General features: G+C 68.4%; 42 protein-coding genes, 1 tRNA gene and 4 pseudogenes (1 of these 47 running past the window's edge). 28 read left to right on the top strand and 19 right to left on the bottom strand.

From position 1 onward, the window contains the following. The 4 genes from ASF08_RS08335 to ASF08_RS08320 all read right to left on the bottom strand — a co-directional run. Positions 1-250 carry the 5' end (the start) of an aldo/keto reductase gene (locus ASF08_RS08335; RefSeq protein ID WP_056143713.1) on the bottom strand. 590 nt of this gene lie to the left of the window's left edge, so the window shows 250 of its 840 coding nt (coding positions 1-250); the start codon lies at positions 248-250; the stop codon falls past the left edge of the window. Between the two features lie 58 nt (positions 251-308). Continuing rightward, a complete protein-coding gene (gene secA / locus ASF08_RS08330) occupies positions 309-3,206 on the bottom strand; it encodes a preprotein translocase subunit SecA (protein ID WP_056143710.1) in 2,898 nt (965 codons plus the stop codon). A 158-nt stretch (positions 3,207-3,364) separates the two neighbouring features. Next, a complete protein-coding gene (locus ASF08_RS08325) occupies positions 3,365-4,207 on the bottom strand; it encodes an aspartate dehydrogenase (RefSeq protein WP_056143707.1) in 843 nt (280 codons plus the stop codon). Positions 4,208-4,326: 119 nt separating this feature from the next. Beyond that, the gene (locus tag ASF08_RS08320) at positions 4,327-4,671 is read right to left on the bottom strand and encodes a hypothetical protein (RefSeq protein WP_156629512.1); all 345 of its coding nucleotides are present in this window, start codon (positions 4,669-4,671) and stop codon (positions 4,327-4,329) included. A gap of 232 nt (positions 4,672-4,903) precedes the next feature. Between ASF08_RS08320 and ASF08_RS08315 the strand changes: the two genes are divergently transcribed. Further along, positions 4,904-5,803 (top strand): peptidylprolyl isomerase, encoded by a 900-nt coding sequence (locus ASF08_RS08315; RefSeq protein WP_056143701.1) that lies wholly within the window; start codon positions 4,904-4,906, stop codon positions 5,801-5,803. 96 nt (positions 5,804-5,899) lie between these two features. On the opposite strand, the gene phbB is transcribed toward ASF08_RS08315, so the two are convergent. Together phbB and ASF08_RS08305 are read right to left on the bottom strand one after the other, a co-directional pair. Then, positions 5,900-6,628, bottom strand: coding sequence for an acetoacetyl-CoA reductase (gene phbB, locus ASF08_RS08310; RefSeq protein ID WP_026176322.1), 729 nt, complete (start codon positions 6,626-6,628; stop codon positions 5,900-5,902). Positions 6,629-6,854: 226 nt separating this feature from the next. Further along, positions 6,855-8,036: an acetyl-CoA C-acetyltransferase gene (locus tag ASF08_RS08305; RefSeq protein ID WP_056143698.1), complete on the bottom strand. Its 1,182-nt coding sequence runs from the start codon at positions 8,034-8,036 to the stop codon at positions 6,855-6,857. Between the two features lie 326 nt (positions 8,037-8,362). Between ASF08_RS08305 and phaR the strand changes: the two genes are divergently transcribed. Further along, entirely contained in the window at positions 8,363-8,977 is a 615-nt protein-coding gene (gene phaR, locus ASF08_RS08300; protein ID WP_056143801.1) for a polyhydroxyalkanoate synthesis repressor PhaR, read from the top strand. A gap of 487 nt (positions 8,978-9,464) precedes the next feature. Here phaR and rpmF read toward each other — a convergent pair whose 3' ends face one another. Continuing rightward, positions 9,465-9,653: a 50S ribosomal protein L32 gene (gene rpmF / locus ASF08_RS08290; RefSeq protein WP_018046018.1), complete on the bottom strand. Its 189-nt coding sequence runs from the start codon at positions 9,651-9,653 to the stop codon at positions 9,465-9,467. A gap of 326 nt (positions 9,654-9,979) precedes the next feature. Between rpmF and ASF08_RS08285 the strand changes: the two genes are divergently transcribed. The 13 genes from ASF08_RS08285 to ASF08_RS08225 all read left to right on the top strand — a co-directional run bounded on the left by ASF08_RS08285 (position 9,980) and on the right by ASF08_RS08225 (position 23,870). Beyond that, entirely contained in the window at positions 9,980-10,360 is a 381-nt protein-coding gene (locus ASF08_RS08285) for a ComEA family DNA-binding protein (protein ID WP_056143689.1), read from the top strand. A 107-nt stretch (positions 10,361-10,467) separates the two neighbouring features. Next, entirely contained in the window at positions 10,468-11,094 is a 627-nt protein-coding gene (locus ASF08_RS08280) for a ribonuclease D (RefSeq protein ID WP_056143683.1), read from the top strand. Positions 11,095-11,376: 282 nt separating this feature from the next. Beyond that, positions 11,377-12,141, top strand: a complete 765-nt coding sequence (locus ASF08_RS08275; protein ID WP_018046021.1) for a hypothetical protein — start codon at positions 11,377-11,379, stop codon at positions 12,139-12,141. Continuing rightward, a complete protein-coding gene (locus ASF08_RS08270; protein WP_082473126.1) occupies positions 12,138-12,878 on the top strand; it encodes an LptA/OstA family protein in 741 nt (246 codons plus the stop codon). Before ASF08_RS08275 ends, ASF08_RS08270 begins: the two co-directional genes overlap by 4 nt. A 92-nt stretch (positions 12,879-12,970) precedes the next feature. Beyond that, complete coding sequence (lptB, locus tag ASF08_RS08265) at positions 12,971-13,768, top strand: LPS export ABC transporter ATP-binding protein (RefSeq protein ID WP_373321342.1); 798 nt, start codon at positions 12,971-12,973, stop codon at positions 13,766-13,768. 505 nt (positions 13,769-14,273) lie between these two features. Further along, complete coding sequence (gene rpoN / locus ASF08_RS08260) at positions 14,274-15,821, top strand: RNA polymerase factor sigma-54 (protein ID WP_082473125.1); 1,548 nt, start codon at positions 14,274-14,276, stop codon at positions 15,819-15,821. A gap of 156 nt (positions 15,822-15,977) precedes the next feature. Further along, complete coding sequence (hpf, locus tag ASF08_RS08255) at positions 15,978-16,589, top strand: ribosome hibernation-promoting factor, HPF/YfiA family (protein ID WP_026176326.1); 612 nt, start codon at positions 15,978-15,980, stop codon at positions 16,587-16,589. Between the two features lie 123 nt (positions 16,590-16,712). Further along, positions 16,713-17,180 carry a PTS IIA-like nitrogen regulatory protein PtsN gene (ptsN, locus tag ASF08_RS08250; RefSeq protein ID WP_027171308.1) on the top strand — a complete coding sequence of 156 codons (468 nt, stop codon included), beginning with the start codon at positions 16,713-16,715 and terminating at the stop codon, positions 17,178-17,180. Beyond that, positions 17,177-17,512: a hypothetical protein gene (locus ASF08_RS08245; protein WP_443136808.1), complete on the top strand. Its 336-nt coding sequence runs from the start codon at positions 17,177-17,179 to the stop codon at positions 17,510-17,512. Before ptsN ends, ASF08_RS08245 begins: the two co-directional genes overlap by 4 nt. 135 nt (positions 17,513-17,647) lie before the next feature. Then, positions 17,648-19,060: a Wadjet anti-phage system protein JetA family protein gene (locus tag ASF08_RS08240; protein WP_056143676.1), complete on the top strand. Its 1,413-nt coding sequence runs from the start codon at positions 17,648-17,650 to the stop codon at positions 19,058-19,060. Positions 19,061-19,211: 151 nt separating this feature from the next. Next, positions 19,212-19,478 (top strand): hypothetical protein, encoded by a 267-nt coding sequence (locus tag ASF08_RS08235; protein WP_018046029.1) that lies wholly within the window; start codon positions 19,212-19,214, stop codon positions 19,476-19,478. Between the two features lie 91 nt (positions 19,479-19,569). After that, entirely contained in the window at positions 19,570-20,205 is a 636-nt protein-coding gene (locus ASF08_RS08230; RefSeq protein ID WP_056143673.1) for a DUF4194 domain-containing protein, read from the top strand. A 209-nt stretch (positions 20,206-20,414) separates the two neighbouring features. Then, positions 20,415-23,870 (top strand): SbcC/MukB-like Walker B domain-containing protein, encoded by a 3,456-nt coding sequence (locus ASF08_RS08225; protein WP_056143670.1) that lies wholly within the window; start codon positions 20,415-20,417, stop codon positions 23,868-23,870. A 45-nt stretch (positions 23,871-23,915) separates the two neighbouring features. On the opposite strand, the gene ASF08_RS08220 is transcribed toward ASF08_RS08225, so the two are convergent. From ASF08_RS08220 to ASF08_RS08195, 6 genes are all read right to left on the bottom strand, one after another. Continuing rightward, the gene (locus tag ASF08_RS08220) at positions 23,916-24,854 is read right to left on the bottom strand and encodes an ABC transporter ATP-binding protein (RefSeq protein ID WP_056143667.1); all 939 of its coding nucleotides are present in this window, start codon (positions 24,852-24,854) and stop codon (positions 23,916-23,918) included. Positions 24,855-24,879: 25 nt separating this feature from the next. Next, positions 24,880-25,143 (bottom strand): hypothetical protein, encoded by a 264-nt coding sequence (locus ASF08_RS08215; protein ID WP_043765043.1) that lies wholly within the window; start codon positions 25,141-25,143, stop codon positions 24,880-24,882. Between the two features lie 213 nt (positions 25,144-25,356). Then, positions 25,357-27,048: a SpoIIE family protein phosphatase gene (locus tag ASF08_RS08210; RefSeq protein WP_056143663.1), complete on the bottom strand. Its 1,692-nt coding sequence runs from the start codon at positions 27,046-27,048 to the stop codon at positions 25,357-25,359. After that, positions 27,045-27,902, bottom strand: coding sequence for a GGDEF domain-containing protein (locus ASF08_RS08205; protein ID WP_056143658.1), 858 nt, complete (start codon positions 27,900-27,902; stop codon positions 27,045-27,047). The genes ASF08_RS08210 and ASF08_RS08205 overlap by 4 nt, the downstream gene beginning before the upstream one ends. A gap of 5 nt (positions 27,903-27,907) precedes the next feature. Next, the gene (locus ASF08_RS08200; protein ID WP_056143656.1) at positions 27,908-28,303 is read right to left on the bottom strand and encodes a DUF1987 domain-containing protein; all 396 of its coding nucleotides are present in this window, start codon (positions 28,301-28,303) and stop codon (positions 27,908-27,910) included. A 13-nt stretch (positions 28,304-28,316) separates the two neighbouring features. Further along, positions 28,317-28,868 carry a SiaB family protein kinase gene (locus ASF08_RS08195; protein ID WP_018046037.1) on the bottom strand — a complete coding sequence of 184 codons (552 nt, stop codon included), beginning with the start codon at positions 28,866-28,868 and terminating at the stop codon, positions 28,317-28,319. Positions 28,869-29,214: 346 nt separating this feature from the next. Here ASF08_RS08195 and ASF08_RS08190 point away from each other — a divergent pair, with 346 nt between their 5' ends. The 6 genes from ASF08_RS08190 to ASF08_RS08165 all read left to right on the top strand — a co-directional run bounded on the left by ASF08_RS08190 (position 29,215) and on the right by ASF08_RS08165 (position 35,449). Then, positions 29,215-30,288, top strand: a complete 1,074-nt coding sequence (locus ASF08_RS08190; protein WP_308445004.1) for an HD-GYP domain-containing protein — start codon at positions 29,215-29,217, stop codon at positions 30,286-30,288. Between the two features lie 319 nt (positions 30,289-30,607). Then, complete coding sequence (msuE, locus tag ASF08_RS08185; RefSeq protein WP_056143652.1) at positions 30,608-31,231, top strand: FMN reductase; 624 nt, start codon at positions 30,608-30,610, stop codon at positions 31,229-31,231. A gap of 95 nt (positions 31,232-31,326) precedes the next feature. Then, a complete protein-coding gene (ssuC, locus tag ASF08_RS08180) occupies positions 31,327-32,115 on the top strand; it encodes an aliphatic sulfonate ABC transporter permease SsuC (RefSeq protein WP_018046040.1) in 789 nt (262 codons plus the stop codon). A gap of 51 nt (positions 32,116-32,166) precedes the next feature. Beyond that, entirely contained in the window at positions 32,167-33,012 is an 846-nt protein-coding gene (locus ASF08_RS08175) for an ATP-binding cassette domain-containing protein (RefSeq protein ID WP_056143649.1), read from the top strand. A gap of 46 nt (positions 33,013-33,058) precedes the next feature. Then, a complete protein-coding gene (gene ssuD, locus ASF08_RS08170; RefSeq protein WP_056143646.1) occupies positions 33,059-34,222 on the top strand; it encodes an FMNH2-dependent alkanesulfonate monooxygenase in 1,164 nt (387 codons plus the stop codon). Between the two features lie 252 nt (positions 34,223-34,474). Further along, positions 34,475-35,449 carry a sulfonate ABC transporter substrate-binding protein gene (locus ASF08_RS08165; RefSeq protein WP_056143641.1) on the top strand — a complete coding sequence of 325 codons (975 nt, stop codon included), beginning with the start codon at positions 34,475-34,477 and terminating at the stop codon, positions 35,447-35,449. A gap of 7 nt (positions 35,450-35,456) precedes the next feature. Here ASF08_RS08165 and ASF08_RS08160 read toward each other — a convergent pair whose 3' ends face one another. After that, positions 35,457-36,173, bottom strand: a complete 717-nt coding sequence (locus ASF08_RS08160) for a hypothetical protein (RefSeq protein ID WP_187273524.1) — start codon at positions 36,171-36,173, stop codon at positions 35,457-35,459. Positions 36,174-36,457: 284 nt separating this feature from the next. Between ASF08_RS08160 and ASF08_RS08155 the strand changes: the two genes are divergently transcribed. Further along, complete coding sequence (locus ASF08_RS08155; RefSeq protein WP_056143639.1) at positions 36,458-37,168, top strand: L,D-transpeptidase family protein; 711 nt, start codon at positions 36,458-36,460, stop codon at positions 37,166-37,168. An 18-nt stretch (positions 37,169-37,186) separates the two neighbouring features. On the opposite strand, the gene pbpC is transcribed toward ASF08_RS08155, so the two are convergent. Both pbpC and ASF08_RS08145 read right to left on the bottom strand, forming a co-directional pair. Next, positions 37,187-39,238: a penicillin-binding protein 1C gene (gene pbpC, locus ASF08_RS08150; RefSeq protein ID WP_443136807.1), complete on the bottom strand. Its 2,052-nt coding sequence runs from the start codon at positions 39,236-39,238 to the stop codon at positions 37,187-37,189. A gap of 157 nt (positions 39,239-39,395) precedes the next feature. Continuing rightward, positions 39,396-44,648 carry an alpha-2-macroglobulin family protein gene (locus tag ASF08_RS08145; protein ID WP_056143784.1) on the bottom strand — a complete coding sequence of 1,751 codons (5,253 nt, stop codon included), beginning with the start codon at positions 44,646-44,648 and terminating at the stop codon, positions 39,396-39,398. 301 nt (positions 44,649-44,949) lie between these two features. On the opposite strand from ASF08_RS08145, the gene ASF08_RS08140 reads away from it, so the two are divergent. Beyond that, on the top strand, positions 44,950-46,395 hold the full coding sequence (locus tag ASF08_RS08140) for a trypsin-like peptidase domain-containing protein (RefSeq protein WP_056143634.1): 1,446 nt from the start codon (positions 44,950-44,952) through the stop codon (positions 46,393-46,395). 87 nt (positions 46,396-46,482) lie between these two features. Here ASF08_RS08140 and ASF08_RS24650 read toward each other — a convergent pair whose 3' ends face one another. Together ASF08_RS24650 and ASF08_RS08135 are read right to left on the bottom strand one after the other, a co-directional pair. Further along, positions 46,483-46,638 carry a hypothetical protein gene (locus tag ASF08_RS24650; protein WP_018046049.1) on the bottom strand — a complete coding sequence of 52 codons (156 nt, stop codon included), beginning with the start codon at positions 46,636-46,638 and terminating at the stop codon, positions 46,483-46,485. 133 nt (positions 46,639-46,771) lie between these two features. Then, positions 46,772-47,821 (bottom strand): cysteine synthase A, encoded by a 1,050-nt coding sequence (locus ASF08_RS08135; protein WP_056143632.1) that lies wholly within the window; start codon positions 47,819-47,821, stop codon positions 46,772-46,774. Between the two features lie 188 nt (positions 47,822-48,009). Here ASF08_RS08135 and ASF08_RS08130 point away from each other — a divergent pair. Next, positions 48,010-48,086 (top strand) — tRNA-Arg (locus tag ASF08_RS08130). Between the two features lie 569 nt (positions 48,087-48,655). Here ASF08_RS08130 and ASF08_RS08120 read toward each other — a convergent pair. Then, positions 48,656-49,513 (bottom strand): annotated as a pseudogene (locus tag ASF08_RS08120) (IS5 family transposase). Between the two features lie 511 nt (positions 49,514-50,024). Between ASF08_RS08120 and ASF08_RS26195 the strand changes: the two are divergent. The 4 genes and pseudogenes from ASF08_RS26195 to ASF08_RS26180 form a co-directional block, all read left to right on the top strand. Then, positions 50,025-54,088, top strand: a pseudogene (locus ASF08_RS26195) (beta strand repeat-containing protein); the annotation flags it as partial. Between the two features lie 23 nt (positions 54,089-54,111). Then, positions 54,112-55,476: pseudogene (locus tag ASF08_RS26190) on the top strand (cadherin-like domain-containing protein). Next, positions 55,398-55,711 (top strand): annotated as a pseudogene (locus ASF08_RS26185) (cadherin-like domain-containing protein); the annotation flags it as partial. The pseudogenes ASF08_RS26190 and ASF08_RS26185, both read left to right, overlap by 79 nt. 11 nt (positions 55,712-55,722) lie before the next feature. Then, positions 55,723-57,671 (top strand): cadherin-like domain-containing protein (locus ASF08_RS26180; protein WP_200931838.1); only part of this gene is annotated, 1,949 nt, incomplete at its 3' end.

Genomic DNA, 57,671 nt, shown 5'->3' with positions numbered 1-57,671 from the left:
GTGCCGAGGCATGGTTCGGCAGCACCTTCGAGACGAGGAATACCTCGTCGCGTCGCCCCGCGATCGCCTCCGCCACCACGAGTTCGGCCTCGCCATACATCTCGGCGGTGTCGATATGGCTCATCCCGCGATCGAGGCCCCGCTGCAGGGCGGCGACGGCGTCCGGGCGGTGTGCCTCGTCCAGATACCACGTGCCCTGGCCGATGACGGAGACGGGCCGCCCAGTCGGCCCGAAGGTCGTCTGCCGCATTCGGATCTCCCCTCGAATGGCCCACGGCCGGATGCAGGTCCGGCCGGATGGCTGCGTTTCAGGTCGTCAGGGTGCCGTGGCAGTGCTTGTACTTCTTGCCCGAGCCGCAGGGGCAAGGCTCGTTGCGCCCGACGCGGCCCCAGGTGGTAGCGTCGTTCGGGTCGCGCTCGATGACCGCCGCATCCGTGGACATCGCCTGCGCGGCGTAGCCGTAGGCCGGTCCGCCGCCCCCGGCGCTGCCCGTGCCGCGATCGGAGAAGTCCATCTCGTTCTCGCCGGTGACGGGATCGAGGTGCTGGGCGAACATGGACGGCAGTTCCGGGCTCGCGAACGGGTTCGCGCCTTGTGAATCCTGCTCCTGGTACGTGATCTCGATGCGGGCGAGCTGCTGGGTCACCTGCTCGCGCAAGGCGCCGACGAGGCCGTTGAAGAGCTCGAACGCCTCCGACTTGTACTCGTTGAGCGGGTCGCGCTGGGCGAAGCCGCGCCAGCCGATCACCTGGCGCAGGTGGTCGAGGGTAACGAGATGCTCGCGCCAGAGATGGTCGAGGGTTTGCAGCAGGACCTGCTTCTCGACATAGGTCATGACCTCGGGTGTGTTCTTCTCGGTGCGGGCGGCATAGGCCTCGTCGGAGGCGGTGCGCAGGCGGTCGCGCATCTCCTCGTCGGCGATGCCCTCTTCCCTGGCCCAATCTTCCACCGGCACGTCGAGGTTCAGCACCTCGGTGACGCGCAGGCGCAGGCCTTCGATGTCCCATTGTTCGGCATAGGCGTTCTCGGGCACGTGGACGGCGACGAGATCGTCGACGACGCCGTGGCGCATCTCGTCCACGGTGTCGCGCACGCTGTCCTGGCCCATGAAGTCGCGGCGCTGCTCGAACACGACCTTGCGCTGGTCGTTCATGACGTTGTCGTACTTGAGCACGTTCTTGCGCATGTCGAAGTTGCGCGCCTCGACCTTCTGCTGCGCCTTCTCGATCGCCTTGTTGATCCAGGGGTGGATGATCGCCTCGCCCTTCTCCAGGCCGAGGCGGGTGAGCATCCCGTCCATGCGGTCGGAGCCGAAGATCCGCATCAGGTCGTCCTGCAGGGACAGGTAGAATTTCGAGCGGCCGGGATCGCCCTGTCGGCCGGAGCGGCCGCGCAGCTGGTTATCGATGCGCCGCGATTCGTGACGCTCGGTGCCGATGATGTAGAGGCCGCCGGGCAGGGCCTTCTTGCGCCCGGCCTCCGGGTCGGCCGGCTCGCCCGAGGCCAGCACCTTGGCGCGGTTCTCCTCGATCTCGGCCTTGATCGCCGCCGCCTTCGCATCCCGCTCGGCGCCTTCGGGCAGGCCGGCGAGCTCCTTCTCCAGGCGCATCTCGAGGTTGCCGCCGAGTTTGATGTCGGTGCCGCGCCCGGCCATGTTGGTGGCGATGGTGATGGCGCCCGGCACGCCGGCTTCGGCGACGATATAGGCCTCCTGCTCGTGGAAGCGGGCGTTCAGCACCGCGAAGGTCTTCGTCACGCGTCCCTCGCGGGCGGCGGCATAGACGTCGGTGAGCGCATTGAGGTCGGAATAGTCGAGCTGGCGGAAGCCGGCCTTGGTCAGCATCTCGGCCAGGTGCTGCGACTTCTCGATGGAGCCGGTGCCGACCAGGATCGGCTGATGGCGCGCATGCGCCTTCTCGATCTCGGCGATGATGCCGTCGTACTTCTCGCCCACCGTCCGGTAGACCTCGTCGTCCTCGTCGACGCGCTCGACCTCCTTGTTGGTCGGGATGTCGACGACTTCGAGCTTGTAGATCTCGGCGAATTCATCGGCCTCGGTGGAGGCGGTGCCGGTCATGCCGGCGAGCTTGGAGTAGAGCCGGAAGTAGTTCTGGAAGGTGATCGAGGCGAGCGTCTGGTTCTCGGGCTGGATCGTCACCCGCTCCTTGGCTTCGAGCGCCTGATGCAGGCCCTCCGAGTAGCGCCGGCCCTGCATCATGCGGCCGGTGAACTCGTCGATGATCACCACCTCGTCGTTCTTGACGATGTAGTCCTTGTCCAGGGTGAACAGGGTGTGGGCGCGAAGCGCCTGGTTCACGTGGTGGACGAGGCTGACATTGTGGGCATCGTAGAGGTCGCCCTCCTTCAGCAGGTCGGCGCCGCGGAGCAGATCCTCGATGAACTCGTTGCCGCTCTCGGTGAGCGAGACCGAGCGCTGCTTCTCGTCGAGGTCGTAATGCTCCTTCTCGAGATGGGGCATCAGCGCGTCGACGGAGACGTAGAGCTCCGAGCGGTCGTCCACGGGACCGGAGATGATGAGCGGCGTGCGCGCCTCGTCGATCAGGATCGAATCGACCTCGTCGACGATCGCGAAATTGTGCCCGCGCTGCGACAGCTGCGAGAGCTCGTACTTCATGTTGTCGCGCAGGTAGTCGAAGCCGAACTCGTTGTTGGTGCCGTAGGTGATGTCGCAGGCATAGGCGTCCCGACGCTGCTCATCGTCGAGCCCGTGGACGATGGTGCCGACGGTGAGGCCGAGGAAGCGATAGACCCGGCCCATCCACTCTGCATCGCGGGAGGCGAGGTAGTCGTTCACCGTGACCACGTGCACGCCGAGGCCCGACAGGGCGTTCAGGTAGACCGGCAGCGTCGCCACCAGGGTCTTGCCTTCGCCGGTGCGCATCTCGGCGATGCCGCTCTCGTGAAGGACCATGCCGCCGATGAGCTGCACGTCGAAATGGCGCTGGCCGAGGGCGCGCTTGGCCCCCTCGCGCACCGTGGCGAAGGCGGGAACGAGGATATCGTCGAGGGTCTTCCCGGCAGCGAGCTCGGCCTTCAGCATGTCCGTCCGGGCTCGCAGGGCCTCGTCCGACAGGGCGGAGATCTCCGGCTCCAGGGCGTTGATCTCGGCGACGCGGGGGCGATAGCCCTTGACGCGGCGATCGTTGGACGAGCCGAATATCTTCTTAGCGAGGGCGCCGAGCATCGTGAACCTGCGGTCGATCGAAATATCAGAAGGCGTGAGTTGGCCGGGCTTATAGAGGTAAATATTGTAGGACGCATCCGAAAGGGCGGACTGCCTTCAACTCCGAAAGCCAAGGGGGCCGCGTCCGCCGTCGTCGCCTTTGAACGGCAGTCGAAATGCTAAAGCGCCAAAGCGGCTCTTTGGTTCTCGATGATGCGGACCAGAGCCAGGGCCGTGAGCTCCGAGGATTTCGGATTGGCCGGCAGGGCCTGATTCTCGATGCTCATGTCGAGGGTCCCGAAAGCGCCCGTCGCCTGGAGGCGATGTCCATTGCCGGTGGCGCGGGGATCCGCCACCAGGGCGATCCGCGTCCTGTCGAGGCCGATGCCGGCGAGCGCCGTGATGACCGCGACATTGGCGTTGGCCGGGAACAGCCGGGCTGCCTCCCGTGCCGTTCCTTCGAAGAAGGTCGTGGCCTCCGTCAGGCCATCGAGATCGATCCATTCTTCCGCCGGGGTACCGATCCAGGCCACGGGCGGCTTGACGATGCGATGCGTCACCGAGTCCAACGGCAGGATCGAGGCCGCCGCGAGGGCGTCGACGGCGGCGAGTGCCCCGGTCGGCACGAGGATCTGGCTTCCATGCGCCTCCGCGGCGGCGACGAGCCTGTCGAGAAGACCGGCCTCGCAGAAGGCGCTGGTCGACGAGACGGCGAAGCTCTCGGCGTGCCGGAGCGCCACGAGGCCCCAGGGCTCGACCGCCGCCCGTCCGGCCGCTTCGATCACCATGTCGGGCTCGACCCCGGCCAGGGCAGCCGGTTCGGGTAGCCAGGGGATCCAGGCGGGAAGGTCGGCCTCATCGGGCCTCACCCGCGTCCCGACGCCGGCCAGGACGACGTCGCTGCCCCGAGCGTCGAGAAGGTGTGTCACGCGGCGCGCGATGGCTCCCCAGCCCACCAGGGCGATACGAAGCGGCCGACGGCGATCCGGCCGCGCCGCGGAAAGATGAGAGAGGAGAGACAAGGGCCGGTATCCCCACGACTGGCGAAGGCTGACGCGGCCCGACGCCCTGCTGCGCGATCTCAAGAAATCTTCGGTCGCGGGCCTGTCAAGCTTCCTGCCGGCCGCTGGACATACAGGCGTCAGTTGATCTCGCAGAAACCGGCGCCGGTGCCGACGACGCGCTTGTCGGCGCACCATGACGCGGCCGTGCGGATCTCTTTCGCCGCCGGCGCGGGGACCGGGAGGACCGGGCGCAAGGTCACGGAGTGTCCCGCTGTGGCATCATTCTCTGGCGCACCCGCAATGGCGCGGACGGGCCGTGACGCGCCGATTCCGGCACCCAGGGCGGCCGATCGGGCGGGAGTGACGGAGGGAGCCGGGCGGGAGACGGAGATGGAGCGTCCGCCCTTGAAGCGGGCCTGCGCCGTCGTGATCGAGGCGGACAGAATGAGGCAAGCGGCGGTGATGATGACGCTGGTCCGCATGCCGCTCTCCCACGAAACCCGGAAAGGATGGCGCATGCGGGCTTAAGACCGCTTTATCGTGATCGGACGGATTCGCCCGAAACCCCATATGCGCTTGTCTTCCGCCCTTGCCCGCGCCACTTCTCGCCCACAGATGCCTACGGCGTCCCGCCGCTCGCTGTTGCCACGTCTCCAACCTGGCCGGACAGAGCTTCGTGGACGCGGCATCCACCTGTTCGAGGAATCCCCATTTATGACGTCGCCTCTCCTTCTCCGGCGCTCGGGCGCCCTGGCGCTGGCCGTTGCGCTGCCCTTCGCCTCCGTGGCCTTGCCGCTGCGGGCCCTGGCGCAGACGCCTGCCCCGGCTGCGGCTCCCGCCCCGGCGCTGCCGCCGGAGACGGTTGTGGCCAAAGTGAACGGCTCGCCGGTCACCGCGGGCGACCTCGCCATCGCCGCCGAGGACCCGGCGCTCTCGCTGCCCGGCGTCGACGAGGCCCAGAAGAAGAACCTGCTCATCGACTACATGGTCGACCTCAAGGTCGGCGCGCAGGCGGCAGAGGCAGCCAAAGTCGGCGACTCGCCCGAGTTCCAGCGCAAGCTCGCTTACTTCAAGAGCAAGCTCCTCCTCGACGAGTATCTGGAGCGCGAGGCGAAGAAGGCGGTGACGCCGGAGGCCGCCAAAGCCCTCTACGACCAGACCCTCACCACGATGAAGCCGGAGGAGGAGGCCCATGCCCGCCACATCCTCGTGGACAACGAGGAGGAGGCCAAGAAGATTTCGGCCCGGATCAAGGGCGGCGAGGACTTCTCCAAGATCGCCGCGGAGGTCTCGAAGGATCCCGGCTCGAAGACCGAGGGCGGCGATCTCGGCTGGTTCACCAAGGAGCGGATGGTCGCCCCCTTTGCGGAGGCCGCGTTCAAGCTGCCGGTCGGCCAGGTCTCCGACCCGATCAAGACGCAGTTCGGCTGGCACGTGATCAAGGTCGAGGAGCGGCGCACCAAGCCGGTGCCGACCTTCGCCGAGATGAAGGAGCAGGTGGACCAGTACCTCACCCGCAAGTCGCAGCAGGACCTCATCCTGAAGCTGCGTGAGAGCGCCAAGATCGAGCGCACCGATGCGGCCACGCCCGCCGCGGCGCCCAAGGCTCCCTGACGTTCGGCTCCCTGAATCAGGACGCTCTGCGAAAACGAAGAAGGCCTGCCCCGTCGCCGGGGCAGGCCTTCTTCCCGTCGATGACGCGAGGCGGCGTCAGGCGATGTACTGGGCGCCGTTGATCGTCAGGGTCGAACCGGTGATGAAGCCCGAATCTTCCGCCGCGAGGTATTCCACCGCGCGGGCGATCTCGGCGGCCTCGCCGAGGCGTCCCACGGGAATCGTCGAGATGATCTTGTTGCGGATGTCCTCCGGCACCGCCATCACCATGTCGGTGGCGATGTAGCCCGGCGCGATCACGTTGACGGTGATGCCCTTCGAGGCGCTCTCCTGGGCCAGCGCCTTGGCGAAACCGATCACGCCGGCCTTGGCGGCCGAGTAGTTGGTCTGGCCGGCCTGGCCCTTCTGGCCGTTGATCGACGAGATCAGGATGATGCGGCCGAAGTTGCGGGCGCGCATTCCCTCGATCACCGGGCGGGTGACCGTGAACATCGAGTCGAGGTTGGTCTTGATGACCGCCTGCCACTTCTCGAAGGTCATCTTGTGGAACGCGCCGTCGCGGGTGATGCCGGCATTGTTCACCAGGATGTCGATCGGGCCGAGTTCGGCCTCGACGGCCTTGATGCCGGCCTCGCAGGCGGCGGCGTCGCCGACGTCGAACTTGAAGACCGGGATGCCGGTCTCGGCCTTGAATGCGTTGGCCGCCTCGTCGTTACCGCCGTAATTGGCGGCGACCTTGTAGCCCTTGGCCTTGAGACCCGTCGAGATCGCGGCACCGATGCCGCGCGTTCCACCCGTGACGAGGGCAATGCGTTCCTGAGCCATGGCTTCCTCCAATTTTCTTTGATGTTCGATGGCGTGCGTCATGCAATTTCTTGCAGATTCTCGGCGCGGGCGGGCTTAGCTCAATCGGCTCCGCCCGCCCATGCCATTTAAATTTGCTGCGTCCTCAAGAATTCTCCAAGACGATGTCCCCAATGTTTGCGGGCATCCTTGAAGATCTGTCACGAGCGCAGAAATTATACTGTATTCAATCGAGCCCGATGGGGCTTCAGACGCGCTCGATGCACATGGCGACGCCCATGCCGCCGCCGATGCAGAGGGTGGCGAGGCCCTTCTTGCCGTCACGACGCTTGAGCTCGTGCAGCAGTGTGACGAGGACGCGGGCGCCGGACGCGCCGATCGGGTGGCCGATGGCGATGGCGCCGCCATTGACGTTCACCTTGTCGGTGTCCCAACCCATGTCCTTGTTCACGGCCAGCGCCTGGGCGGCGAAGGCCTCGTTGGCCTCGATCAGGTCGAGGTCGGAGGGCTTCCAGCCGGCCTTGTCCAGCGCCTTGCGCGAGGCCGGGATCGGGCCCGTGCCCATCACCTTCGGATCGACGCCGGCGGTGGCCCAGGACACGATCCGGGCCAGCGGCGTGATGCCCCGGCGCTCGGCTTCCGAGGCCGACATGAGCACGATGGCGGCAGCGCCGTCGTTGAGGCCGGACGCGTTGGCGGCCGTCACGGTGCCGTCCTTCGAGAAGGCGGGCTTGAGCTTGGCCATCGCCTCGATGGTGGCGCCGTCACGGATGTACTCGTCGGTGTCGACGATGGTGTCGCCCTTGCGGCCCGGAACGGTGACGGGGACGATCTCGTCCTTGAAGCGGCCTTCCTTGCGGGCGGCCTCGGCCTTGTTCTGCGACTTCGTCGCGAACTCGTCCTGCTGCTCGCGGGTGAGCTGGAAGGCCTGGGCCACGTTCTCGGCGGTCGTGCCCATGTGGTAGCCGTTGAAGGCGTCCCAGAGGCCGTCCTTGATCATGGTGTCGACGAGCTTCACGTCGCCCATCTTCTGGCCGCCGCGCAGGTACTGCGCGTGGGGGGAGAGCGACATCGATTCCTGGCCGCCGGCCACGATGACCGTGGCGTCGCCATTTGCGATCTGCTGCATGCCGAGAGCGACCGTGCGCAGGCCCGAGCCGCAGACCTGATTGACGCCCCAGGCGGTGGCCTTCTCCGGGATACCGGCCTTGATGGCGGCCTGGCGGGCCGGGTTCTGGCCGGCGCCGGCGGTGAGGACCTGGCCGAAGATCACTTCGTCCACGTCGTCGGGAGAGACGCCGGCACGCTCCAGGGCGGCCTTGATGGCGACGGCGCCGAGTTCATGGGCCGGGACGGTGTTGAAGGCACCTCCGAACGAACCCACTGCGGTCCGCGCCGCTCCGACGATGACGATGTCTTCCGCTGCCATTGACGTTCTCCTCTTGAGGGCCGGCGCGACGTTGAAGCCCTCTGATGGGCATGCGCGCTTGAGGCCAACTCAGGCGATGAAAGCGCTGGGCAGGGTGAAGTCAAGCGCGTGCGGAAGGTCGGCGAGTGACCGGCCGGCGTTTGTCACCGGAGGCGCCGCGCGGCGTGTGGCACTATTCTGCGGGGATCGGGGTCAAATTGCTGTTTTCGTCAGCGGGCGAAAGCCTTAAGGTCTGCTCACGCGCAAATACGAATGATACCCGGACGGCGCATCGGGCCTCGAAGGGATTGGGCGCTGGAATGAACGTGTCGGGAAAGGCCACGAGGATGGCGGACAACGGTAAGTCTCAGCAGACCGTCATCAAGAAATACGCGAACCGGCGACTGTATCATACCGGAACCTCGACCTACGTCACGCTCGAGGACCTCTCGACGATGGTCCAGAACGGCGAGGATTTCCTCGTCTACGATGCCCGCTCGGGCGACGACATCACCCGCTCCGTGCTCACGCAGATCATCTTCGAGCAGGAGAACAAGGCCGGCGACGACAATCTGCTGCCGGTGGCCTTCCTGCGCCAGCTCATCCGCTTCTACGGCGACAGCATGCGGACGATGGTGCCGAGCTTTCTCGAATTCTCCATGGCCAATTTCGCCCGAGACCAGGACGGCCTGCGCGAGAAGATGAACCAGAGCTTCGCTCCCAAGGTGTTCCAGAGTGCCATGGAGGAGCAGGTGCGGGCCAACATGAGCTTCTTCGGCGATGCCATGAAGATGTTCACGACCTTCGGCACCGGGCCGCTCTCCGGCATGAAGTCCTCCGCGCCCGGGCCGACGCCGTCCCAGCCTGCGACCCCGGTGGCCGCGCCCGATAGCGACCTCGACGAGTTGAAGCGGCAGATGGCGGAAATGCGCAATCGCCTGGAAGACCTCGCCAAGAAGTAGGCCGGCGACATCGGCGACGGGTCCTCCGACCGCGTCCTGAGAGAGTGCTGACGAACCGTTAACATCGGCCCACCCATTGCGCTTTTCCGCCAGTAACAGGCGGAAGGGCAGCGGGTGGCACAAACCGGCACGGGAAAGCGTACCATAACGGGACGCGGCGTCCCCGAGGGGGACCGCGACACGGCGCGGACGCTCGTGGTCGTCGATGGCGGTGAAACGGTGGCCCGCAAGGCGAGTGACGCCTATGGCAGGCCGAACGCAGAGTTCCTGACCCAACTTCTCGTCAGTTGCGAGCCGACGATGCGCGCCTCTCGGACAGAGCGCATGCGCTCGGCCACGGCGCGTTACGCCGAGACCACGCGGATCGGGACGAACAGGCGCCGCGCATGATCCGTCGAGGCGGATAACGCAAAAAACCGCCCGAAGGCGGTTCTCGCAGACATCGTCTCGTTCCGGTCCCTGGCGGGACCGTCGACGACGCGTAGGATCAGGCCTCGGCCGACTTCACCTTGAGGACCTGGCGACCGCGATACATGCCGGTCTTCAGATCGATGTGGTGGGGACGACGCAGCTCGCCCGAATCCTTGTCGGCGACATAGGTCGGGGCCTTGAGGGCGTCGGCGGACCGGCGCATGCCGCGCCGCGAGGGGGAGGTCTTTCGCTTCGGAACGGCCATGGGGTAGTCCTGCTACGACAAAAAGGGTGCACGGGCGCCGCCCCGCGAGGGAAGAGGCAACCTCGGCACCGTGTTCAAACGGAGATTCGATGGCGGCTGTATAGCGGCAGATCGGCCGCCTGGCTAGAGCCGCCCGAGGCCGGACTTCCGAAAATGGCGGATCGATCCGCGAAGGGGCAGCCGGCCCCGGTTCGCGGCGGGGCTCGCGAGGCCGTGAAGTCTCGTTAAGCGCCGGTTCAACCGTCGTGTCCTACCTGCGAATACGGAGACGCCTCAACGAAGACTGCGCCGCCGCATCTCGGGAGATTGCCGTGACTTCATCTCGCATGACTACATCTCTGCTCCGCACCCTGGCCGTGCTGGGCTGCCTCGCGGCGGCTCCCGCCCTCGCCCAGGCGCCGAGCCCCTCGACCTCCACTCCTCCCACCGTCGCACCGAAGGCGCCCACGGCTCCGGCCGCCCCGGCCAAGCCGACGGCGGACAAGCCCGCCGCTCCCGTCGCGCCGGCGGCCAAGACCGATCTCATCGATCTGAACAGCGCCTCGCCCGCCGAACTCGAGGCTCTGCCCGGCATCGGTGCGGCGCGCTCGGCCGCGATCGTCAAGGGCCGCCCCTATCACGGCAAGGATCAGCTCGTGTCGAAGAAGATCCTCACCCAGGGCGTCTATGACGGGATCAAGGACAAAGTCATCGCCAAGCAGAAGTAACCCTTCCGCTCGGGCAACCCGGCGCCGGTCCGGTGCCGGGTTGTTCGCCGGGGGGCACGGTGTTACGCGGCCGGAGACCTCGGTTCCCGCCGGAAGACACAAGCCAGATGCCTCCCCAGCCCATCATCCGCGTCCATCGCGGTGATCTCCCGGCCGATTACGTGCCGGGCACCGCCATCGCCATCGACACCGAGACGCTGGGTCTCAATCCGCATCGGGACCGTCTCTGCGTCGTCCAGATCTCGCGCGGCGACGGCAGTGCCGACGTGGTGCAGATCGTCCCCGGATCGAGTCCGCCCGACATGCTCAAGGGTGTGCTGGCCGATCTGTCGGTGACCAAGATCTTCCATTTCGCCCGGTTCGACCTCGCCGTGCTGTACAAGGCCTTCGGCGTGATGCCGGGGCCGGTCTATTGCACCAAGGTCGCCTCCAAGCTCGCCCGCACCTATACCGACCGGCACGGCCTCAAGGACGTGGTCCGCGAACTCGTGGGCGTCGACCTGTCGAAGCAGCAGCAATCCTCCGATTGGGGCGCCGAATCGCTGAGCCAGGCGCAGGTGGACTATGCCGCCTCCGACGTGCTGCATCTGCATGCGGCGCGCGCCCGCCTCGACGCGATGCTCGACCGTGAGGGACGCACGGATCTCGCGCGGCGCTGTTTCGAGTTCCTGCCCACCCGCTCCCTCCTCGATCTCGAAGGCTGGGCCGAGACCGACATCTTCGCCCACACCTGATCGGGCACGCGCATGCCGCAGGCGGGCACGCGGGGGACGGTGCGGCGGCGCACATCGATCGTGTCGCTGCGATCCCGTCCGGTTGATGATTCCTCAATGCTCCGGTCATAAGGTTCCGGTACGGCCACAACTTCGCCATCGGCCGCGCGCATCCGGCGCTGGACCATGGGGTAAGCGGGTTCCCACGGTTCAGTACATCATGGGCGAGACGTGGCATGTTGCGGGGCGCAACCTGCCGGTGTCCCATCGGATCGGTCAGGCGGAGCGGCTCGGATCATCACCATGCACGGGGTCGACGCCATCGACGCGACAGGGACGACGGGATCGGGCGCGGATGCGCGCCGTCACCGTGCCCATGCGCGGGCTCGCAACCATAGCACGCAGGTGCGCTACCTGCGTCGTCTCATTCCCCTCTCGGCTGGAGCCGCGGTCGTCGCCCTCGCCGTGGTGACGCTGTTCAACCCGTTCGGCAGCGCCCTGCCGGCCGTCACCATGGGGCCGGTCACCCTGTCGGGGACCAAGGTGAAGATGGAGAACCCGCGCCTCTCCGGTTTCCGGAAGGACAACCGGGGCTACGAGGTCATCGCCACGGCCGCCTTCCAGGACGTGCGCAAGCCCACGCTGATCGAACTCCAGGCCATGAAGGGCCATCTCGTCACCGACGATTCGGGCGGGCTCGCCCATATGGAGGCCGCCTCGGGTCTGTTCGATTCGGCACGCGAGACCCTGTCCCTCGAACGCGACATCAAGTTGTGGACCGACAAGGGCGAGGACATCCGCCTCCTGACCGCCGCCATCGACTTCAAGGCCGGTACGGTGAAGTCCGACCAGGCCGTCGCCGTGACTCTTCCCACAGGGACGGTGGCCTCCGACGGTCTCGACATGGTCGATAACGGTCGCGTCATCTCCTTCGTCGGCAATGTCCATGCGGTGTTCCACGGATCGGACAAAGCCGAGAACGCCGGATCCGAGATCAAGCCCGATGTGAAATCGCCGCGCATCCTCACCTCCGCCGCCGAGCCGCAGGATGGGGAGGCACGCCGATGAGCCGTTCCGCGCTGATCTCCACCCTCGCCCTCTGCAGCCTCCTCGCGGCAGGGAGCGCGATGGCGCAGATTCCGTCCGGCACGTCTCCGGCGCCCGCCGCGAAGGCGACCAAGCCGACCGCGCCGGGGAGCACCTTCGGCGCCAGCGGGGGCAAGGAACCGGTCAAGATCGACGCGGACCGGCTCGACGTGTTCGACCGCGAGAACAAGGCGATCTTCGCCGGCAACGTCGTGGCTGTGCAGGGCGACAGCACCATCCGCTGCTCGACGATGACGGTGCATTACAAGCGCGGCAAGGATGCCAAGCCGGGGGCGCCCGCGCCTGCCGCCGATGGTGCCAAATCGCCGGCCGGCATGGCGGAGAACGGCATCCAGAAGGTGGAATGCGCCGGCCCCGTCACCGTGGTGCAGAACGACCAGGTCGCCACCGGCGACAACGCCGTGTTCGACCAGGAGGCCAAGCGCATCGTGCTCACCGGCAACGTCGTGTTGAGCCAGTGCCAGAACGTCACCCGGGGCAGTCGCCTCGTCTACGACATGAATACCGGCCGGGCGAACATGGACCCGGTGGCCGGCGGCCGCGTCTCGGCGATGTTCGTGCCGCAGAAGGAAGAGGCCGCCAAGGGTGGGGCCAAGGGGTGTGCCCAGCCGGCGAGTGCCGCGGGCAAGCCCGCGCCGAAACCTTCCGAGGCCGGCGCGGAGAAGCCGGCCGCAAAGCCGAGAGCGCAGGCCAATTGACCTCCGCCCTGCCGGTGGCCCCTGCGCCAGACCCGATCAGCTCCCGGATCGCCGATGCGGCTCCTGCAGGAGCCGTGCGCGCGCCCACCCTCCTGTCGCGCCTCTTTCGCCGCGGCAAGGGGCGGGCGGCGGGTGGTGAGGCTGGCCTGTCCGAGAGTGGCGGCGGTCCGGGCATTCTCCACGTGGAAGGGCTGCGCAAGAGCTACGGCGCGCGCACGGTGGTGCACGAGGCCGGATTGACCGTGCGCAACGGCGAGGCCGTGGGCCTGCTCGGCCCCAACGGCGCGGGCAAGACCACGATCTTCTACATGATCACCGGCCTCGTCTCGGCGGATCGCGGCTCGATCAGTCTCGACGGACTGCCGATCACCCACCTGCCGATGTATCAGCGTGCGCGCCTCGGCATCGGCTACCTGCCGCAGGAAGCCTCGATCTTCCGCGGCCTGTCCGTGGAGGACAACATCCGCGCCGTGCTCGAAGTGGTGGAGCCCAGCCGCAAGGAGCGCGAGCGCAAGCTCGATTCGCTGCTCGAGGAATTCGACATCGCGCGTCTGCGCAAGGCGCCTTCGATCGCGCTGTCGGGCGGCGAGCGGCGTCGCTGCGAGATCGCCCGTGCCCTGGCGACATCGCCGAGCTTCATGCTCCTCGACGAACCCTTCGCCGGTATCGACCCCATCGCGGTGGGCGACATCCAGGATCTGGTGAAGCACCTGAAGCAGCGCGGCATCGGCGTGCTCATCACCGATCACAACGTTCGTGAGACCCTCGGCCTCATCGACCGCGCCTATATCGCCCATTCCGGCCGTATCCTCACCGAGGGCACGCCGGAGGAGATCGTCGCCAACGAGGATGCACGGCGCCTCTATCTCGGCGAGGGGTTTCGGCTCTAAGCAGGTTCGCGTTGGCGCGCCAACGCTTCACGCTGCTTAGCTCTTTGATGTCTCGCAGGTTTTTATCGCAGAACCGGAGGCCACTTCTGCGAAACCTGTTTAGGCCACCAGCCCGATCCGTATCCGCGAATCACGCGCCCGCCCGTGCTGCCCACATCCTCTGCTGCCCAATTTCTCGCCACATTACATGGCGACCAAAAGATGCATGCGTTTTGTGCATGTCTTTAGGCTGGTCGTCCGCGCATGCCAGCGGAGGAGGAATTTAATTTCTCTTTGGTACGAGACAGTTGCGCGAGCATGAGCTGCGTCCGTCCAACCCCGGCTGCGCCGAGCCCGATGGTGCGCCGCAGCATCGTGGTGGAAATCGCGCGCATCGCGCTTTGACGGCGACGCAAGATGGCGATAGACCTAGGCGAAGATAAAAAGAAGCAACATTCATGCCGAGCGGCGTAGGGTTCTGTGCGCGCCTTCGGCTGGGCTCACCTGAAGGCGTCGGGGCAACACCATGAGCTTGCTGCAGCGACTGGAAATGCGTCAGGGCCAAGCCCTGGTGATGACGCCACAGCTTCTCCAGGCGATCAAGCTCCTTCAGCTCTCCCAGATCGATCTCGCCACCTATGTGGATGCCGAACTGGAGCGCAATCCGCTCCTGGAGCGCGTCGAGGGCGAGCCGGACGGTGAACGCGCGAACGGCGAGGTGGCCCCGGAGGCCGCGGGCGAAGGGGATGGCGAGTTCGACTCGGCCGAGCCCGACAACTGGATGTCGACCGAACTCACGGCCAGCAGCGCCGAGATGGAAAGCGTCCTCGACACCCGTCTCGACAACGTCTTCTCCGATGAGAATCCGAGCCATGCCCGCGAGGCTGCCTCGGGCGACATGCTCACCCTGACTCCGGCGCCCTACGGCAATACCGGCGGCAGCTTCGACGGCGAGGCGCCGGATTTCGAGGCGACCCTGACCTCGGAAGTCTCCCTGCGCGAGCATCTCAGCGCGCAACTCGACCTCGCCACCCGCGATGCCGGCGACAGGCTGATCGCCGGCTTCCTCATCGATGCGGTGGACGATGCCGGCTACATGCGCGAGTCCATCGACGAGGTGGCCGAGCGCCTCGGCGCCAGCCTCGATTCCGTGGCGCGGGTGCTCAAGCTGATCCAGACCTTCGACCCGCCGGGTATCGCCGCCCGCGATCTCGCCGAATGTCTGAGCCTGCAGCTGCGCGAGCGTGACCGGTTCGATCCGGCGATGCAGGCCCTGGTCTCCCGCCTCGACCTCGTGGCCAAGCGCGACTTCCCGAGCCTGCGCCGGCTCTGCGGCGTCGATGACGAGGATCTGGTGGACATGCTGGCCGAACTGCGCCGCCTCGACCCGAAGCCCGGGCGGGCCTTCGGCTCGCGCGCCGTGGAGGTGCTGATCCCCGACGTGTTCGTCCGGGCGGCCTCCGACGGCTCCTGGCTGGTGGAGCTCAATGCCGAGGCGCTGCCGCGCGTTCTGGTGAACCAGAGCTACTATGCCCGCGTCTCGCGCGGGGCGGCGGCCGAGGGCGACAAGGCGTTCCTGTCCGAATGCCTGCAGACCGCCAACTGGCTCACCCGCAGCCTGGAGCAGCGGGCGCGCACCATCCTCAAGGTCGCCTCGGAGATCGTCCGCCAGCAGGACGCCTTCTTCGTGAACGGCGTGGCGCATCTGCGCCCCCTCAACCTCAAGACGGTCGCCGAGGCCATCGGCATGCACGAATCCACCGTGTCGCGGGTCACCTCCAACAAATCCATCGGCACCAGCCGGGGCACCCTGGAGATGAAATACTTCTTCACCGCCGCCATTCCGGGGGCGGCGGGCACGGCTTCGCATTCCTCCGAGGCGGTGCGCCACCGCATCAAGCAGCTCGTGGACGGCGAGGCGACCGGCGATGTGCTCTCGGACGACGCCCTGGTGCAGAAGCTCCGCGACGAGGGCATCGACATCGCCCGCCGCACCGTGGCGAAATATCGGGAATCCCTGCGCATCCCCTCGTCCATCGAGCGCCGCCGCGAGCATTTCGCCTACGCCCGTTGAGGGCTGCCGCGTTCTGCGGATGACGTCTGCCCGCCGGGGAAAGCTTCAGGCTCTCCCGCCTGTCACCTCCCGTGCAATGCCGGCTCGCCATTCCGTTGACTTCTCCTCCCGGGGCTCCTTTACTTGCCTCCCGAACGCAACAAAACCGGAGGATACATGGGGTCATTGCGCGTCACAGGCCACGGCCTGGACCTCGGCGAAGCCCTTCGCGGGCGTGTCGAAGAGCGAATGGCCGCCACCTTGTCGAAATATCTCGACAGCCACATGAACGGTACCTGTTCCGGCCATGTGACGCTTCGACGGGATGGGACGGCCTACCGTACCGATTGTGTGCTTCACCTCGTCTCGGGCCTGACGCTCGAAGCGTCCGCCGCTTCGCACGACGCGCATTCGAGCTTCGAGCAGACGGCGGACAAGCTCGAGAAGCGCCTGAGGCGCTACAAGCACCGGCTCAAGGATCATGGCGCCGCCCTGCATGAGGGCGCCACCGTCCAGGCGGCTTACGCCGTCTTCGCCGCGCCGAGCGACGCGGAAGAGGATGTGATCGACGACGATCTCGCCGAGGACGAGGAGGCGCATCCGCCCGTGGTCGCCGAGAGCACCAGGGCGCTCAAGCGCCACTCGGTGAGCGAGGCGGTCACCGCCCTCGATCTCACGGGGGCACCGGTCATCGTGTTCGTTCACGCTGGTACCGGCCGCATCAACGTCGTATACCGCCGCAGTGACGGAGCGATCGGTTGGGTGGATCCGCCGGAGGCGGCAGCTTAACGCGCTCTGCCGGCCGCGTGCCGACCATCGGCCGCCTCGGGATGCGTGGGGACCACGCATCCGCAGCGCTAATGTAGACGAGCGGGGGCCGGTGGGTCGCCGCCGATGGGGCGATGGTCCTTTATGCCGATTCTGGAATTCCTGAGTCCGGATTCCGTGGTGACCTCTCTGCGCGCTCGCGCGAAGAAGCAGATCCTCCAGGAATTGAGCACCCATGCGGTGCGCCAGCTTCCCGCTCTGGACGAGCGTGAGGTGTTCGAGACTCTCCTGCAGCGCGAGCGCCTCGGCTCCACGGGCATCGGCGACGGCGTCGCCATTCCCCACGGCAAGCTTCCGGGCCTCGACCGGCTGTTCGGCCTCGTGGCACGGCTGGAGAAGCCGGTGGATTTCGAATCCCTCGACGGTCAGCCGATCGACATCGCCTTTCTTCTCCTCGCCCCGGAGGGCGCGGGCGCGGAGCATCTCAAGGCGCTGGCCCAGGTGGCGCGTCTCCTGCGCGAACCGGGGGTTCTCGACCGAATCCGGGCCGCGAGGGACGCCAGCGCACTCTACGCGCTCCTGACCCAGCCTACGAAATCCGAGGCGGCATGATCCCGATGGACGTGATGGCGAAGTGGGCGGCGGCCGCGATGGCGGGGCTCGTCCTGTCGCTCACGCCGGCGCGGGCCGACGTGACCTGCGCCCGCGACGTGCTCGTGGCCAACTCGATGCAGCGTCAGGCCATCGACCAGCTCGAGCAGGCGGATGGCGACGATGCCAACCGCTGCCGGGTCTGGCGCCGCCACGTGGAGACCATGCGCCGGGTCGCCAGCGTCTACGGTCGCTGCCTGTCGGGGGCCGAGCGCGCCGCCAAGCTCGCCGAGGTGCAGACCTCGGAGAAGGATTTCTCCGGCATCATCCGGACGCGCTGCCGCGGGCTGTAGTACGTCGGCCCGAATGGCCGGTACCTGGTTTTCAGACGGGCCGATGCTAAGGGTAGGGTTCGCTCGGCACACAGGCCGTTACGGCCGGTCGATTGACTCCGGCCTGTTGCACTGGCTGTCCTCACCAGCGCCGCCATGCTGTTCACCCGCCTCCCCGACGATCTGTTCAAGCCGCTCGCCTCGCCGAGCCGGGCCTTCAACGCGGCGCTGCTGCTGCATCTGCATGCCAGGGTGTTCGCCGAGACCACCGAACCCCTGCGCAAGAGCGAGCTGCTGGCCTCCATCGGTGATTTCTCCGCCGACTGGTCCCAGGGCGAGATCGCCGACGACGAGGCCACGCCGGTCGATCCGGTGGAGCGACGCTCGGCGGTCTACCGGCGGCTTCTCGACGCCGGCTGGCTGGTGGAACGGCGCGAGCGCTACGTGCCGGTGGTCGATTTCGATCCGGATGCCCGCCTCGTCATTGAGGAACTCGCCCGTCTCGACCGGGGCGAGACCCGCTCCTATGGCGGCGCGGTACTGGAGGTACTGGGTAGCCTGGAGAGCGCGGTGGCCAACCCGGCCGAACGTTCGGAGGCCCTGGTCAATGCGGCCAAGGCCTCGCGCGCCTTCCTCGGACATCTGCGCAGCCTCGCCGGCTCGATGCGCAAGATCGAGGAGCGGATCCTGCGCGAGGAAGACCAGGGCGTCGCGTTCCGCCTCTATTTCGAGGAGTTCGTCGCGCGCCATCTCGTCAGCGACTACCGCACCCTGCACACGCGCCTGAACCCGTTCCGCTTCCGCTCCGGCATCGTCCGCGAGGCGGGCCGCGCCCTGCGCGACGACCTCACCCTGCGGGCTCTCGCCGAAGCGGGGCTGCGCGAAGGGAGGGCACACGACCTGTCCCTGGCCGAGCGGGCGGTGCGGGCGGATCTCGCCGAAATCCTCTCGATCTTCGAGGGGCTCGACCGGCATCTCGACGCCGTGGCCGACATCGTGGCACGCCTGGAGCGCCGGATCGCGGCGGCCCTGCGCTACACCGACCATCGCGATTCCGACCGGATCGAGCGTACCGCCGCGGCGTTGCGGGCGGTGGGCGCCGCCGAATGGTCGGAGACCGGTCCCTTCGCCGAGGTCTCGCTCCTGCGTCCGCCCATCGGCGAGCCGCATCTCTACACCCCCCGCATGCGGCGCGCGGCGATCCTGTCCGAGCCGCTGCCGGAGATCCATCTCGACCCTGCCATCGAGGCCTTCATCCTGGCCAAGGACGCCTTCCGCCAGCGGGTGATGGTGACGCCGGAGCGCGTCATCGCCTTCGTCGAGCGCAAGCTCGGGGCGAGCCCCGCCGTCCGGGGTTCCGAGATCGTGGTGGCGGATGTGGACGAGTTCGTGGTGTTCCAGCGCCTGCGCGAGATCGACGTGCTGTTCGACGGCATCCTGACCACGCGCTACCGCCTCTCGCGGGTCGCGGGCCGCGTCTCAAACGGCTGGCTCGACTGCCCGGACTTCCTGGTGGAGCGCCGAAACCCGGCGTTCCGCCCGGCATCGGTTCGCCCACGCGGCGCCTGAGCGGGGACGAACTCCGCATCGGGTCACAATCGGTGACGATCTTGGACCGCCGCCTGATCACATTGATGTTTCCGGACTTGGCAGACGTTGGAAGGGGGATCATGCTTGCCGAAGGCCCGCCGAAGATGCGGGAATACCGGGAGATACGCCGATGACATCCGGGAAATGCTTGATCAAGTCCGCCTGGATCGCGGTCGAGGTGGGCAAGGAGAGATCCGAGCGCGTGCTCGTGGTCGAGACCTACATCGCCGTCAGTCCGCTGGAACGGAACTTCGACCCCTCCCGCTACGACCGGGTCGTGGCGGAGGTCCAGCGCGTGCTCGCCGAGAATCCGTCCATCGACCGCGCCTCGATCCTGAGCATGCACCGCGACACCCAATGCCTCTCGCTGTTCAAGGCGACCCAGCAGGCGGCATGAACGCCGGGCCTTTGTGAAAGGACCGCGATCCGGGTAACGAGGCGCCACGGCGGCACGGGTGTTCCGCCTCAACGCTTCATGGATTGTCGGGATGATCGAGGCCTTCCGCGCCATCGTCGACGGCGACGAGCCTCCGCCTCCGGGGACGCGCGCGCCCTCCGGGGAGGATCTGACGCGGGCGCTCCAGGTGCTGCTCAAGAGCCAGTGCATCTATTCCGACACCCCCGGCATCGGGCGCTCCTACGAGCTTGCCCGGCACTACGCGCCCTTCTTCAAGGGCTACTTCGCCTGCCTCGGATACGGGGTCGAGGTTTCGCCCCGTGACCAGATGGTGTTCCTGCGCGTGCCCCCGGACGGGGTGCGCCACGACGGCCAGGCCGAGCGCCTGCGCAAGGACGAGACCCTCGTCCTGCTCGCCCTGCGTCTCGCCTACGAGGAGGGGCTGCGCGCGCACCGCGTCACCACCGACGGCGTGGTCGAATGCACCACCGACGACATCGCCGAATCGATCCGCACCGTCGCCCGGAGCGAGGCGCCGGAGGAGGCGCGCCTCACCGAAATCCTCCGCCTCTTCGCCCGCAAGGGCGCCCTGCGCCTGGGGGAGCGCGACAAGGCCGAGAAGATCACGCCGCTGATGCTTCTACCGGGCATCGCCGTGCTCTCGCCCGATGCCTGGATGGAACAGGTCCGCGCCTGGGCCGCGGCGCGCCTCGACGACGACGGCTGAAAGCGGGTCACCGGGGCCGGCGAACGCGCCGATGTCGGCCTTCGGTCGGGATCGGGGCTGCTTAATAAAAGATTTCACATGAAAACATTGCGGTGCGGGGACGGACCCTCCCGCCCCTAGAGGAGGTGACGCTGCGACCCGACTTGCATCGCGAGCCGACGGCGTCCATGCCGGGCGACCGACACGCCCCGCAGGGAGCCGCCCGACCGGTGTACCGCCTCACCGACATCGTCCTCTCCAACTGGTACCTGATCCGGCGCGAGCAGATCCGCATCCGGGGGGCGGCTGCCCTGGTGGGGCCGACGGGCGCCGGCAAATCGACGATCTTCGATGCCGTTGGAACGGTGCTGGCCGGCAACAATGCCAGCCGCCTCGCCCTCAACGCCTCCGCCTCGGGGCGCAGCGCCCGCACGGTCCGCGATTACTGCCTCGGCTGGATCAGCGACCCGGCCGAGGGCGGACGCCCGACCCGCGAGGCCTGCGAGACCCTGATCGTTCTGGTCTTCGAGAACGAGACCACCGGCCGCGTCGTCTCGGTGGGCCTCGCTTTGGCGGCCCGTGCCGAGGACAGCCGCGAGACCACGCTGTCGCGCTTCATCGCGGTCGGCCATCGCTTCGAGATCGCCGATTACGTCCGCGAGACCGCGGAGGGCAGCTTCGTCGCGCCCTGGCCGGAGATCGCCAAGGACCTGCGCATCCAGGCCGACCGGTTCGAGGAATTCCGCTCGTCGGGCGAGCGCTTCACCGCCGAATTGCTGGCGCTGATGCGCGAGGGGGCGTCGAGTCCGGAGCCACGGCATTTCCTGCGCACCTTCTCCAACGCCGTGGCGTTTAAGCCGATCTTCGATTCCTCCGCCTTCGTGCGCTCCTTCGTGCTCGAACCGGAGCCCCTGGACGTCGCCCGCATCCGCCAGTCGGTGGAGAACTGGCGCCGCCTGCTGGAGACGATCGAGGAGTTGGAGCGCCGACTCACGCATCTCGGGCGCATCCTGAAGCGCTACGAGACCTGGGCCGAGGCCAGCCTCTCGGCCACCCTCGACGATCTGCGCGCCGCCAGCGCCGATCTGCGCCGGCGCATCCTCGATTACGCGACCGCCCGCTCCAGGCTCGGCGAGGTGGCCGAGCGCCTGCGCATCGCCCGCGAGAGTGTGGCCACCAGCCAGGGGTTCGTGCGCGAGATCGACGGGGAGATCGCCGGCAAGAAGGCGATGCTCGCCGGGAGCCAGGGGGAGGGGCGGCTCGCCGCCTCCAATGCCGGCCTCGCCATGCTGGCGCGCGACAAGCGCGACCTCTCCGCCCGCGTCGCGGACCTCGTTGGGATGGTGCAGGAGGCGGGCAAGCTCAACACCCTGTTCTCCGAGATTCAGCGGATCGATCCCGACGCCGCCCGGATCGTGGCCGCGTGCTCGCGCTCCGGCCTGCGCCGCGAGGCGCCCCCCGAGGAATCCCTGCGCATCGACGGCCCCCTCGGCGGGTTGATCGAGATGCTCGCGGCCCTGCCCGACATCGCCACCCCCCTCGACACCGCCGCCGAGGATATGGCCCTGCGCGCCCGGGCCCAGGAGAAGGAGGCGCAGGCCCTCTCGGCCGAGATCGGCACCGGGCGGACGGGCGGCGCCCGCCTCTCCTGCGACACGGCGGGCTTTCGCGACGAGCTGGCCCGGCTCGGGATCGAGGCCACGCCGATCTGCGAGCTCGCCGAGATCACCGATCCGAAATGGGGGCCGGCCCTGGAGGGTCTGCTCGGCGGCGCCCGCGAGGCCCTGGTGGTGGAGCCGGACAGGCTCAACGAAGCCTTCGCCCATCTCGAGGCCCGCAAGAGCCAGTTCTACCGCTGCTTGCTGGTCAAGACCACCGACACCGCGCGCCGCCGGGGCGGGCGCGACGACGAGGGGCCGATCTCGCTGATCGAGACCCGCGATCCTCACGCCCAGGCCTTCCTCGCCGCGCGTCTCGGGGGCTACGATCTCGCCCCGAACGACGCGGCCCTCGCCCATATGAGCCGCGCGGTGGCGCCGAGCGGCCGTTCCACCTCCGGCATGGCCTATTCCGTGGTGCGGCCGGTCCAGTTGATGATGACGCGGGGCAGCCGCGGCCCCACGGCGGAGGGACGGCAGAACCTGGAGCGCGCGGTGGCCGAGGCGCGGCGCCTGCGCGGTGAGGCGGGCGTGCTGCGCGAGGCCGCCCGCATCGCCGCCATGCTGCGGGTCCGCCTCGCGGAAGCGAATCTCGACATCGTCTCCCTGCGCCAGGAGGCCGACGCCATGGAAGGGCGCCGGCGCAGCCTCACCACCGAGCGTGAGGCCGTGGAGAAGGCGGATACCGGCGCGCTGGAGGCCGAGATCAAGGAACTCGCCAAGGAGCGCTCGGCCTATCTCACGGAGCTGGTCCAAGTTCTGGAGCCCAAGCGCGACGCGCTGCTCGGCGAGGAAGCTGGGCTGAAGGCGAAGGTCGCCACCGCGCGGGAGGCGATACGCGGCGCGCTCCAGGCGAGGCGCAGCGCCCATGCGCGCTGGATCGCCGGTGATTCCGTCCGCATCCGACTTGTCCGGCCGGATGGGTTCGATCCGCTGGCGGTGGCGAAGGCCCGGGCCGACGCCGCAGGCCTCGAATCCAAGGAACTGGCGGCTTTGGCCAATGCGGCGCGCGGCGCCGCCCGCGAGGCGATGGAGACGGCGCGCACGCAAGGCCGTGCCGCCGAGCGCGATCTCGCCGAATATTGCGTGCAATGGCGGATCGAGAACCCGCTCGGCAACGGCGACGCCCCGGCCTCCTTCGGTTTCTCCTGGGTCGCCCGCGCCCATGACGAGGTGGCGGGCCACGAGTTGCGGCGCTATCGCGACCAGGCGGTGCGGGCAGAGGGCGAGATGCGCCGCCTCATGACCGAGGACCTGCTGACGCGCCTCGCCGACAAGTTCGAGCGGGTCCGCACCCGCCTCGACGCCCTGAACGAACGCCTCTCCACCCAGACCTTCACCGGCCAGACCTACGCGTTCGAGGCGACCGTCGACCGCCGCTACGCCGCCGTGCATGCCCTCGCCACAGAGGTGGCTCGCTCGGCCGACGCGGCGCAGGCGATTCTGCCGGGGGAAGGCGAGGAAGCGCCTTCGGGGCCGCTCGCCGCCGCCATCGAGGAGATCACCGCCCTGATCGCCGGGGACGAGAGCGCGGCGCGGCTCGCCGATTACCGCAACTATTTCGTCTACGAGATCGGCATGCGCGACAAGGCGGGCAACCGCACCACCATGTCGAACCGGGCCCTGCGCGGCTCGGGCGGCGAGGCGCAGGCGCCGTTCTACGTGGCCATCGCCGCCTCGCTCGCCTCGGCCTATTACCCCGGCGACCGGCCCGGCGACGAGAATCCCGGCCTCGGCCTCTGCCTCCTCGACGAGGCCTTCTCCAAACTCGACGTGCGCAACTCGCAGGCCCTGGTGGACCTCTATCAGGCCTGGGGGCTGCAACTCCTCATCGCCGCCCCGGAAGACAAGCGCACCACGCTCACCGAGGTGATGGACACCATCGTCACCGTCTATAAGAGCCCGGACCTGACCTCGGTGCGGATCGAAGCCGAGCATCCGCTGGAGACGGCCAAGCGCGCGCTGGCGGCCATCAACCCGGAGCGGCAGGGAATCGAGACGTTCCGGGTCTCCGACGCGGCGGAGTGAGGGGGGTATCCTCCCTCACTGCGCTCGGCCTTGACGAACGCGCGATCAGGTCCGCCGCGATGCGGCGTCTCGGATCGCGGTGAGAGTCAGAATGGCGGGGGCACCGTTCCCCGTCACCGCGAGGTGATCGGCGCCAGTGGAGAGAAGCAGCGCCAGGGCGTCCTTCAGCGATGTCTCGGCCGTGACGGACGGCGCATCCGCGGCCTCACCGGGAACCGCGACGACACCCGCTTGCGTCAGCGCGAGACGCCGCAGAGCACGGTCCTCGCCGACGAAGCTCTCCACGAAGGCGTCGGCGGGGGCGACCAGGAGGCGGTCTGGCGTGTCGGCCTGGACGATCCGGCCCTCGCGCATCAGCACGACGCGATCCCCCATCCGCATCGCCTCGTCGATATCGTGGGTGACGATGATGACGGTCTTATTGAGCCGGCGAAGTATCTCGCCGATCTCGCTTTGTAGCCGGCTACGCGCTACCGGATCCACGGCTCCGAAGGGTTCGTCCATGAGGAGGACGGCCGGGTCAGCCGCCAGGGCGCGGGCGACGCCGACGCGCTGGCGCTGACCGCCGGAGAGTTCGTCCGGCCTCCGGTCGCGGTAGTCCCGCGGATCGAGGCCGACGAGGGCGAGCATCTCGTGCACGCGATCCGCGATCCGGGCGCGGGACCAGCCCGACAGCTTTGGCACGGTGGCGACGTTCTCGGCGACGGTCCGGTGGGGGAACAGGCCGATGCCCTGCAGGACATAGCCGATGCCGCGGCGCAGCCGCACCGGATCGACCCCCGCCACGTCGCGTCCGTCGAGGAGAATGCGCCCGGCATCCGGTTCCACGAGCCGGTTGACCATGCGCAGGGTGGTGGATTTGCCACAGCCGGAGGGGCCGATGAGGACGCAGGTCGTGCCTTCCGCGATGTCGAGGTCGATCCCATCGACGGCCGGTCGATCCGCGCCGGCAAAGCGACGGGAGACGCCCTCGAACCGGATCATCGACCGAGCCTCGCGGGCTCGGATCTCAGCAGCCGAGGCAGATCGAACCCATCGTGGTCCGCATCTTCCGGTCCCAGGCCTTGTCGCGGGCGGCGGAGACCTTCTGCGCCTTGAGCATGTCGCCTTCGGTCGAGGCCCGGTTGAAGGTGGAGGTCGGCGGCTTCGTCACACCCATGGCGGTGGTCATGCGCTTGGGGGCCGGCTGCTGCGCCGTGGTGGAGGGCTGCGCCTGGACGGGCATGGCGACAAGCAGGCCCAGACAGACGGACGCGGCAAGGAAGCGTGTCATGATCGATCTCGACTTTTCGAATGTGTAGAAACGCAGCAGAGGCAAACGAAGATCGCGCCCCGAATACCAGCTCTCTTCGTCCATCATGACGGCAAGGTTGAGGCGTTGCGATGCGATCTCTCGAATGGCAGGCGTGGATAGTGCCGAATTGTCGTGGGGCTTAGCGTGTGCCAGCGCACCGGGCGACGATCGTTTCGGTCACGGAGTGGTGGGTCACGTCTGTCGTTTAGGGCGGAACGCGACCAGGGTCATGTCGTCCCGGGGTGTCTCGGAGCCGCGATAGGCGGCGAGCTCGGTTTCCAGTGTCCCGATCTGCCGGCCGAGTTCCTCCCCGCGGGTGCGCAGGAGGATATCCGCGACACCGCGATACCCGAGCAATCGACGCTGCGTACCGTGAATACCCATCTGGTCGGTGATGCCGTCGGTCATCAGGTAGAAGGTGTCCCCCGGCGCCACATCCAGGATGACGTTCCCGGTGCTGAAGCTCTCGCTCCCCTGGCGCGGATAACCGAGTCCCCGCTTGGCCCCCCTGATCCGGGTCACCCCCGCATCCGTGACGGTGGTGAGCGACAGGCCGGCGCCGGCGAAGGTCAGGCGCCGTGCCTCCGGGTCCCAGATGCACAGGCCGCAATCGAGCCCGTCATCGGAATCCGAACCGCGCCCGTCCTGGCGCAACTGGGCGCGGACCATCTCGTCGAGGACCGTCAGGATCTCGGCCGGCGAGCGAAGGCCGCGCTCGTGCAGCACGCGGTCGAGGGCGGTGGCGACGATGAGCGTGATGAACGCGCCCGGTACGCCGTGGCCGGTGCAATCGGCCACGACGATGATGCTGACGTCACCGAGGCGTTCCAGCCAGAAATAGTCGCCGCCGACCTGATGCAGCGGCTCCCACAGCACGGCGACATCGAGTCCCGCACCGGCCAGCGCCATCCGGTCGGGCAGGACGGAGGTCTGGATGCGACGGGCGTAGCCGATGCTCTCCATGACCTGGTGGTTGGCGTCGGCGAGCTTGGCATGGGCGAGTTCGAGGTCGGCGAGGAGCTGCTTCGCCTCGTCGCCGGCGCGCAGGCCCTCCACCATGCGGTTGAAGGCCGAGGAGATCACGTCGATCTCGTTGCTGGCCCGTATGGCGCCGTCGAACGCCACCGTCGACCAGCGCTTGTGCTCGACCTCGCGCATGGCGAGCAGCAGGCGCTTCAGGGGGGCGAGGACGTGCTTGCGCACGTTGGCATGCAGGGTCAGCACGAAGGCCAGCATCAGCACCAGGCTCGCCCCGACCGCCAGGAGCGCCTGCTTCTCCGCATTGGCGCGCAGTGCTTCGGTGGAAAGTCCCAGCGTCAGGCTTCCCACGGGCTTCGCCTGGCCCGCCAGGGTGATGGCGGTGGAGGCCCGGATGAGCTCGATGCCGCGTCCCCCCGGCATCTCGCCGATGGACATCACCAGGCCGCCCTCCGCGTTCCAGGCACGGACGAAGCGGAACGCCGGATCGAGGGTCAGGGCCTGGACCTGGGTCGTGTAGACGTCCGGCCGCTCGCTCCAATCGGGTCGGGCGATGGCCTGGGCGGTGAGGGCGACGAGAAGGTTCGCCCGTTCGGTATAGAGCCTGAGACTGTCGTTGTAGTTCACCCAGGCGATGCCGACCTGCGTCGCCAGCACCACGATGGCGATCACCGGGTAGATCCGCAGGAACAGGGTGTGCGCCAGACTGTCGAGGTCGCGCCCGCGGGCCGAACCGCGCAGGGCGCCCGGGCGCATCGTACCGGGCGCGGATGTCGACACGTCGGTGAAACCGGCCAGTTCCAGGAAGTCGTCGCCGCGCAGGGGACCGCCTCCCCTCAAGGAGCGCTTGCGGGTGGGGGAGGCGACGGCGGGCGTTGCCCCCTCGGCCGCAGGATCGAACGTCATGGCGGCGGTCCGTCCGCGGACGGGCCGCGGGACGGGCGGACACAGCCCCGTCCGGCATGTTTGGCCGCATAGAGCGCAGCATCGGCCCGGCCCAGAGTCTGCTCGAAGGTCTCGGTTCCCTCGATGGCGGCGATGCCGATGCTGACGGAGAGCGCCAGCGGTCCTCCGGGCCACGCCACGCCGGTTTCCCCGACGAGGCGGCAGATGTCTTCGGCCACCGTGAGCCCGGCATCGGCCCCGATCTCGGTGAGCAGAATCGCGAATTCCTCGCCGCCCATGCGGCCGATCACGTCCACCTTGCGCAGGCGCCTCCGGCAGGTCTCGACGAAGCTGGCGAGGGCCGCGTCTCCGGCGGCGTGGCCGAACTCGTCGTTGAGGCGCTTGAACCGGTCGAGATCCGCCATGAGGAGGCAGGCGGGAACCCGGTCGCGCTCGTATCGCAGCCATTCACGCTGGCTGATCTCCATGAAACGGCGACGGCTCACCGCGCCGGTGAGGTCGTCGGTATCGGCCAGATGCCTCAGCTTCGCTTCGAGCCGGGTCCGATGCTCGATCTCGCCGGACAGCGCCTCGTTGAGGGCCTGTAGGTCGCGTTGCTGCTCGGCGAGGCGGTGATTCGCCTTCTGCAGGTCGAGCTGCATCCGGTCGCTCATCCTCACGAGGCGGCGCTGCTCGCGATAACTGCGCCGGTAGGCTTCGGCGAGTTGCTGGACGCCGCCCGCGACCTGCGCGAGCCCCGCCAGCATCCCATCGGTCTTCCCCAGGACCGCTTCCTCGGTATCGTACAGACTGAACGCGTCGCCGACGACGGGGGGATGGTCGGTTGGCGGAACGACCCCGGGCTTGGCCTTCATCCGTGTCAGTTCCCCGCCTGCGAGGTCTCGACGAGATCGAAACGTGCATGGGAAAAGTCGGAGGCGAAATCCTCCCCGGCCTCGGCGATGGTCTCGTCGCCCTCGGCGTAGAGCCAGCGGATGGTGACGCCACGGCCTTCGCCGGCTGCGGCCTCGAGGGGCATGAACAGGTTCATCAGTCCCTTGGCGCTGGAACTGTTGAAATAGACGAGGGCGACCTCGAACACGATCGGTTCCGGACCCGACAGGGCGAGGTAGGACCGCAGGGACTGGAGCAGGGGGCCGAAGAAGGCCGCGGCATCCTCCGGATACGATTCGCCGCTCAGCCTGAAACGGCCGGCTCCGAAGTCGAAATCCACCTCGGGGGATCGGGCGGTCGCCGGAATTTGAATGCGGTCCATCGCCGGGGCGCCGTCAGATATAGGCTTTGAGGCAGAACAGACTGCGCTCGTCGCCGAGATCGTGAAAATCGAACTCGACGGGAGCACTCGACCGGCGAGCGATCTCGATCAGGCCGATGCTCCCTCCGAGGCTGCCCTCGTCGGGGGGCTGGCGCAGTTTCTCGCGGTAGAAACGCTTGAGTTCTTCGCTGGACATGCCGGCAATGTGGTCCAATCGCTCATGCAGAACGGCGGCATCGGCCTTGGGAACCTCGTTGCCGCACACGACGAAGAAGCGCGCGTTCTCGACGCCGACCACGATCATCCCCGCACTGATCATGCCGCAGGACGCCTTGTCCCCGGGGAGCTTGTCGGCCGAGTAACGAATGATGTTCTGGGCCTGCTCGACGAAGATCGAGAACACCCGCTTGGCGATGGTCGCGTCCGTCTCACCCTGGATCATCCGAAGCTTCAGGACTTCGCCGAGGGAAAACAGCACGTTCTCCGAGATGTCGCCGCCGAACGACAGGATGATACCGTTACGCTTCGATGTCTCGAAGAAGGATTTGAAGTCCCGCGCGAGCACAGCATCCTCCTCCCGATGGCGGAAGGTGCCGCACGGTGAGCGCCCACCTTCACTGCCCGACAGCACTAACCCAAAGGCCTCTACAGAGAGTTACCGCCTCGCAATCTGGCGGAGTGCGAGCAAATTCCATTCCATCCGGTTAACCAGGACGACAGGATTGGACGACCCCGCGCCATGGTTCCGACAGGAGAACTATCTCGGTCCAAGGTGTCGATGATAGATCGGACGGCATCGGGTTCGTTCTGCGAAAAGAAACAATTTATAGGGATTTGTTTCTGTAAAACTCGCGAGCGCGCCTGTGTTTGGGCACGAACCCAGACCTTGCCGGTCTGAAGCGGATCGGATCGTGACACAAGACAAGTCCGTCCTCATCGTATCGGATCGACCGGACCGGGTGAGACTGCTGGCGCGCGCCATCACCACCATCATGCCCTGCCGCAGCGTTCTCGGGGACCAGTCGGCTCCCGCCATCCTGCCCGTCGTCGCCGTCATCGATCTGGATCCCCGTGACGGCGTAGCGGCGGCCTGGGTGGTCCGTCTCCTGGCGATGCGCGTGCCCTGCCTCGTTCTCACGAATGCGCCCGCCCACATCCCGGACAGGGCGAATCCGGCCCTGCGCGTCACGGCGGCCGATACCCCGCGCCCGACCATTCTCTCCCTCCTGTTCAGCCTCATCGATGCCGGCGAGAAGCTGCGCACGCGTCACGCCGGCGAGACCGCCGCATTGGAAGGCAGGGCGCACCGCGCCTGCTCCGTGGTGGCGGACCTGTTCCATGCGGCGCAAGCCGATCGGCCGATCTCCTCGGAGGAGGCCGATGCGGGAACCGACGTCATTCTGGAGGCCGTTTCCGAGGGTGGCATCCGCGCGTGGCTCGAGGTGATCGGACGCTACGACGAACTCCTCTACCAGCACTCCCTCAGCGTCGCCGGCTTTGCCGCGGCCTTCGGCTTCCACCTCAAAATTCCCCGGGCCGACCGGAAGCGCCTCGCGAAAGCCGCGTTGCTGCACGATATCGGCAAATCGAAGATTCCTCTGGCCATCCTCAACAAGCCCGGTGCGCTGACCTCGGCCGAGATGGCGACCATGCGCACCCATGCCGCCGCCGGTGCCGACATGCTCGCCAGGCAGGAGGGGTTCGATGCCGCCATGCTCGACGTGGTCCGGCATCATCACGAGATGCTCGACGGCAGCGGCTACCCGGCCGGCCTCACCGGCGATGCGATTCCGGATCTCGTCCGCCTCGTGACGATCTGCGACATCCACTCGGCCCTCACCGAGCGGCGGGCCTATCGCAATCCGCTCCCGCATGCCGAGGCCCATGCGATCATGCTCGGCATGACGGGCAAGCTCGACATGCCGCTCCTGCGGGCCTTCCAGCCCATCGTCCTGCAATCGAGCCATGGCGACGCATTGGTCTAGCGCCTCGCGGCGTTCGGTTTACCGAACCCTGTCCGGTTCAGGTGGAGCGTTCTTCCAGGGCGGACCCGTCGATGGGCCGTGATTCTGCATGAAATTGCCAAGTCGAAAGTTTCATCTCCTACGGGGACATCTTGCCGAAGACCGATCTCCCATGCCTCGTTCTTTTAAAAGCACGTTTCGTTGACCCGGATCGCCGCTGCCATCACATTTCGGTAACGATGCCGAGGGGCATTCCATGACCGGACGGCCCGCCATGACTGGACGGCGCGTTCGGATCAAAGTCCCCGGCGCATTCCCGTACCCGATCGGTAGGCGCTCGATGTCCCTTCAAGGCAGCTCTTTCTCAGGCCCGCTTCCGCGCATCGTCGGCTTCAGCGCCAACCTGCAGCGTCCCTCGAAGACGCGTGCGCTGGTCGAAGCCGTGGCCGAGGCGACCGGCGCGCGGCTGCGCGCCGACATCCGCCTGTTCGACGTGGTCGATGCCGGGACCGGCCTCGGCGCGGCCTGGTCGCGCGACCAGCTCTCGCTGCCCGCTCGGCGCATCCTGGAGGCGATCGAGAACGCGGACGCGCTCATCGTCGGAACGCCGGTCTACAAGGGCGCCTATACCGGCCTGTTCAAGCACCTGTTCGACTTCGTCGATCCGGCGGCCCTGGCGGGCAAGCCCGTCGTGCTCTCGGCCACCGGCGGGGGCGCGCGGCACGCCCTCGTCGTCGAGCATTCCCTGCGGCCCCTCTTCGGCTTCTTCAGCGCGCAGACCGTCCCGACCTCGGTCTATGGCAGCGACGCGGACTTCTCCGACGGCGTCCTCGTCGACGAGGGCGTGCGGGGCCGCGTTTCCGATGCTGCGGCCCAGCTCGCCGCGCTGCTCGGCGCACGGGCGAAGCCCTCGGCTTCGTTCGAGGCCGCGCCGGCCGCCGCCTTCGCCGCTCCGAACCGATAGCCCGCTCGGACGACCGGGGCGCCGGCCGGGCGATGCGCCCGACGGCGCCGGGATCGGCGCCTCCTACAGAGCCTCAGTCAGCAAGGGCTGGACACATGTCACGGCAGACAACCCTCGGTTCCGACATCCTCGGCCGCCTGACGCCCTGGCTCGTGCCGGTGGCGATCATCGCCGGTTGGCAGGCCGCGGCCTCGACCGGCCTCGTCTCCACCCGTTTCATGCCCGCCCCCTCGGACGTGATCGCCGCGGGCTGGCAGGCGAGCAAGACCGGTGAACTCTGGACCAACCTCTGGATCAGCTTCCTGCGCGCGGCCGTCGGCTTCCTCATCGGCGGCAGCATCGGCTTCGCCCTCGGCCTCGCCAACGGCCTGTCGCAGCTTTCAGAGAAGCTCACCGACACGACCCTGCAGATGGTGCGCAACATCCCGCACCTGTCGCTGATCCCCCTGGTGATCCTGTGGTTCGGCATCGACGAGGAGGCCAAGCTCTTCCTCGTGGCCATCGGCGTGTTCTTCCCGATCTACGCCAATACCCTGCACGGCATCCGCTCGGTGGATCCGCAACTGGTGGAGATGGGCCGGGTCTACGGCATGTCGCCCACCACCCTGTTCCTGCGGGTGGTGCTGCCCGGGGCGCTGCCATCGATCTTCGTCGGCCTGCGCTACGCGCTCGGCATTATGTGGCTCACGCTCATCGTCGCCGAGACGATCTCGGCCTCGTCCGGCCTCGGCTACATGGCGATGCAGGCGCGCGAGTTCATGCTGGTGGACGTGGTGGTGCTGGCCATCGTCATCTACGCCCTCCTCGGCAAGATCGCCGACACCCTGACCCGGCTGCTGGAGCGTTCGTTCCTCGCCTGGAACCCGGCCTACCGGAACATCTGAGGGGCATCGCGACATGCCCCCGTTCTTCGATCAACCCCACGGACGACGTCCATGACCGCCTCCACCCTGCTGCGCCCGCCCGACGCCGCCCTCGCGCCGCCCCGCGAGGTTCCCGTCGCGCCCCAGGCCCGCCAGGCCACGCGCCCCGCGCCCGTCACGGGCACGGGGGTCGCCGTCACCCTGCGCGGCCTGTCGAAATCCTTCGACGGCCATCAGGTGATCGAGGGGCTCGACCTGCACATCCCGGCGGGCCAGTTCGTGGCCATCGTCGGCCGCTCGGGCTGCGGCAAGAGCACCTTGCTGCGCCTGATCCTCGGGCTCGAACAGCCGAGCGCCGGGCGTATCGACCTGGAGAGCCCCGGTGCGCGCTCGGCCACGAAGCGCATCATGTTCCAGGAGCCGCGCCTGCTGCCCTGGGCCAGGGTCGTCGACAACGTCGCCGTAGGGCTCGGCGGGGCCGGGCGGCGCCAGGAACGGCGCGAGCGGGCGGCGGCCGTGCTGGCCGAGGTCGGCCTCACCGACAAGGCCGGCAACTGGCCGGCGACCCTATCCGGCGGCCAGCGCCAGCGCGTCGCCCTGGCGCGCGCCCTCGTCAGCCGGCCGGGCCTGCTCGCCCTGGACGAGCCCCTCGGCGCGCTGGACGCCCTGACGCGCATCGACATGCAGGACATGATCGAGCGGATCTGGCGCAACCAGGGCTTCACCGCCATCCTCGTCACCCACGACGTCGCCGAGGCGGCGGCCATGGCCGACCGCATCCTCGTGGTGGAGGAGGGCCGCGTCGCCCTCGACCTGACCGTGGACGTGCCCCGCCCGCGCCGGCGCGGCGACCCCGAACTCGCGCGGCTGGAAGGCCGTATCCTCGACCATCTGCTGAAGGACCGTGCCCCGGTCTGATCCCCGGACGAGCGCGATTCCACCGGCACAACATCAGGAGCATCCCATGACCGCAGAGACCGACGTCCTCTGGTTCCTTCCCACCCATGGCGACGGCCGCTACCTCGGCGCGCAGGAAGGCGCCCGCGACGTGTCGCTGGCCTATCTCCGCCAGATCGCGCAGGCCGCCGATGAACTCGGCTATTACGGCGTGCTGCTGCCCACCGGCCGTTCCTGCGAGGATTCCTGGGTCATCGCCTCGGCTCTCGCCGCCCTGACGAAGCGCCTGCGCTTCCTCGTGGCGGTGCGTCCCGGCCTGCAGGAGCCGTCCATGGCCGCGCGCATGGCCGCGACCCTGGACCGGATCTCGGACGGGCGCCTCCTCATCAACGTCGTCACCGGCGGCGATCCGGTGGAGCTGCGCGGCGACGGCGTCTTCCTCGATCATGACGAGCGCTACGTCGTCACCGACGAGTTCCTGCATGTCTGGCGCGGGCTGATGTCCGGCGAGACGGTGAATTACGAAGGCAAGCATCTCAAGGTGGAGGATGGCCGGCTCATCTTCCCGCCGGTCCAGAAGCCCTATCCGCCGCTGTATTTCGGCGGCTCCTCGCCGGCCGGCATCGAAGTCGCGGCCGAGCATTGCGAAGTCTACCTGACCTGGGGCGAGCCTCCGGCGGGCGTCGCCGAGAAGATCGCCAAGGCGAAGGAAGCCGCCGACCGCAAGGGCAAGACCTTCTCCTACGGCATCCGCCTCCACGTCATCGTCCGCGAGACCGAGGGCGAGGCCTGGGCGGCGGCCGAGAGCCTGATCTCGCGCCTCGACGACGAGACCATCGCGCGGGCGCAGGCCACTCTCAAGCGCCAGGATTCCGTGGGCCAGAGCCGGATGATGGCGCTGCATGGCGGCGACCGCTCGAAGCTCGAAGTCTCGCCCAACCTCTGGGCCGGCGTCGGCCTCGTGCGCGGCGGCGCCGGCACGGCGCTCGTCGGCTCGGCCGATCAGGTGGCGGACCGGATGAAGGAATACATCGATCTCGGGATCGATCGCTTCATCCTCTCCGGCTACCCGCATCTGGAAGAAGCCTACCGCTTCGCCGAACTCGTCTTCCCGAAGCTGCCGCTTCGCGCCACCACCGGCGTTCCCCCGAGCAACGCCCGCAACAACGGCCCGTTCGGCGAAGTCATCGCCAACGACATCGTCCCCAGCCGGCGCATCGCGGCGCATTGAGGGAGAGCATCGCCTCTCCCCGCTCGCGGGGACAGGGCCGCGACGACTCCGTCGTCTTCGCGGCGAGGCGGCAGCCGACGGTGCGGGGCTGACGCCGAAGGAGGTTTTTCCGGTGAGTCCCCCTCACCCTCGTTCCGGCTTCGCCTGCACTCACCGGATGCACGACAAGGTGCATCCGGTCCCCTCCCCGCCCGCGGGGAGAGGCGGCGCTCTCACCGGTCACCTGTTCCAGACGCTGTACGAGGACATTCCATGCCCCGTTCCACCGCGCGCACCCTCTCCCCGCCTCGGCAGACGACCCTCGCCTTCCTCACCGCCCTCGCGTTCCTGATCCTCGGCACGCTGCTGGCGCGCGCCGAGGACAAGGTCATCCGCATCGGCTACCAGAAATACGGCACGCTGGTCCTGCTCAAGGGCAAGGGCCTGCTGGAGAAGAAGCTGGCGCCGCTCGGCTACCGGGTGAGTTGGGCCGAGTTTCCCTCGGGGCCACCGCTGCTGGAGGCGTTGAATGCCGGGGCCATCGATCTCGGCTCGGCCGGGGAGGCGCCGCCGATCTTCGGGCAGGCCAACAACCCGGATTTCCTCTACGTCGCCCACGAGCCGGCGGCTCCGTTGGGCGAGGCGATCCTCGTCGCCAAGGACAGCCCGATCAAGACCGTCGCCGATCTGCGCGGCAAGAAGATCGCCCTGAACAAGGGCTCGAACGTCCATTACTTCCTGGTCGAGGCCCTGGCTAAGGCCGGCGTGCCCTACGAGGCGGTGACGCCGGTCTTCCTCGCGCCCGGCGACGCGGTCGCGGCCTTCTCGCGCGGCGCCGTCGATGCCTGGGTGATCTGGGACCCCTTCCTCGCCTCGGGCGAGCGGGCCACCGGCGCGCGGACCCTCGTCAACGGCACCGACATCGTGCCGAACCGGCAGTTCTACCTGTCGACGCGCCGGTTCTCCGACGCGAACAAGGAGGCGCTCGATACCACCCTCGCCGCGATCGGCGAGATCGACGCCTGGGCCAAGGACAACACCGACGCGGTGGCCGCCGAACTGGCCCCCGCCATCGGCATCCCGGCGCCGGTCCTCACCGTGGCCCTCAAGCGCCTGACCTACGGCGTGACTCCGCTGGACGCGGCCGTGATCGCCGATCAGCAGAAGGTGGCCGATACGTTCCACCGCCTCGGTCTGCTGCCCAAGCCCATCACCGTCTCCGACGCCGTGCGGAAATCCGGGAGCTAATGGGGCTCTACCGTCTGGCCGGCGCCGGCATGAGCCAGCGCAGGACGAGATGGGTCGTCCCGCACAGGACGAGGGGGATGACGACGAGAAGGCTCGTGAACCAGGCCCAGGCCGGCATCATCGTCTGTGCGACGGCGTCGCTCATGCCCCAGACGTAGTTGATGTTCACGGGCGTGAGCCCGGCATCGGGGCGCGGCCCGGGCATCAGGAAGAAGCACACCAGCAACACGGCGATGGCGAGGCCGGACCACGCCGCCCAGGCGCGCCGGTCGTAGCCGAGGCGCCAGACCAGGTAGACGAGCAGGAACGGCAGCCAGCCGTGGAACAGCGAGAGCCCGCGCAGGAACAGCGGGTTCTCGGCCTTGAACATGTAGGCGGTCATGCCAGTGAGCGGCACGCCCACGAGTTCGGCGACGAAATCCGCCACCCACAGGATCTGCGGCGCCAGGATGCCCACCGTCGGCATGGAGACGAGGAGCGGGCTCTCCCGCCAGATGCCCACCAGGGTGAGCAGCAGGGCGACGTCGCAGAAATAGAGGAAGTTGGTCGGCCCGTACCAGCTCCAGTAGACGGGCACGAGCACCGCCATGAAGGCCGTATAGGCGAGCTTGAGGGCCAGCGGCAGGCGTTGTGCGCTCGCCGGTTCGAGGGATGAAGCGACGTCGGCCAGGGCCGCTTCCGCGACGGCGAGGGGATCGGTCGCCGGGACCATGCTGCCGCTCATGTCCGATCCTCATTCATGTCCGCCGCCCCTTCGTCCGTCGAATCACTCGGCCGCTCGGAAGCTTGGCCGAGCCGGAGGACATACGAATTCGCGCGCATTGGGCGTGACGTGCCGCACGCGAGGATCGCCGCCGTTGCAGGAGCCACCCCTTGCTTCGAGAGGATGGATAGAGAGGAAGTGCCGAGCTTGCCAGTCAAGTCGGGGGTCGGTTAACTCAGCTTGGCAGGCAGCTCGTTCGCCGGAGCGTTGTGCCGTCGGGCCACAGGACAGGAAAGTCCGGAATCATGACGATGGACGCTGGGAAGGCCGCTGCCGGCGGGATGGACGAGAGTGCCCGGCTCGGTGGCAGGACGGGGCGTCTCAGCCGCCGTTCGTTCCTGGCCGGCTCGGCCGCCGGGTTCGGCGCGCTGGGGCTCGCCGGTTGCGCGACGACCGACGGCCTGATCCTCGCCGAGGCGGCGAAGATCTACGGTCCGATGCCGGACGAGAAATTCCCGATCCCGGCCACCGACATCAGGAAGGTCGACCCGAAATACTATCGCCGGACGGTGCGCTACGAAACCAAGGAAGCGCCCGGCACGATCATCGTCGACCCCGGCAACTTCTATGTCTACCGCATCGAGGAGGATGGGGCCGCCACCCGCTACGGCGCCAATGTCGGCCGTGCCGGGTTCCTGTGGAGCGGTGACGCCTATGTCGGCCGCAAGTCCGAATGGGCGACCTGGACACCGCCCAAGGAGATGATCCAGCGCCAGCCCGAGGTGGCCAAATACGCCCGCGGCATGCCGGGCGGCCTCGACAACCCTCTCGGCGCCCGCACGCTCCACCTCTACCAGAACGGCGCCTACACGCTCTACACGATCTACGCCTCGAGCGAGCCCGACTCGATCGGCTCGGGCATTACGAGCGGCTGTGTCGGCCTGCTCAGCCAGGACATGATCCACCTGTATTCGCGGACGCCGGTGAAGACGAAGGTGGTCGTCCTGCCCGCGTAGGGAAAAGGGGCCGGCCCCTCACTCCAGCCTGACCACCACGCTGTCGCTCGCCCCCGACGCGTCCATCACCGAGATCCTGGCGAAGCCCGCGCCGTCCGGTGCCCATTCCGACTGGCGCCGGGCGCTCTCGGCCACCGGCAGGCTGTTGACCATCCAGGTGAGGGGCGGCACCCCGCCCAGCGCCTTGAGGGCGAGGCTCGGCGCGGGGCCGGGCTCGGCGAGGCCGAGATCGATCCGCGCCCCATCCGGCGGGTAGGCGATCTTGAGGGCGGAGCCCAGGGCCGCCGACAGGGTCTTGGGCACGTCCTTGCGGATGTGGCGCAGGGGCGGCGGCAGGCCGGCGGTGGTGGTCACCAGGGCGTCGCGGGGCATCGGCACGGAATCGGGCTCGCCGCCGAAGCGCGAGAACGCGTCGAACAGGATCGGCGCCGCGACCACGCGGCCGACGAGACCCGGCACGGCGTTGCCGTCCGGCCGCCCGACCCAGACCGCGATGGTGACGCGCCGGTCGAACCCCACCGCCAGGGCATCGCGATAACCGTAGGAGGTGCCGGTCTTGAACGCGATCCGGTTCGGCAGCGCGTTCTCGGGCGGCGGCGCCCCGCGCAGGGTATCGGCGACGTACCAGGCGGACACCGGCTCGGTGACGCGCAACTCCGGCGGGGGCGATGCGGCCGGCCCGTCGAGGCGGCGGATCAGGTCGGGCACCGAGCCACCCCGGGCGAGGCCGGAGAACAGCCGGGCGAGGTCGGTGAGGGTGATGCCGAGGCCGCCCAGAGCCACCGGCAGGCCGGGTGCCGTGTCGCGCGGCAGGTCGATCCGCGCGCCCGCCCCGCGCAGGCGGGCGATGAAGCGGGCGGCGCCCACCGCCTCCAGCAGGTCCACCGCCGGCACGTTCAGAGAAAGCTGGAGCGCGCGCCGCGCCGTGACGGTGCCCTGGTAGCTGAGATCGAAATTCTCCGGCGCGTAGGAGCCGGCGAAGCGCACCGGCCGGTCGTCGAGGAGGGTCTCGGGATGGGCGATGCCGTTCTCGAAGGCCAGCGCGTAGATGAACGGCTTGAGGGCCGAGCCGGGCGAACGGATCGCCCCCGTCATGTCGATGGCGCCGGAGCGGCTGGCATCGAGATAGCCGGCGCTCCCCACCTGCGCGATCACCGCGCCGGTGCGGTTGTCGATGGCGAGGATCGCCGCAGAGATGCCCGGCCCCATGGCGGCGGCGCGCTCGGCGGCCAGCCGTTCGAGGCTCGCCTGCAATCGCCCGTCGAGCGAGAGGCGCTGGACGCGCGCGGCGGGATCGGCCGCCAGAGCCGCTTCCGCCGCATGGGCCGCCAGCATCGGGAAGGGCTTTCGCTGGTCCGGCACCGGTTCGGCCTTGGCGGCTTTCGCCTCGGCGGACGTGATGACCCCGCGCGCGGCGGCGATGTCGAGGACCCTGTCGCGCGCCTGACGCGCGCGGGCGGGGTAGCGATCCGGCCGGCGCACCTCGGGCGCCTGGGGCAGGCCGACGAGGAGAGCGGATTCGGCGAAGGAGAGCCGGGCGGGCTCGCGCCCGAAATAGGCGAAGCTCGCCGCCCGCAAGCCCTCCACCGGGCCGCCATAGGGCGCGAGCGCGAGGTAGAGGTCGAGAACGCCGTCCTTCCCCAACCGGCGTTCCAGCTGGACCGCCCGCACCATCTGCCGGAGCTTGGCGCTGAGCGAGCGTTCGGGCCGCGGCTCCACGAGGCGAGCCACCTGCATCGACAGGGTGGAGCCCCCGGAGACGATTCTGCCGTGCCGGAGCCATTGCCACGCGGCACGCAGGGTCGCGGCGGGGTCGATGCCGGGATGGTCGGCAAAGCGCCGGTCCTCGTAGGCCTTCAGCATGGCGAGCATGCGCGGATCGACGTCCGCCCCCGTCACCGGCAGCCGCCAGCGCCCATCGGCGGTGGCGAAGGGGCGCAGGAGATGGCGGTCCCGATCGAGGATGACGGTGGAGCGGAGGCTCGCCTGGGTCAGGTCGAGGGGCGGGAGGGTCGCGACGAAGCGCCAGAGGGCGAGGGCGGGGAGGAGGATGAGGAGGGCGATGACCACGTAGATCGGACGAAGCGCGAGGCTCTCCTCCCCCTTGTGGGGAGGAGTTGGAGGTGGGGGTGGTTGCGTAGAGGCCGCGCCGCATCCGGCACCACCCCCACCCCTGACTCCTCCCCACAAGGGGGAGGGGAAGCGCCTCCGCGCACGATCCATGGCCCTACTTCGCGCTCACCTCGACCGAACCGAAGGCGGTGCGGCCGAAGCGTTCGGGGCGGTACATGTCCTCGATGGTAGCACCGGGATGGACGTAGGTGCCGGGCGAGACCGCCCGCACGGTATAGGCCACCGTGAAGAAGGCGGATTGACCGGGGGTGCGCTCGTAGGCCGCCACGAAACGGTCGTCGCGGAACTCGGTGCTCACCGGCTGCACGTCCGACCTGGCGAAGGCGAGCCCCGCCAGGGCATCGGAATCGAGGAGCTTCGGATTGTCGATCTCGAGGCCGGCGGGCAGGCGGTCCACCAGCAGGAGGCGCCCGGCGCTGGCCTTCGCCTCGGTCACCTTGAGCACCACCACGAGGCGGTCGTTCTGGCGAACCCCCTGAGCGAGATCCACCACCGTGCCGTCGAGGCGGTGATAGGTCCGCTCGATGGAGTAACCCCGTGATTCCGCCGGCTCCGGGGCGATGGGATTGCCAGACACGCTCACCACGGTCTGGGCGGCGCCCGTCCCGTCATTGGTGATGGTGACGGGCCTCGCGTCGAGGGCGGGGGCGCGGTAGAGCCGCGAGACCGGGCCCGATTGCCGGGTGCCGTCGACGCTGAAGCTCAACGCTTCCGCCTCCTTGGCGAGCCCCTCGGCGGCGAGCACCATCCAGGCATTCTCCTGGGTGCTGGTGAGGCGTCCGCTGGCCCGCTCCTGGGTGATGACCTGACCCAACGGCCGGATCGTGTCGCGGGCGAGGCCCGTCTCGGCGGCGAGGGCGAGAAGGCCGGCCCCGTCGCGCAGGCGCGAGCCGTAATCGGCGCGGTAGGTCGAGGTGTCGCGCGCGGATCCGAGCGCGGTCACCGCCGACTCGAACGCCTTGGCCGCGCGGCCCCGGTCGCCGAGAAGGGCGAGAGCCGCCGCGATCTGGCCGCGTCCGAGGGGGGTCGCGAACTCACCGAGCTTGGTGTCGGCGAGGTAGCGCAGATCGCCCATCACCGGCCGCCCGTTCCGGGCCAGTACATAGGCCGCATAGGCGATGTCCATGCCGCCGTCGCGCACCTCCGTGGTGTTGGCGACCGTGTTGCGCAGGCGGTCCAGGGCATTGGAGAAGGCGGTCTGCGGCACGGCGAATCCGCGTTCGCGGGCGCGGGTCAGGAAGTCGGTGACGTAGGCGTTGAGCCAGACGTCGCTCGACCCGCCGACGCTCCACAGGCCGAAATCGCCCGAGGCGTCCTGGCGCGAGAGCACGCGGTCGATGGCCTCGCGCACCCGTTCGTCCACCTTGTCGTCGATGCCGAGCCTGTCGAGGGAGGCGAGCTTGTTGACGTAGAGGAGCGGCACCGCCCGGCTCACGGTCTGTTCCGAGCAGCCATAGGGATAGCGGTCCAGCGCCTGGAGCAGGGCGGGCACGTCGAGGGCGGCGAGCGAGGAGGCCGTCACCGAGACCGACCCGGTGCCGGGGAGGATGTCGGCCAGGAGGTCGCCCGTCACCTGCAGGCTGGCGCCGGGTTCGAGGGAACTCACCGAGCGACGGACCAGGGCGCCGGTGCCGGGGCCGATGTTGAGCGAGAAGCTCTGGCCCACGGTGCCGGCGATGCCGGGGCCGGACAGGTTCACGTCGAGCCGCGACAGGCCGGGGCCGGCGGCGGTGATCGGGATGACGAGCGAGGTCTTCGCCCCGCGTTCCAGTTTCATGGTGCTGTGAACCGCGCCAGCCGAGACCAGGACCGGGCCGGTGAGGTCGAGATCCACGGTGTAGTCGCCGGCCTGCCCCTCGACATTATCGATGGCGATGAAGAAGCGCGAGCGGTCGCCGACATTGAGGAAGCGCGGCAGGGTGCCGGTGAGCACGACGGGATCGCGGATGATCACATCGGCCTGGGCCGAGCCGACCTTCGCCTTGCTCCAGGCGGTCACCATCACCCGGCCGGTGCCGTTGAAGGCGGGCAGGGGGAAATCGACGCTGGCGCGCCCATCGGGGCCGACGCGGACCACGCCGGAATAGAGCGCCAGCGGCGCCTGGGTCGGGGGCGAATCGGAGAGTTCCGCCGCACCGCCGTCGCCGCCCGAGCGGATCGCGCCGAGCGTGCCCTGCATGCCGTCGATCAGGTATCCGTAGAGGTCGCGGATCTCCGGTCCCAAGGCCTTCTGGCCGAAGAAATAGCCGAAGGGATTGGGCGATTCGTAGCGGGTGAGGTTGAGGATGCCGACATCGACCAGGGCCACGCTCACCTGCGCCTCCTCGCCGGAGGACAGGCCGGCGAGCTGGATCGGCAGGGTCAGGGTCTCGCGGGGCCGCGTGGTCGCGGGCGCCCCGACGGTCACGGCGAGGCTGCGCTTGTCGGTATCCACCGAGAACCAGGCAAGGCCGAGCGCCCGGCCCGGCAGGCGCTTGGCCGCCTGGTCGAGGGGCCGGTAGGCGGTGGCCACGAGATAGGCGCCCGACCCCCATTCCGCCTTCACGGGAATGTCCACGTTGGTGCCGGCCTCCGACACCGTGACGTCGAGGATGTCGTGGACCTTGTCGCTCACCACCGCGAGGGTGGCCGTGCCCCTGAAGCGCGGCTGGAGGCGCGCCCGCAGGGTCTCACCGGCGGCATAGCTCGGCTTGTTGAGCTTGAGATCGAGGAGGTCGGGCACGTCCGCGGTCTCGGAGCCGCCCCAGCCCACGGTGAAGGTGACGCTGACGGTGGCCTCGGGCCGGCCGGCGACCAGGGCTTCGAGGCGGTAGGTGCCGAAGCCGACGGTGGAACTGACCCGGCCCGGCGCGTCGGCGGCGAGATCGAGCCGTCCGTCGGCGATGCGCCGCGTCGAGGTCACCGGCTCGAACGACCAGCGCCCGCCTTCGCGGTACCATTGGTAGTTCCGGTCGACCTTGGACAGGGTCCAGACGACGCCGTTCTGCGGGATTTTCCGACCGTCGGGGCTCGCCATGACCACGTCGAACGTGGCGACACTGGCCTCCGTGAGGTCGCCCGAAAAATTCTTGCGGATGGCGAGGACGGGGCCGGAGGGCAGGATCGGCAGGGTGACGCTTCGGCTCAGCGCCCGCCCGCCCGGCTCGCCGACCTGCAGCGTGATCTTCGCCTCGGTGGGGCGCGGGGCGCTGAGCGCCTGGACCGGCACCGTCACGGTCGCCGATCCCTTGGCGTCCGTGGTGGCCTTGGCCTCGATCTCGGCCGAGGTCGCCTCCACCTTCTCGTCGTCGAGGCCGATGGAGAAGCCGTCGAGCCCCTTGATCCCGCTCGTCGCGGCGGCCTGGACCAGGACCGTGCCCGACACGTCGAGGCCCGAGCCCGGCGCGCCGTAGAGATAGCGCGCGGCGACGTCGATGGTCGCGGGCTCGCCCTTCGTCAGGGTCGGGCTCTTGGGGGTGAGAGTGACCTCCAGGCGCTCGGGCACATAATCCTCGACGAGGAACGTGGCCTCGCCCACGGGCGGCGCCTTCGCATCGGTATAGGCGGCGATCCGCCATGTACCGTGCATCGCGCCCGGCATCAGGGCGAGGGGCAGGGCGCGGCCGCCGAGGCCGGCATCGGCAACCTGGACGCGGCGATACTCGACCCCGTCCGGACGCTTCACCACCAGGGTGAGGGGAAGGTTCGGCACGGCGATGCCGGCGGCGTCGCGCAGCAGGGCCGTGACCTGAACGGTCTCGCCGGAGCGGTAGACCCCGCGCTCGGGGAAGACGTAGGCCTCCACCGCGCCCGGCTGCGGCCGGCCCTTCACGCCCCGGTCGGTGAGGTCGAAAGCGCTCTGGGAGAAGTCGAGGAAGCCGTAATCGTCGCCGAGCTGGGCGACGACGAGGCCGGGGGCGATTCCGCCTTCGCCCCGTGCGAGGCCCGGATCGAAGGCGGCGTGGCCCTGGCCGTCGGTCTTCTTCGTCGCCAGCACCTCGTTGTTGCGGGCCACGAGGCGGATCTCGGCGCCGGGCACCGTCTTCGCGCTGGCGAGCGAGCGGGCGAAGACGTGGATGCCGTCGCGGCCCTTGAAAGCGGTGAGGCCGAGATCCGAGACGACGAACCATTGCGTCGCCTGGGCCTCGTAGCCGCCGTCCTCATCGACATTCGTGGCGACGCCGCTGGCCTGGGCCAGCATGATGTAGATGCCGGGCTCCAGCTTGCCGACCGCCTGCAGCACCGGGAAGGCCGTGACCGCCTCGTGGTTCAGCTCGGCCTTGGCCGTGTCGAGGGTGCCCTTCCAAACGCGGGTGCCCTTCTGGTCGGCGATGGTCTTCGCGGTCATGCCGCTGAGCTGACCGAGGAACTCCTCAGAGCGCAGGGACGGCAGCAGGCCACGGTCGCCGACGCGCAGCACCTCCACGTCGATCTTCGGCGCGTTGACCGAGACCAGCGGCACGCCGGCCTGTCCGGTGCGCGGCAGGACGTAGTTGCGCCCGGTGAAACGCACCTGGGGCGAGCGGTCCCGCACATAGACTTCGTAATCGGCCGATTTCAGCAGGGCCTCGCCCACGGAGGACGGGATGCCCGAGCGCAGCACGAAGGCGTAGCGCTCGCCGTGCTTCAGCCCGTCCACGCAGATCTGCTGGCCGCTGCCGGTGACGGCGGCATTGGCGGCGCCCGAGACGGCGACGTAGGGCGTGAAATCGGTCTTCGGGGCCAGGCTCTCGGAGAACTGGAAGCAGACGCGCGGGGCGGCGGCGTCGGAATCGACCTTGTAGTCGAGGATGCGGAAGCCGTGCTCAGCGCGCAGACCCTCATAGGTCTCGCGCACCGTGGCGTCGTCGGCGAGCGCGAGGCTGGCGCGGTAGGCCTCGAGCGAGGGCCGCCATTCGGATTGATCGGCATAGACCTCGCCCAGCACCGCCAGGGCCTCGGCCTCGGCGGCGGCGCCGCGCGCCTTCAAGTAAGCCTGATAGGCGGCGGCCCGAGCCTGGCCGCGCAGGCGCTGGCGGAAGGAGTAGTCCCCGGTTTCGTTATCATTGCCCACCGTGCTCGCGGCGCGGGCATAGGCAAGCCAGTTCAGCGGGTCGCCCGCATCGGCGGCAATGGCCCCGGCGAGGGGCTTGAGGGCATCGGCCGGCTTCTCCGCCTGCACCAGGGCCTCGCCCTCGGCGCGCAGCTTGGCTGCCGGTCTGGTCAGGCCCGACGTGGCAGAATCCGCCCTCACCGTCGCTTCGAGACGGACCGCGTCACTGGCCAGCGCGTCACGCACGAAAGCCTTGGGGGATGGCGCTGGTTTCGGGGTAGCGATCCGCGCCACCGGACGATCGGGCGCCTGGGCGAAGGCCGGTGCGGCGCCCATGCCGCCGAGGGCCAAGGAGCCGGCAAGAACGCCTCGGGCAAGAACGCCTCGGGCAAGAAAACTTTTGGCAAGAAAACTTTTGGCAAGACGGGCGGTCGCGCGCCCGAGCCCGGTTGATCCCGACATTGCCCACCTCGTCCTTGGCGGCATCCGATCCTCCCTCGGTGCCGCGCCGGACCCTAGCACCTCGGGCGGCCGCCGCAACGACGCGTTCGCCCTGACGATCCGCTGGAAATCCGGCGATCCCTCTGCCACACCTTCGCGAACGGCATCGCCAAAAGGCCATCGGGGAGCGTGAACCATGATGCAGCGTGCGCGATTCGCAGGGGCTGCGGCGGCTCTGGCCCTCCTCGTCCTGCCGGTTCAGGCGCAAGAGCCCACCCAGGGGCCTGGCCGCCCCGCTCAAGCGCCTGCCCGTGCGGCACCGGCGGCCGACCCCGCCTTCGAGGCGGCGAAGGCGGCCTTCGAGCCCCTGCCGGAGGCGGAGAGGAAGGGCCTGCAGGACGCCCTGGTCTGGACCGGCGACTACAACAGCGTCATCACCGGCACGTTCGGGCGCCGCACCTACGACGCCCTGCTCTCCTACCAGAAGCGTGCCGGAAACTCCGCACCCGGCTTCCCCGACGCGAGGATGCGGGCGGCGATCCTCGCGGCCGGCGACACGGCCCGGAAGGCGGCGCGGTTCACCGTGAAGCCCGATCCGGCGAGCGGCATCGTCATCGGCGTGCCCGAGCGGCCGCTCGCCAAGCGCAGCCCTCAGGCCGGCGGAACCCGCTGGCAGAGCGGGGATGGCCGCGTCACCCTCGACACGAAGTCCTTCGCCCCGGAAGAGACTACTCTCGATGCCCTGTTCGCTCGCATCACCGCGCCGGGCGCCGACCGCAAGGTCACCTACAAGATCAAGCGGCCGGATTTCCTCGTGGTCACCGGCGAGACGGCGACGGGCAAATCCTACATCCGCTATGCCGCCGCCCCGGGGGGAGTTCGCGGCTTCACCATCGGCTACGACAAGGCCCTCGGGCCGGATGTGGACCGCCTGGTCATCGCCATCGCCAACAGCTTCGTGCCGTTCCCGGAGACGGCCGATGCCGCCCCTGCCGAGGTGGCGGCCAGACCCGGTGCGACGCCCGGCAGGCCCTTGCCGGGCCCGGCCGTGAGAGCCCTGCCGCCACTGATCCGAGCCGCGACGAATGTGGGAATCGGCCTCATCGTCGCCCCGGGACGCGTCCTGACGAGCTCCTCGGCCCTGGAGGCCTGCGCGGCGCCGCGGATCGCCGGTGTGGCCGCGCGGATCGTCAAGGTGGATGCAGGGCGTGGCCTGGCGCTTCTGGAAGCGGCCGGCGCGAAGGGCCGTGTCGCCGCCCTGGCTGTACGAGGAAGCGCATTGGCGCCGGGTGAGGCGCTCGTGGTCCTGGGGGGCGATGGGGGAGGGGGCATCGCCGTCTCGTCGGGCCAATCCGGCGGGGATAGGCTATCGGCGCCGCTCCAACCCGGATCGTCGGGAGCCGTCGTGCTGGACCGAAACGCCGCCCTGGCCGGCCTCGTGTCCCGCTATCCGTCGGCGCCCCGGCTCGTGGCCGGTGTGGCGCCGCCGATGAGCTACCCTCTGGTCGACGGCCGTGTGACACTGGCGTTCCTGACCGAGAACGGCATCTCTCCGGGGGCGGCCATGGACAGGTCGGGCGCGACGTTAGGCGCGGTCGCCTCCGGGGCGGCCGGTTCGGTGGTCGCCCTCACCTGTCCGTAGGGAATCCACTTGGTCCTCCCGGGACCGCGACGTCCCAGATGCATGAACGGCGGGGCGCCGGAACACCCCGCCGGTTCGGACGTGCGATCAGAGGCGTCCCGTGACCAGAAGCACGATCAGGATGATGATGAGGATACCGCCCAGACCGAAGCTCTGTCCGCGATAAGCACCGCCACCGAGGAAGTTGCCGCCGCCGAGGACGGCGAGGATCAGGATGATGAGCAGGATGGTGGTCAGGGTCATGGGGAAGAAACTCCGGTCACGCCCAACCAACATTGCTTGAGCTTGACCGGTGAAACGCCCGTCCGCCGATTCCGTTCAACGCTTGGGCGCTTCAATGATGCAGATTGATGACGGTGTTGCAGGAAAGTCGATGTCAGGCTCGCCAGTCCGGCAGTTCGCCCGCCGTTTCCGTGAACCAGGCCGGCACGGGCAACCCGCGCTCCGTGAGGAAGGCCGGGTTGAACAGCTTCGACGCGTAGCGCGCCGCCCCGTCGCAAAGAATGGTCGCGATGGTGTGGCCGGGGCCGAGAACCCGCGCCAGCCGGATCGCGCCGGCGACGTTGATTCCCGATGAGCCACCCAGGCTGAGCCCCTCCTCGCGCATCAGCCCGAACACGATGTCCAGGGCCTCCGTGTCGGGGATGCGGAAGGAATGGTCCGGCCGGAACCCTTCGAGATTGGCGGTCACCCGGCCCTGGCCGATCCCTTCGGTGATCGAGGAGCCTTCGGCCTTCAGCGTGCCGGTGGTGTAATAGGCATGCAGCGCGGATCCCTCGGGGTCGGCGAGCGCGACGGTGATTCCGGGCTTGAGCGCCCGCAAGGCCTGGGCGGTGCCGGCGAGGGTGCCCCCCGTCCCGGCCGCGCAGACGAAACCGTCGATCCGCCCCTCCGTCGCGGCGAAGAGCTCGGGGCCGGTCGTGTCCACATGCGCCTGGCGGTTGGCGACGTTGTCGAACTGGTTGGCGAAGAAGGCGCCGGCCGGTTCGGTGGCAGCGAGGCGCTCGGCGAGCCGCCGCGCCACGTGGACGTAATTGTCCGGGTTGGAGAACGGCACGGCCGGCACCTCGACGAGGCGGGCGCCGGCAAGGCGCAGCGTCTCCTTCTTCTCGGCGGACTGCGTCTCCGGGATGACGATGACCGTGCGGTAGCCGCGGACCGACGCGACGAGGGCGAGCCCGATGCCGGTATTGCCCGCCGTCCCCTCGACGATGGTGCCGCCCGGCCGGATCGACCCGCGTCGCTCCGCATCCGTGACGATGGACAGGGCCGCCCGGTCCTTCACCGACAAGCCGGGATTGAGAAACTCGGCTTTGCCGAGAATGGTGCAGCCGGTGAGGTCCGAGGCACGGCGCAGGTGGATCAGCGGCGTTCCGCCGATGGCGGCGAGGACGTCACCGGAGAGGGTAGGGGTGCGCGTGGTCATGACGGGTCGGGCGTATCCTGCGATGTGAGGCGCGACGAGCATGACCGACACGGCGTCCCGCGACCACCCACGATCACGCGGATCGCAGAAAGGCACGCCGATCGGTCGAGAAGGGGTTGCCAAGCTGAAAAGGAGATTCTAGACACCCCCACCGACGGCGGAGCGCACAACTCTCCCCGGTCAGGTCGGCGCCCGTAGCTCAGCTGGATAGAGCACCAGACTACGAATCTGGGGGTCAGAGGTTCGAATCCTTTCGGGCGCGCCAATTATCTTTATTGTCAGACATGAAGTTTTCCCTTCGGGGGTTTGGGTGTTTGAGCGCTGGTTTGCAGTCGGTTTGCAAACTTCGTTCGTGGTGAGTTCTCCCAATCGAAGATTGCCTGGTCTGCTAGCGCGCTAGATAGCGATCAAGGATCACAGTCACCGTCTTGAGCGAATGACCCGTGATGGTGGCGATCTGCTGAGGATTGCAGCCCGCCTCAGAGAGCATGGTCACGGCCGTTCCGCGGAGATCGTTGAGTGAAGGTTGACCGGTTTTTCCAAACTAGGAAGGGTCACCTGAGCAATCCCAGCCTCAAGCATCGCCCGGTCCCAGAGTTCGGCGAAATATCGCTTCTGCAGGACCCGTCCCGTTTTGGTGGTCAGCACTAGAACTACTTTGGCATTCTTGCCTGAAGAGCCATGATGGAACTTCGTGTAGGCTTAAGCGGCGTCAAAATCCTCTGGTTTGAGGCACCTGAGATTGCAGAATGCTCAGACCATTTTTCTGCTTGGGGCGTACATCCAAGTCGGTATACCTTTTTGCCAAAGTAGTGCTAGGTCGTCTCTGCAAAGTCATGTGAGCCAGAGCATGGTCATGCCGAGTGTGACCATGGCGAGGGAGTTGGCCGCCCGCTTCTCGTAGCGGGTGGCGATGCGGCGATACTGCTTGAGGCGTCCGATCAGCCGCTCGACCCTGTTGCGCTCCCGGTGCGCGGCCTTGTCGAAGTCGGGCTGGCGCGGTTGATCTTTGCGGGTCGGAATGACCGGCTCGATCCGACGGCGTCTGAGGCGACGACGGACCGGTGGACTGGAGTAGCCCCGATCCTCGGCCGTTCGGCGGGGACGCAGGCGCAGTCGGCCTCGGCCAGAGCGCGGCACGGCGCCTTTGTCCATCAGCGCGTCCAGGGCGAACTGCTCGTGGCGCTCGCCGGCCGTCAGCACCGCCGTGGTCGGTTTACCGCCGCCCTCGGCGCGCAGATGCAGCTTGGTCGATCCTTCAACAATCTCAGGATGAGGACCCGCCCTGGCTGCGCCCGAGCGCTTCACCGATCCCCTCGACCGTCCCCTCACCCCGATGGCGCCGGACCGGCGTGCACCGGCGGCGTGCTGGTGGGCGCGCATAACCGTGGCGTCCACGAAGTGCAGGTCTCAGTCGAGATCGCCTCGGGCATCGGCCTGCGCCTGCAGGCGCCGCAGCACCCGGTCGAACACGCCGGTCTGCCGCCAGCGATAGAACCGGATCGACACGGTCCCGACAGCACCATAGCGGGCCGGCAGATCGGCCCAGGGCGCACCTGTGCGCAGGATCCAAAGCATACCGTTCAGGACCTGCCGGTGATCCTCCGCTGGCCGGCCCGTGCGCGGCTTCTGCGGAGGCAGCAACGGGGCGATCTGCTCCCACTGCGCATCAGTCAGTTCGTAGCGTCGCATCTCCACATCATGGGGACCGTCACCCAGCCTGTGACCCCTTTGCAGATACGTCCTAGCCTCATGGCCGCTCACGCCCTCAACAATCCAGACCAAAATGAAGACCACAGGCAGGCTCGAGCTCCTCTTCCGGTTCGGCTCGCGAGGAACGCCAGCAAACAGGAGCAACTTAAGGCCTTACGATGCAATAGATTCGAATCCTATACGTGGCGTGAAGGTCAATCAATGCTTATGAGCAATTCATATAAACAAGTATTTGGCCGTCATATAATGTAGATAATTATTTGTTTTCCATTATTTTGGGTTTTTTACTATTATATAACCTCTTGAGATATATGATGGCAGAGTCTACATAATCTATTCACCGAACTCAGGCTATAGAAGCCCGATCGCGGGCATCAAGATATCGATCGTATCTCGTCTCCCGAACATCGCCGTTTAAAGCTTGCAGCTGAGCTTTCCTGAAACTGGAACGTAGTGCGGCCTCCCGGTGCCGGGAGCCGGGAGATTAGTTATGGTCTTGGAAAATCCGCTGCGTCAGCCGATGCTCACGGGCACGCAGAATGCCCTCGCCCTTGGCGCCGAGGACACGGTCTATACGATCACCAAGGCGCAACTGCTGGCGAACTGGTCCGACCCCGATGGGGAAGATCTGTCGGTGACGGGCCTCACCGCATCCCGTGGTACGGTCGTAGCCAACCCGGACGGCAGTTACACGATCACGCAGATCGCGAACGCCAACGGCGTCGTCACGCTGAACTACAGCGTAAGCGACGGCACCACGGACCCGGTCCCGGCGATACGCACATTCACGCTCGCCGCCGTCAACGACGCGCCCTCGTTCGGCGGCGTCGGGACCGGCATAGTGATCACCCCGGTCGGCACCGGTACGTCATTCGATCCGGGCCGAAGCGTCAAGATCCAGGCGGACGGCAAGATCGTCGTCGCGGGAGCGGGCATCGGCAGCGATGGCACTCGCGACTTCGCGCTGATCCGCTACAACGCGGATGGCAGCCTCGACACCAGCTTCGGCCCGAACGGGACCGGCAAGATCCTCACCTCGGTCGCCAGCGCATTGGACGACCAGGGCCAGAGCGTCACGCTCCAGGCGGACGGCAAGATCGTCGTCGCGGGCCAAGCTCTCGGCAGCGGGACCGGCGAAGACTTCGCGGTGGTGCGGTACAACGCGAACGGCAGCCTCGACACCAGCTTCGGCACGGGCGGCAAGATCATCACCCAGGTCGGTGCCGGATCATCGGACGACATTGCCAGAAGCATCACTGTCCAGGCCGACGGCAAGATCGTCGCCGTGGGCTATGGTGCCGGCAGCGGGACCGGCGACGACTTCGCGGTGGTGCGCTACAACACGGACGGCAGCCTCGACACCGGCTTCGGCACGGGCGGCAAGATCCTCACCCCGGTCGGGGCCGGCACGGCGCAGGACCAGGGCTTGAGCGTCACGGTGCAGGCGGACGGCAAGATCGTCGTCGCGGGCTCAGGCCTGGGCAGCGGGACCAGCACCGACTTTGCGGTGGTTCGCTACACCACGGACGGCAGCCTCGACACCGGCTTCGGCACGGGGGGCAAGATCCTCACCCCAATCGGCGCCGGCACGTCGAGCGACATCGGCCAAAGCGTCACGGTGCAGCCGGACGGCAAGATCCTGGTCGCGGGCTACGGCCAAGGCAGCGGAAGCGGTTTCGATTTCGAGCTGGTGCGCTACAACGCGGACGGCAGTCTCGATACCAGCTTCGGCCCGAACGGGACCGGGAAGATCCTCACCCCGGTCGGCGCCGGCACGTCGAGCGACATCGGCTTCAGCGTTACGGTTCAGGCGGACGGTAAGATCGTCGTCGCGGGAACTAGCACCACTGGCAGCAGCACCGGCACCGACTTCGCAGTGGTGCGCTACAACGCGAACGGCAGCCTCGACACCGGCTTCGGCCCGGACGGGACCGGCAAGATCATCACGCCGGTCGGGGCCGGCACGTCGAATGACCAGGGCCAGAGCGTCACGGTGCAGGCGGACGGCAAGATCGTCGTCGTGGGCTATGGCGCCGGCACCGGCACCGGCACCGACGTCGCAGTGGTGCGCTACAACGCGGACGGCAGCCTCGACACCACGTTCAACGCCCCGAACTCGCTCGGCGGCACGGTCGCTTTCACAGAGAATGGCAACAGCGTTCGCCTCGACACCGACGTCACCCTCTCCGATGTCGACCTCGACGCGCTGAACGGCGGTCTGGGCGACTATGCCGGCGCCACGCTGACCCTTGCCCGCCAGGGCGGGGCGAATGCGCAGGACGCGTTCGGCTTCGATGCCTCGGGCTTCACGGTCTCGGGCAACAGCCTGCGCGACGCGAACGGGGCGACCTTCGCCACCTTCACCGACACGGCCGGCACGCTCACGATCACTTTCACCGGCACGAACGTCGCCACCTCGGCGCTCGCCGACGCGGTGGCGCGCGCCGTCACCTACGCCAACACCTCCGACACGCCTCCGACCTCTGCCACGCTGGTCTGGACGTTCTCGGACGGCAATGCCGGCGCCCAGGGGCCCAATGGGGCCGCGACCACCACAGGAACCACCACGGTCATGCTCCTCCCCACCAACGACGCGCCGATTCTCAGCGGCACCCAGGCCGCCCTCGCGGTCGGCCAGGAAGACACCGTCTTCACGGTCACGGCGATCGATCTGCTGCAGGGCTTCAGCGACCCCGACGGCACGGCCCTCGTCCTCTCCGGCCTCAGCGTCGATCACGGCACCATCGTGAGCAACGGGGCGGGCGGCTACACCGTCACCCCGACCGCCAACTACAACGGCCCGCTCGTCATCAGCTACAACGTCGGCGACGGCACGACCTCCATCCCCGCCACCTTGAGCACCACCCTCACGGCCGTGAACGACGCGCCGTCGTTCCTCGGCGCCGGGACTGGCAAGGTGCTCACCCCGGCCAGCGCCGGCACCTTGAATGATTTCGGCCACAGCGTCACGATGCAGGCGGACGGCAAGATCATCGTCGTGGGCGAAGCAGACGGCGGCGGGACCGGTACCGACTTCGCGGTGGTGCGCTACAACGCGGACGGCAGCCTCGACACCAGCTTCGGCACAGGCGGCAAGATCCTCACCCCGGTCGGCACCGGCACGTCGACCGACGTCGGCCAAAGCGTCACGGTACAGGCGGACGGCAAGATCCTCGTCGCGGGCCAAGGTGCCGGCAGCGACGGCCAAGACTTCGCGGTGGTGCGCTACAACGCGGACGGCAGCCTCGACACTAGCTTCGGCACGGGCGGCAAGATCCTCACCCCGGTCGGCACCGGTATGTCGAACGACATCGGCCAAAGCGTTAAGGTGCAGGCGGACGGCAAGATCGTCGTCGCTGGGTATGGCGTCGGGAACGGTGACGACTTCGCGGTGGTGCGCTACAACACGGACGGCAGCCTCGATACCAGCTTCGGCACGGGCGGCAAGATCCTCACCCCGGTCGGCACCGGCACGTCGAACGACGGCGGTAACAGCCTCACGGTCCAGGCGGACGGCAAGATCGTCGTCGCGGGTTACGGCGAGGGCAGCGAGACCGGCACCGACTTCGCGGTGGTGCGCTACAACGCGGACGGCAGTCTCGACACCAGCTTCGGCACGGGCGGCACGATCCTCACCCCGGTCGGCACCGGTACGTCGACCGACTTCGGCAACAGCGTCACGGTGCAGGCGGACGGCAAGATCGTCGTCGCGGGGTACGGCACCGGCTTCTACAGCGGCACAGACTTCGCGATGGTGCGCTACAACGCGAACGGCAGCCTCGATACCACCTTCGGCTCGAGTGGCAAGATCCTCACCCCGATCAGCATGGGCCCGTCGGCAGACTATGCCTACAGCGTCACGGTTCAGGCGGACGGCAAAATCGTCGTCGCGGGCCAAGGTTTCAGCGCCGGTACCAGCAACGACTTCGCGGTGGTGCGCTACAACGCGGACGGCAGCCTCGACACCGGCTTCGGCACGGGCGGCAAGATCCTCACCTCGGTCGGCACCGGCTCGGACACTGGTCAGAGCGTCACCGTCCAAGCGGACGGCAAGATCGTCGTCGCGGGCTATGGCCAGGGTAGCGGTACCGGTTACGACTTCGCGGTGGTGCGCTACAACGCGGACGGCAGTCTCGACACCTCGTTCAACCTGCAGAGCTCGCTCGGCGGCACGGTCGCTTTCACAGAGAACGGCAACAGCGTTCGCCTCGACACAGACGTCACCCTCTCCGATGTCGACCTCGACGCGCTGAACGGCGGTCTGGGCGACTATGCCGGCGCCACGCTGACGCTGGCCCGCCAAGGCGGGGCGGACGCGCAGGACGCGTTCGGCTTCGACGCCTCGGGCTTCACGGTCTCGGGCAACAGCCTGCGCGACGCGAACGGGGCGACCTTCGCCACCTTCACCGACACGGCCGGCACGCTCACGATCACCTTCACCGGCACGAACGTCGCCACCTCGGCGCTCGCCGACGCGGTGGCACGCGCCGTCACCTACGCCAACACCTCCGACACGCCTCCGACCTCCGCCACGCTGGTCTGGACGTTCTCGGANCACCTCGGCGCTCGCCGACGCGGTGGCACGCGCCGTCACCTACGCCAACACCTCCGACACGCCTCCGACCTCCGCCACGCTGGTCTGGACGTTCTCGGATGGCAATGCCGGCGCCCAGGGCTCGGGAGGCGTCGGGACTACCACCGGCACCACCACCGTCACGATCACGGCGGTGAACGACGCGCCGATTCTCAGCGGCACCCAGGCGACGCTCCTGGCCGGCACGGAGGACACCGCCTTCACCGTGACGACGGTCGAGCTGCTCAAGGGCTTCGCCGATCCCGAGGGCAGCGCCCTCGTCCTCTCCGGCCTCAGCGTCGACCACGGCACGATCGTGAGCAACGGGGCGGGCGGCTACACCGTCACCCCGACGGCAGACTATAACGGCCCGCTCACGATCAGCTACAGCGTCGGCGACGGCACGGCGTCGACCCCCGCCACCCTGAGCACGACCCTCGAGGCGGTGAACGACGCCCCGCGTCTCACCGGCACCCAGGCGACCCTGGCCGGCACGGAGGACACCGCCTTCACGGTGACGGAGGTCCAACTGCTGCAGGGCTTCGCCGATCCGGAGGGCACTCCCCTCGTCCTCTCCGGCCTCAGCGTCGATCACGGCACGATCGTGAGCAACGGGGCGGGCGGCTAGGGCTTCGCCGATCCGGAGGGCACTCCCCTCGTCCTCTCCGGCCTCAGCGTCGATCACGGCACGATCGTGAGCAACGGGGCGGGCGGCTACACCGTCACGCCGGCCGCCGACTACAACGGTCCGCTCGTCATCAGCTACGACGTTGGAGACGGCACGACGTCGATCCCCGCCACCCTGAGCACCACCCTCGCGGCGGTGAACGACGCCCCGCGACTCACCGGCACCCAGGCGACCCTGGCAGCCGGCACGGAGGACACCGCCTTCACGGTCACGGCGGCCGAGCTGCTCCAGGGCTTCGCCGATCCCGAGGGCACGGCCCTCGTCCTTTCCGGCCTCAGCGTCGATCACGGCACCATCGTCAGCGACGGGGAGGGCGGCTACACCGTCACGCCGGCCGCCGACTACAACGGCCCGCTCGTCATCAGCTACAGCGTCGGAGACGGCGCGACCTCCATCCCCGCCACCCTCAGCACGACTCTCGAGGCGGTGAACGACGCCCCGCGCCTCACCGGCACCCAGGCGACCCTGGCGGCCGGTACGGAGGACACCGCCTTCACGGTCTCGGCGGCCGAGCTGCTCCAGGGCTTCGCCGATCCACCGGCACCCAGGCGACCCTGGCGGCCGGTACGGAGGACACCGCCTTCACGGTCTCGGCGGCCGAGCTGCTCCAGGGCTTCGCCGATCCCGAGGGCACCGCCCTCGTCCTCTCCGGCCTCAGCGTCGATCACGGCACGATCGTGAGCGACGGGGCGGGCGGCTACACCGTCACCCCGACGGCAGACTACAACGGCCCGCTCGTCATCAGCTACAGCGTCGGTGACGGCGCGCTGACGATCCCCGCCACCATGACCACGGCGATCACGGCGGTGAACGACGCACCGCGCCTCACCGGCACCCAGGCGACCCTGGCGGCCGGTACGGAGGACACCGCCTTCACGGTCTCGGCGGCCGAGCTGCTCCAGGGCTTCGCCGATCCNCCCCGCCACCATGACCACGGCGATCACGGCGGTGAACGACGCCCCGCGCCTCACCGGCACCCAGGCGACCCTGGCGGCCGGTACGGAGGACACCGCCTTCACGGTCTCGGCGGCCGAGCTGCTCCAGGGCTTCGCCGATCCCGAGGGCACCACCCTCGTCCTCTCCGGCCTCAGCGTCGATCACGGCACCATCGTCAGCGACGGGGCGGGCGGCTACACCGTCACGCCGGCCGCCGACTACAACGGTCCGCTCGTCATCAGCTACAGCGTCGGAGACGGCGCGACCTCCATCCCCGCCACCCTGAGCACCACCCTCACGGCCGTGAACGACGCACCGTCGTTCTTCGGCGCCGGGACCGGCAAGGTGCTCACCCCGGTCGGCGCCGGCGGGTCGTCAGACACCGGCCAAAGCGTCACGGTCCAGGCGGACGGCAAGATCCTCGTCGCGGGCTATGGCGACGGGACCGGCGGCACCGACTTCGCGGTGGTGCGCTACAACGCGGACGGTAGCCTCGACACCGGCTTCGGCCGGGACGGGACCGGAAAGATCCTCACCCCCGTCGCCCCCGGCACGGCGTTCGACAATGGCCAGAGTGTCACGGTCCAGGCGGACGGCAAGATCCTCGTCGCGGGCTCTGGTGTCGGCAACCGTTACGACTTCGCGCTGGTGCGCTACGACGCGGACGGCAACCTCGACACCGGCTTCGGCCCGGACGGGACCGGCACGATCCTCACCCCGGTCGGCACCGGCCTGTCGAGCGACATGGCCTACAGTGTCACGGTCCAGACAGACGGCAAGATCCTCGTCGCGGGTTACGGCGACGGCAGCGGCGGCCAAGACTTCGCGGTGGTGCGGTACAACGCGAACGGCAGCCTCGACACCGGATTCGGTCTGGACGGAACCGGCAAGATCCTCACTCCGATCAGCGCGGGAACGGCGTCGGACCAGGGCAACAGCATCACGGTCCAGGCGGACGGCAAGATCCTCGTCGTGGGTTCCGGCTGGGGCAACGGCCAAGACTTTGCTGCGGTGCGCTACAACACGGATGGCAGCCTCGACACCGGCTTCGGCCCGGACGGCACCGGCAAGATCCTCACCCCGGTCGGCGCCGGCATGTCGAACGACGCCGGCTACAGCGTCACTGTGCAGGCGGACGGCAAGATCGTCGTCGCGGGCTACGGCCAGGGCAGCGGGACCGGCTACGACTTCGCACTGGTGCGCTACAACGCGGACGGTACCCTCGATACTGGCTTCGGCCCGGACGGGACCGGCAAGATCCTCACCCCGGTCGGCACCGGCACGGCATCGGACTTTGCCTACAGCGTCACGGTCCAGGCGGACGGCAAGATCCTCGTCGCGGGTGAAGGCAATGGCAGCGGCGGCACCGACTTCACGTTGGTGCGCTACAACGCGGACGGTAGCCTCGACACCGGCTTCGGCCCGGACGGGACCGGCAAGATCCTCACCCCGGTCAGCGACCGCACGGCGGAGGACGTTGCCAAAAGCATCACGGTCCAGGCGGACGGAAAGATCGTCGTCGCGGGCTACGGCATCGGGAGCGGCACCGGTTACGACGTCGCTGTGGTACGCTACAACGCGGACGGCAGCCTCGACACCACGTTCAACGCCCCGAACTCGCTCGGCGGCACGGTGGCGTTCACCGAGAACGGCAGCAGCGTTCGCCTCGACGCCGACGTCACCCTCTCCGATGTCGACCTCGACGCGCTGAACGGCGGTCTGGGCGACTATGCCGGCGCCACGCTGACGCTGGCCCGCCAGGGCGGGGCGGACGCGCAGGACGCGTTCGGCTTCGACGCCTCGGGCTTCACGGTCTCGGGCAACAGCCTGCGCGACGCGAATGGGGCGACCTTCGCCACCTTCACCGACACGGCCGGCACGCTCACGATCACCTTCACCGGCACGAACGTCGCCACCTCGGCGCTCGCCGACGCGGTGGC

Source organism: Methylobacterium sp. Leaf85 (assembly GCF_001422125.1).
GTDB lineage: Bacteria > Pseudomonadota > Alphaproteobacteria > Rhizobiales > Beijerinckiaceae > Methylobacterium > Methylobacterium bullatum.
This window is presented reverse-complemented; position numbering and strand designations above follow the sequence as displayed.

Bases quoted from the DNA above. Each gene is read 5' to 3' on its own strand.
- secA (WP_056143710.1), bottom strand. From the start codon at position 3,206: ATGCTCGGCGCCCTCGCTAAGAAGATATTCGGCTCGTCCAACGATCGC.
- ASF08_RS08320 (WP_156629512.1), bottom strand. From the start codon at position 4,671: ATGCGGACCAGCGTCATCATCACCGCCGCTTGCCTCATTCTGTCCGCC.
- ASF08_RS08315 (WP_056143701.1), top strand. From the start codon at position 4,904: ATGACGTCGCCTCTCCTTCTCCGGCGCTCGGGCGCCCTGGCGCTGGCC.
- phbB (WP_026176322.1), bottom strand. From the start codon at position 6,628: ATGGCTCAGGAACGCATTGCCCTCGTCACGGGTGGAACGCGCGGCATC.
- ASF08_RS08305 (WP_056143698.1), bottom strand. From the start codon at position 8,036: ATGGCAGCGGAAGACATCGTCATCGTCGGAGCGGCGCGGACCGCAGTG.
- phaR (WP_056143801.1), top strand. From the start codon at position 8,363: ATGGCGGACAACGGTAAGTCTCAGCAGACCGTCATCAAGAAATACGCG.
- rpmF (WP_018046018.1), bottom strand. From the start codon at position 9,653: ATGGCCGTTCCGAAGCGAAAGACCTCCCCCTCGCGGCGCGGCATGCGC.
- ASF08_RS08285 (WP_056143689.1), top strand. From the start codon at position 9,980: ATGACTACATCTCTGCTCCGCACCCTGGCCGTGCTGGGCTGCCTCGCG.
- ASF08_RS08280 (WP_056143683.1), top strand. From the start codon at position 10,468: ATGCCTCCCCAGCCCATCATCCGCGTCCATCGCGGTGATCTCCCGGCC.
- ASF08_RS08275 (WP_018046021.1), top strand. From the start codon at position 11,377: ATGCACGGGGTCGACGCCATCGACGCGACAGGGACGACGGGATCGGGC.
- ASF08_RS08270 (WP_082473126.1), top strand. From the start codon at position 12,138: ATGAGCCGTTCCGCGCTGATCTCCACCCTCGCCCTCTGCAGCCTCCTC.
- rpoN (WP_082473125.1), top strand. From the start codon at position 14,274: ATGAGCTTGCTGCAGCGACTGGAAATGCGTCAGGGCCAAGCCCTGGTG.
- hpf (WP_026176326.1), top strand. From the start codon at position 15,978: ATGGGGTCATTGCGCGTCACAGGCCACGGCCTGGACCTCGGCGAAGCC.
- ptsN (WP_027171308.1), top strand. From the start codon at position 16,713: ATGCCGATTCTGGAATTCCTGAGTCCGGATTCCGTGGTGACCTCTCTG.
- ASF08_RS08245 (WP_443136808.1), top strand. From the start codon at position 17,177: ATGATCCCGATGGACGTGATGGCGAAGTGGGCGGCGGCCGCGATGGCG.
- ASF08_RS08240 (WP_056143676.1), top strand. From the start codon at position 17,648: ATGCTGTTCACCCGCCTCCCCGACGATCTGTTCAAGCCGCTCGCCTCG.
- ASF08_RS08235 (WP_018046029.1), top strand. From the start codon at position 19,212: ATGACATCCGGGAAATGCTTGATCAAGTCCGCCTGGATCGCGGTCGAG.
- ASF08_RS08230 (WP_056143673.1), top strand. From the start codon at position 19,570: ATGATCGAGGCCTTCCGCGCCATCGTCGACGGCGACGAGCCTCCGCCT.
- ASF08_RS08220 (WP_056143667.1), bottom strand. From the start codon at position 24,854: ATGATCCGGTTCGAGGGCGTCTCCCGTCGCTTTGCCGGCGCGGATCGA.
- ASF08_RS08215 (WP_043765043.1), bottom strand. From the start codon at position 25,143: ATGACACGCTTCCTTGCCGCGTCCGTCTGTCTGGGCCTGCTTGTCGCC.
- ASF08_RS08210 (WP_056143663.1), bottom strand. From the start codon at position 27,048: ATGACGTTCGATCCTGCGGCCGAGGGGGCAACGCCCGCCGTCGCCTCC.
- ASF08_RS08205 (WP_056143658.1), bottom strand. From the start codon at position 27,902: ATGAAGGCCAAGCCCGGGGTCGTTCCGCCAACCGACCATCCCCCCGTC.
- ASF08_RS08200 (WP_056143656.1), bottom strand. From the start codon at position 28,303: ATGGACCGCATTCAAATTCCGGCGACCGCCCGATCCCCCGAGGTGGAT.
- msuE (WP_056143652.1), top strand. From the start codon at position 30,608: ATGTCCCTTCAAGGCAGCTCTTTCTCAGGCCCGCTTCCGCGCATCGTC.
- ssuC (WP_018046040.1), top strand. From the start codon at position 31,327: ATGTCACGGCAGACAACCCTCGGTTCCGACATCCTCGGCCGCCTGACG.
- ASF08_RS08175 (WP_056143649.1), top strand. From the start codon at position 32,167: ATGACCGCCTCCACCCTGCTGCGCCCGCCCGACGCCGCCCTCGCGCCG.
- ssuD (WP_056143646.1), top strand. From the start codon at position 33,059: ATGACCGCAGAGACCGACGTCCTCTGGTTCCTTCCCACCCATGGCGAC.
- ASF08_RS08165 (WP_056143641.1), top strand. From the start codon at position 34,475: ATGCCCCGTTCCACCGCGCGCACCCTCTCCCCGCCTCGGCAGACGACC.
- ASF08_RS08160 (WP_187273524.1), bottom strand. From the start codon at position 36,173: ATGAGCGGCAGCATGGTCCCGGCGACCGATCCCCTCGCCGTCGCGGAA.
- ASF08_RS08155 (WP_056143639.1), top strand. From the start codon at position 36,458: ATGACGATGGACGCTGGGAAGGCCGCTGCCGGCGGGATGGACGAGAGT.
- ASF08_RS08145 (WP_056143784.1), bottom strand. From the start codon at position 44,648: ATGGGCGCCGCACCGGCCTTCGCCCAGGCGCCCGATCGTCCGGTGGCG.
- ASF08_RS08140 (WP_056143634.1), top strand. From the start codon at position 44,950: ATGATGCAGCGTGCGCGATTCGCAGGGGCTGCGGCGGCTCTGGCCCTC.
- ASF08_RS24650 (WP_018046049.1), bottom strand. From the start codon at position 46,638: ATGACCCTGACCACCATCCTGCTCATCATCCTGATCCTCGCCGTCCTC.
- ASF08_RS08135 (WP_056143632.1), bottom strand. From the start codon at position 47,821: ATGACCACGCGCACCCCTACCCTCTCCGGTGACGTCCTCGCCGCCATC.